This window comes from Rhodohalobacter mucosus (assembly GCF_003150675.1).
Taxonomy (GTDB): domain Bacteria; phylum Bacteroidota; class Rhodothermia; order Balneolales; family Balneolaceae; genus Rhodohalobacter; species Rhodohalobacter mucosus.
Genome location: NZ_QGGB01000005.1, coordinates 230,685 through 288,355, shown reverse-complemented (window position 1 = coordinate 288,355; position 57,671 = coordinate 230,685). Strand labels below are relative to the sequence as shown.

Here is a 57,671-nt window from a genome sequence, read left to right as displayed (position 1 = left end):
GATGTGGTGCTTGAGTTTGCCTGGGGGACGGACATGAGCTTCGCCAATCTGGACGTAATGGCCAAGCTGGATGCGGTTAACCTTCCGCTTGACGCTGAGAAGCCGGTTACACTCCGGTTTGATCCCACGCTCGAGCCGATTCTGCGCTACGCTCTCTACTATGACAATGATTTTCCTGAGGAAGAAGAGCAGGTATCCCCATTTGATTTTGCTTCACAGCAGGACCTTTCAAGTCCCGATGCCATATCGCGTCTGAAGGGTCTGCGGGTACTGGGTGATGAAGAGCTGAAGAAAAACCTGGAATCCGCTCAGGGCGTCGCCTCTGTAAAGATAAGCGGGGGACTCGAAGAGGAGATTCAGGTGAATATCGATCAGCAGAGGCTCTCCTACCTGAATATTCCGATTGAGTCTGTCGCACAGATTCTCTCGGCCGAGAATGTGAACCTCTCGGGAGGTCGGCTGGAGGAGGGCGCACAACAGTACCTGGTTCGAACGCTGAATGAATTTCAAACGGTAGATCAGATTCGAAATGTGGTTGTCGCGAGCGATTCCGGTAACGTGATCTATTTGAAAGATGTAGCGGATGTGGTTCAATCCTATAAAGAGAGGGAGGCGATCACACGACTGAACGGTGCCGAAGCCGTAGAGATCGCCATCTATAAAGAGGGCGATGCCAATACCGTAGCCGTTGCCAACGCGGTAAATGAACGCATGGCAGCCATTCAATCCATTCTGCCCGCCGGCATGAAGCTCGTAAAGGTGTATGATCAATCCGTATTTATCTCATCGGCGGTGAATGAGGTAAGGAATGCAGGGATCATCGGGGGTATACTGGCCGTGCTGGTTCTCTATTTTTTCCTCCGCAATTTCTGGACCACCGTCATTATATCGGTCTCCATTCCGGTATCCATCATCGCCACTTTCAACCTGATGTACGGCAACGACATCTCGCTGAATATCATGTCGCTTGGCGGTATCGCGCTGGGCATCGGGATGCTGGTGGATAACTCCATCGTGGTACTTGAAAATATTGCGCGCCACCGTGAACAGGGCAAGGGCATCGTGGAAGCGGCCCGCGAGGGAGCCGGTGAAGTGGGTATGGCCGTGATTGCATCCACTCTGACCACCATCGCTGTCTTTTTTCCGCTTGTTTTTGTTCAGGGAATTGCGGGTCAGCTTTTCCGGGATCAGGCGCTCACTGTGACATTCTCACTTCTGGCATCCCTGGTTGTCGCCATCACCCTGATCCCCATGCTCTCATCCATCGGCGGGGACAAAAAAACGCTTGATCCGCTGGACCTGAAAGAACCCCGGACACGGTTGGGGCGCGGCCTGCGGGCAGTGAGGATGTTTCTGTTTTACACCGTGCCCACAGCGTTTACAAAACTGTTTAAATTTATCGCACGATGGGTATCGACCATCACTCGTACCCTTTTTTCGCCATTTGTGTATGCTTTCGACAAGAGTTACAAATTCACCGAGAAGCGGTACACCTCGCTGCTGAACTGGTCATTGAATCACAAAGCCGTTGTTTTAACCTCCGCTCTGATCATCTTTGCCGGTTCCATTGCCCTGGTGCCCCGGATCGGCGTTGAGCTCATTCCGCAGCTATCCCAGGGAGAATTCTCCGTGGAGTTCCAGCTCCCTCCCGGCACCCCGATCGAGCAGACCGATCGTGCACTCAGAACCGTTCAGGAATCTGTCAGGTCGTATGACGACGTTCGCACCACGTTCGCTGTTGCAGGAACCGGGAACCGGATGGACGCCAACCCGAACCAGGGCGGCGAAAACTGGGGACAGTTAAATGTGACGCTCGCTTCCGGTGCAACCTCCGCCGAGGAAGAGCATACCATGGAGAAGATGCGTGCTTCCCTGGGTCAGATACCGGGCCTTCAGTACAAGTTTGGCCGGCCTGAACTCTTCAGCTTCAAGACACCGATTGAAATTGAGATCAGCGGTTTTGACCTGAATGACCTCAAACGAGCCAGCGATGCCGTTGCTGCCCGGCTGTCGGCCAACGACCGCTTCGCGGATGTAAAAAACACCATGGAAACGGGAAGTCCCGAACTTCAGATCCATTTTGATCGTGACCGGGCCGCTGCTTTCGGGCTGCAGGTGCACGAAGTGGCAGACCGTGTGGTGAGTAATGTGCGCGGTGATGTAGCCACCCGGTACTCCTGGAGAGACCGGAAAATCGATGTGCTCGTCCGGGCCCGGGAGTCAGACCGTGCATCCATCGACGAAATCACACGGTTGATTGTAAATCCCGGAAGCGACAGACCAATCCCGCTCAGTGCCATTGCAAGCGTTGAAATTGCAAACGGGCCGGGCGAAATCAGACGTGTTTCCCAGCAGCGTGTTGCCGTTGTGTCTGCCAACCTGAGCTATGGCGATCTGGGTGAGGCTGCCGGTGAGGTACAGAGCATCTTATCGGAAACAGCCATGCCGGCCGGTGTATTTGCGGATATTGGCGGACAGAACGAGGAGATGTCCGACTCGTTCCGTTCCCTGCTTTTTGCTCTCTCCCTGGCCATCTTCCTGGTGTACCTGGTGATGGCGTCCCAGTTCGAATCCCTGCTGCACCCGTTCATTATTCTGTTCTCTATCCCGCTGGCGCTGGTCGGAGCGATTCTCGCTCTCTATGTTACCGGCAGTACAATCAGCGTTGTGGTCTTTATCGGGCTGATTCTGCTGGCCGGTATCGTTGTTAACAACGCCATCGTCCTGATCGACCTGATCAACCAGATGAGAAGGAAGGGAACCGAAAAGATTGAAGCCATTATGGAGGGCGGGAAGTCAAGGCTGCGTCCCATTTTAATGACCACCCTCACGACAACGCTTGGCCTGCTGCCGCTGGCGATCGGCTTTGGCGATGGTGCCGAATTGCGTGCACCCATGGGTATCACGGTCATCGGCGGATTGCTGGTATCGACACTGCTCACGCTGGTTGTTATTCCGGTGATGTACGCCATCGTGGATCGCAAGCAGTATCCTACGGGTACGGACACCGATACTGTAAACGGAACGGAAACAGCCTAGGAAGGGCACCATGCACATAACAGATCTTTCGCTGCGCCGCCCCGTCACCACCCTCATGGTATTCGTGAGCCTGGTGGTGGTAGGCATTATTGCGACACGGCTGGTGCCACTCGAGTTTATGCCCAATATTACGTTTCCGGGGGCTTTTATTGATCTTCCATACCCAAACTCCACGCCTACCGAGACCAATGAAACCATTGCACGGCCCATTGAGGAGGTTCTTGCCACATTGAGCGGTGTTGACCGCATCAATTCAAACTCAGGGGAGGACAATGCGGGTGTGGTTGTCATTTTCAAGCAGGGAACCGACATCAACCTGAAGGCCATTGAGATAAAAGAGAAGATCGAGAGCATTAGAAACCAGCTGCCTGATGATTTCGAGTACTATTCAATCAATAAATTTCAGGATGGCGATGCCCCTACCCTTCAGCTGCGGATCTCCAGCGACCGGGACCTGTCGAATGCGTATGAACTCCTCAACCGCAATCTCAAACAGCGTATTGAACGTATTCCGGGTGTTGGCCAGGTAACGCTGTATGGTGTTGAGAAACGGGAGATACGGGTTGAACTGGATCCGGCCCGCATCACCGCATACGGCATCAACCTCAATGAGCTCAGCAGTACAATCAGCCAGGCTAACTTCTCTGTGTCAGCAGGAAAAATTACCGATGCTGGACTCCGATATATGGTGCGTCCGATGGGTGATCTGCAGGGCGTAGAAGATATCGAGAATATTATTATTGCCGATAACAATATCCGGGTAAAAGATGTTGCGACCGTAACCTACACCACTCCGGAACGGAATTATGCCCGGCACCTTGACCGGAAATATGCGGTGGGCCTTGACATTACCAAAGAGTCCACGGCCAATACGGTTGAGGTAGTGGATCTTGTTCTTGCCGAAATCGATGAAATTGGTGACCGGCCGGAAATGCAGGGTATTGAGATCTATCAGATGTTTAACCAGGCAGACGGTATTCTGAGCTCTCTTCGCGAACTCTTCAATGCGGGCATGATCGGCGCCCTCTTCTCGCTCCTCGTTCTCTACATCTTTTTGAGACACGCCGGCACGACCATGATCGTCGCCACTGCCGTGCCGTTTTCAATCATCGTTACACTGGGATTCTTCTTTTTCCTGGATATCAGCCTCAACATTCTGTCCATGACGGGCCTGATGCTGGCCATCGGTATGCTGGTGGATAATGCCGTTGTGGTCACGGAGAATATCCATCGCTATCAGCGGCAGCTGAAGGATCCCAAAAAAGCAGCCGCCCTCGGAACAAAACAGGTGGCCGTTGCCGTCACCGCCGGTACGCTTACGTCCATCATCGTGTTCCTTCCAAATGTGGTGAATGAGAGCTTTGTTTCCCAGCACATGTACTATATCGGTATGGCGATCATCATTTCGCTGATTGCGTCCCTTGTGATCTCCCTTACGGTGATCCCGCTTCTTACATCAAATATTAAACCTCCCAAAAAGTCTGAAAAGCAGACTGCCATCGACAACATGTCGGATAAATATTCCGCTTTGCTGGGATGGCTGCTCGAGCGAAGAAAACTCTCCGTTGTACTGATCACGCTGCTCTTTTTCAGCGGTGCGATTCCGCTTTCCATGATGAGTGTTGATATGTTCCCGCGCGTTGAGGAGCGGAAACTGGAGCTGCAGTATAACCTGAATTCAGCCTACACCCTTGAAACGGTCAAAGAGTCCGTTGATCGCATTGAGGGGTACCTTTACAGCAACCAGGAAAAGTTTGAGATTGAATCCGTTTATACCTACTACCAGCCTGAATACGCGAATTCGTCCATCAACCTGATAGCGGACGATGATGCCGAAAAGTCTGTCACCCGGATCAAGGAGGAGATTGAAGCAAATCTTCCGGAAATCGCCATTGGCGAGCCCGCTTTTGAGTATATCAACCGTAGCGGCGGTGAACAGGTCCGGGTATTTGTGCAGGGTGAGTCGATGGATGTGCTGGAAGAACTTGCAGAGCAGGTAGAGTGGCGTCTTGGCCAGATGGAAGGTTTTGCGGATGTTAGGTCGGAAGCCGAATCAGGCAGCGATGAAGTGCGGCTCACCGTGGATCATAACCGGGCACGGAATTTCGGGCTCACATCGGGAGCCGTTGCCAATATGGTATCGGGCGCCATGCGGGGGCAGACGGTTCAGCGAATCCGCGGACCGGAAAGTGAAATTGACGTGGTTCTGGCGTTTCAGGATGTAAACCGGCAGACGCTGGATGATCTCAAAGATCTGCCCATATCCGTGGGTGACGACCAGACCGTAAAACTGGCCACGCTGGCCACTTTTGAGCAGAGTCCCGGATCAGGGCGCATCTTCCGTGAAAACCGCAAAACCTCGCTGGGTATTGCCATCAACCTGGAAGGGATCACCTCCGATGAGGCGAGGGGAAAAATTTCCGGAGTGATGGACCAAATGGTCTATCCCGCCGGGTACTCATGGAGCTACGGACGCAGTTTTGGCAACGACCTGGAAGCAATGAACGTGATGCTTTTCAATATTGCTATCGCTTTTTTTCTGATCTATCTGATCATGGCATCGCTCTTTGAATCCCTTTTGTACCCCACGAGTGTATTGTCCTGCATTCTATTTGGTGTGGTGGGCATCTTCTGGTTTTTCTTTATTACCGGCACTAATTTTGACTTGATGGCCTTTATCGGAATTCTGATTCTGATGGGAATTGTGGTGAATAACGGCATCGTATTGATCGACCATATCAACCACCTGCGGGGTGAAGGCCTGTCCAGACGCGATGCGGTGATTCAGGGCGGAAAAGACCGGATGCGTCCCATTCTGATGACGGCTGCGACGACCGTTCTTGGCCTGATCCCCCTCTGCCTGGGCACCACCCAAATCGGTGGTGAAGGCCCCCCCTACTTTCCGATGGCCAGGGCCATTGTTGGCGGTCTCACATTTTCTACAGTTGTGACGCTGATTGTTCTGCCCTCTATCTATGTTATTCTGGATGATATCAGTATTTGGGCGAGACGGATTATTCGGGCCGCGTAGGTGCAGGGTGCAGGGTATTCCGAAGGATCGGGACTGCGCTCCGAGCCGAAGGCGATTCCCAAGAAGTGAACTGCACGCAGCAGTCAACTACGCTATCTACTACGCTGAAGCTTTGTAGATCAGGAAAGCTTCATTGACCAAGGGGTGCAGTATTGGAAATTTCTCTGAGATCGACAATCAACAATCTCCAATCAGAGATCACTCACCCGTCTCACGTTTAACGTCTGATGTCTTAATACTCACTACTCTTAACTCATCACCCATCGTCCATCACAAATCATTCCCGGAACCCCCTCGATACACATCCAGGCTTTGATCAACATCAGGGCTCGGGGTTGGAATATTGGCACATACACACCCCGGGTTTTACCCGGGTCTATAAATATTCAATACCTCCGGTGTTGGGTTCAAGATTTGCCCTCCTGCCCTCTCGGCGCCGGATAATCGAATGAACTACACCTGATTTTATGCACCGCCACTGACTTTCCTCACGCATTGTCATCCCGACCGAAGTCGAGGGATCTCCAATTACCAAACCGGGATGGATCTTCAACAAACCCTAATGCCGCAAGACTTCTAGCTTCACATCGCTCATCACTCATCGCCCATCATCCATCATAAATCATTCCCGGAACCCCCTCGATACACATCCAGGCTTTGATCAACATCAGGGCTCGGGGTTGGAATATTGGCACATACACACCCCGGGTTTTACCCGGGGCTATAAATATTCAACACCTCCGGTGTTGGGTTCAAGATTTGCCCTCCTGCCCTCTCGGCGCCGGATAATCGAATGAACTAGACCTGATTTTATGCACCGCCACTGACTTTCCTCTCGCATTGTCATCCCGAGCGAAATCGACGGATCTCCAATTACCAAACCGGGATGGATCTTCAACAAACCCTGATGCCGCAGGCTTCAGGCTACGTATCGCTCATCGCCCATCGTCCATCGTCCATCACTCATCGCTCATCGCAAGCCTTTCCCTCCCACTACTCCCCACCGTTCACCCACTTTGTCAAAAAATTCTCTTCAATAGGGCTTTAAAGCACTTTTTAGACACTTTTATGCAACATAAATAAATCGCATTTAAAAATTTATTTGCATTCCTTGCATTTTTTCTTGACATATATGGGAACAATAACCTACTTTGTGGGACGATGTGGGGAGTAGTGGGGAATTAATTAGCAAGATTCCCGACCATTCAACGAACCAACAGCTCCCGGGAAGTTTTAGCAATCACAGACCAGGATCAACTAATCCGTGCCAAGTTTTAAAGGGGAATATGAACACAGCGTAGACAACAAGGGCCGCGTTGCTTTTCCGGCCAAGTTGCGTAAAGCTGTCAGCGCCGACGCCCAGGAGCGTTTTACCCTGCTCCGCGGCCAGGATTCCTGTCTCCATCTCTATCCCCAGGATGAATGGGAAAAGGTAGAGGAACGCCTGGACGAACTGAACAGCTTCTCCCGCAAAGGCCGGCTCATCAAACGAAATTTATTACGCTATGCCGAGGATATCACCCTCGACAAGCAAAACCGCATCTCCCTGCCGGGCCACCTGAAAGAGTGGTCGGGTATCTCCGAGACGGCCATTTTTATTGGCAGCGGTGAGCTGATTGAGATCTGGGCTCCTGAAAAACTCACGATGCAGGATGACGAACAGGATTTTGAATCGTACCTGGATGTTATGGAACAGGTAATGGGTGACGGAGATGCTGAAGGAGATTAAGATGACCACATATCATCCCCATATCCCCGTTCTGCTCCAGGCGTCAGTCGATCACCTGGTTACGGACACCAGCGGTATTTATATAGACGGCACCCTTGGCGGCGGCGGACACAGCAAGGAAATTTTGTTGCGCCTCGACGGCAATGGCGTATTATATGGTGTGGATCAGGACAGCGAAGCCCATGAGGCGGCTGCCCTGAATATCGGCGATGATGATCGTTTTGTACCGGTAACGGGAAACTTCGGTTATCTCTCAACACTTATTCCGGCTGAGCATCATGGTAAGATTGACGGCATCCTGCTCGATCTGGGCGTTTCAACCCACCAGATCAGGGATCCCGAACGCGGGTTCAGTTTTCAGCACGATGGTCCGCTCGATATGCGCATGAGCGATATGAGCGGCGTTTCCGCCTATCAGGTAGTGAACGACTATCCGTACGAAAAACTGCGCGACGTTATTTTTCACTACGGTGAGGAACGGCTGAGCCGTGAAATTGCTCGCGAAATCATTGCGCAGCGTCCCATTGAAACCACCGGTGAGCTGCGAAACGCCATTGAGAATGTTGTTTACGGCCGGCATACCATCAAATCGGTAGCCCGCGTATTTCAGGGCATTCGCATTGAGGTGAACAGAGAGCTGGACGTGCTGAAGCAGGTACTGAAAGCTTCGCTCGAACTGCTCAGACCCGGCGGACGCATCGTTGCGATCTCCTACCACTCCCTGGAAGACCGTCTGGTGAAGAATTTCTTCAGAAGCGGAAATTTTGAGGGTAAGGTTGAAAAAGACTTTTACGGCAACCCGTTGTCGCCCATACGGATGATCACCCGGCACATCATTGTGCCTTCCGAGGAAGAGATTGAGCGGAATCCGGCGGCCAGAAGCGCCAAAATGAGGGTTGCGGAGAAAACCGGGGAGGATACAGCATAATGCTCGTAACCTCTCCACAGACAAAGAAACAGGTAAAACCCAATCGCAGGGTGTTGTCGGGCGGAACGCCGGCACAGCGCAAGCGAAAAACCATTTTTCAAAAAGGACCTATTACAGGCGGCTCTTCCCCAACGCATGGAAGACGCATACATCAGGATACCCCTAAAAAGAAAAGGACCCTTCCGGCTTTTACCCCCTGGAAGGTAATTCTCGCAAGCTTCTTGATCGGAGTTTGCGGGATTCTCTATATCGGTCACGTTTTCAGTACACAGCAGACCTTGCTGGAAGTACAGAAGCTCGAAGCCGATTACAACAAAGCCATGCGCCTCTACAACGAGCAGCGTCTGGCTTACGACCGCCTGGTAGGTCCCAAAGAGATCTACCAGAAAGCGCAGGAAAAGGGATTCGTAAACGCGGGTCCCGCCGACCAGATCATTCACCTTAAACCGTAAATTTTGAATGAACGAACGCACAGTGATGATGGGGCGTATGTTTTTTATGCTGGGGCTTCTCCTGCTGCTCCCCACTGCCATTCTTGTGCAAATTTTACGGCTTAACGTACTCGAAGGGGATGAACTGCAGGAACTCTGGAGCTCCCAGGCTATCGAAACCATCTCCATTCCCGCCCAGCGCGGTAATATTTATGATGCAAACGGCTCCCTCCTCGCAACAAATCAGGTTATTTATAAGGTAGCTGTCGACCCCTATGCACCCGGAACAACCCGCGATCAACTGAAGCAGGTTGCCGATGTGCTCAGCGATCATACCGGCCGCCCTGCTTCATGGTACAGCAACCGAATCCGCCAGGCAACACCCGGCAACCGCTACATCGTACTCGAGCGAAGCGTTGGGGTAAGTGCGTATGAAGACCTTCGCGAACTGAGCGTTCGGGGAGTGATCCTGGAAGAGGAATACAAGCGCAGCTACAACTTCGGATCGCTGTCTGCCCATATCCTGGGTTTCGTAAACCACAATATTGAAGGGATGACCGGTCTTGAATCGAGCTACAACGACATCCTGAAGGGCCAGAACGGCCTTCAGCAGGTACGAAAAGACCGCAGCAACCGTATTTTCGCCTATGTTGGCGCACCCCGCAAGCTGCCCAGGCAGGGGCATTCGCTCCATACCACCATGGACGCGTATATACAGGCGATTGCCGAAGAAGAACTGGAATCAGGGATTGAACGGCATATGGCCAATTACGGCTCCGTAATCGTGATGGACCCAAAAACAGGCGCTGTCAAGGCGATGGCCAATTATCCCACCTACGACCCCAACTCTCCCGCCGGTGAATCCAGTATCAACCGCAGAAATTTTGCCGTTTCCGATCTGATTGAACCCGGATCCACCTTTAAGCTGGTAACCGCTGTTGCAGCTGTTGAGCAGGACATATTTGACAGCGATGAGATCTTCGAAACGCCGGAAAACGGACGTAAAATAATCAATGGGCAGATGATGCGTGATCATGATCCGCTGGGTAACCTTGACTTCACCGGAGTGATCGCCAAATCATCGAATATAGCTACATCCGAGCTTGCAATGCGCCTGGAACCGAACCTGTTTTATCAGTATGCCAGGAACATGGGTTTCGGCACGCCAACCAATATCGACCTTCCCAACGAACCGGGAGGAAAACTCCAGCGTCCGTTCGAATGGAGCGGTGTTACGCTTCCCTGGATGTCGATCGGTTATGAGGTACAGGTAACCCCCATGCAGCTTGCACAGGCCTATGCCGCTTTTGCAAATGAAGGTATAATGATGCGGCCTTATATTGTTGATAAAATCACAGATGAGTACGGAAATATAGTCAGGCAGACGAAACCTGATCCTGTCCGCACAATTGCCAAAAAAGAGACCATAGAAAAACTGCTGCCCGTGTTCCGCGAGGTGGTCAGCGACTCCGGAACCGCAGAATGGGCCTCCGTACAGGGTCTGGATATCGCAGGCAAAACCGGGACGGCACAGAAACTGATCGACGGCCGCTACCAGGCAAAATACAGGGCCTCTTTTGCAGGATTTTTCCCGGCAGAGGATCCGGCCTACGTTATCCTGGTGATTCTGGACGAACCCAGAACCAGCATTTACGGAGGGTTTACAGCAGGATCCATTTTCCGTGAGATTTCTACGCGTATTGCGGGTCTCGATAACAGACTTTACAGAAGGTTGCCCGGCAACCGGATAACACTGAACCGTGAGCAAACCGTTGTTCCCAATATCACCTGGCTGCAGGCTGACCATGCAAAAGAGTTGCTTCGGGATTCCGGTATACCGGCAAGGGTATCGGGCAGCGGATCCTATGTTGTGGAACAATCGCCCGCCGCCGGTGAAAAAATTGACGGAAACACATTGTTGAATCTGAAGTTGGGAGAAGTAGCCCCGGATTCCATACCGGACGGGTATGCCATGATTCCCAACCTGAGAGGCATGAACATGAGGCAGGCTACAACCCTCCTGCTGAGTTCCGGGCTCGATATTGAAACAATAGGTTCAGGAACCATTTACTCACAGTTTCCCCGGGAAGGCGATCTTATGCGGCAGGGGCGAACTGTAACCGTAAGGGGGCTGGCAAAGCCAATGACGGAAGCCGCAACCATTGCATCGAATTAATCAGTAAGATGACCTATAGCGAACTCATATCATTCTGCAACCCCATGTCGGTTCAGGGCCGTGCCCCTGAAACCCTTGGGAATCTGCGAAATGATTCGCGCAGTGTGAAGCAGGGCGATATTTTTATTGCAATTCGCGGTCTTCAGGTCGACGGCCACTCCTACCTGGAGGATGCGCTGGAGCGGGGAGCCTCCGTTCTGATCACTGAAGAGGAATTTGATGTGCAGAAGGAGAATGTAGCGGTGATTGTAGTTCAAAACACCCGAAATCTTCTGTCGCCGCTGGCTCAGAAAATGGCCGGTGATCCCGCTAAAAAACTCAGAATCATTGGAATTACGGGAACTAACGGGAAAACTACCGTTGCAACGCTCGTGTGGCAAGCACTGCGCTATCTGAATCAACCGGCTGCGCTGCTGGGCACCGTATCCAAACGAATCAATGACGAAGAGATGGAGAGCCGGCTTACCACGGCGGATCCCATTGAGCTAGCCGACGATATGAATAAAATGGTGAAAGCCGGCTGCACCTACCTGGTTATGGAAGTATCCTCCCATGCACTTCACCAGGGACGCGTTATCGGCATAGACTTTGAAGTGGCTGCCTTTACAAATCTTTCGCACGATCACCTCGATTACCACTCTTCCATGGAAGAGTATGCGGCTACAAAAAAAATACTTTTTGATAATCTGAGCGATACCAGCTGGGCGGTTATCAACGCAGACGACCGATATGCGGGTTTTATGGTTGATGATACGCAGGCCAAGGTGCTGGACATCTCTCTGAGGGGAAGTGCGCTGATCAATGCAATTGTCGAGGAAGCATCGGCAGAAGTGACCATTGTCGGCGTTGAAGGCGTTAAGATCCACTCTCCCCTGGTCGGCCAGTTTAATGCGTCAAATATTGTACAGGCGCTCATTATCTGCACCTCACTGGGATTTGACGGCAGAACCGTCGCCGAACAGCTGAGCAAATGCAAGGGTGCCGAAGGCAGAATGGAGAGAGTTTCCATAAATGGCGATGATCCCGACCTGCCCATCATCTTTGTGGATTATGCACATACTCCCGATGCACTCGAAAATGTGGCTTCCACACTGGCAGGACTTAAAAGTTCAGACCAGCAACTTACCGTAATCTTTGGCTGCGGCGGCGACCGCGACCGGACCAAGCGTCCCAAAATGGCCGCCGTTGCCGAAAAATATGCAGACCACGTTACGGTTACTTCGGATAACCCCAGATCAGAGGATCCCGATGCCATTATACATGAGGTTGTTACCGGCTTCTCGGACGGATATAGCTACAACACCGTAACATCACGGAAAGACGCCATTCACACGGTGATATCCGATTCGGACGGCAATGACATTATCCTGATTGCGGGCAAAGGCCATGAAACCTACCAGGAGATCAACGGAAACCGCGTTCATTTTGATGACCGGGAAGAAGCAAGCACTGCACTCTCCTGGAAACGGGGTCAGATTAAAAACAGCGAGGTATATTGATGCTGTATCATCTGATGAACTGGCTTGACGAGATGTACGACCTGCCCGGGTTCGGGGCCGTCGATTTTATTACCACCCGTACGGCCTTTGCCGCCGCCACGGCCCTGATTATCAGCCTCATTATCGGCAAGAATATCATCAACTGGCTTAAAAGAATGCAGCTTGGTGAGGTGATTCGGGAAGATATCGGCCTGGATACCCATCTCAGCAAAGCGAATACTCCCACAATGGGCGGAGTGATCATCATCCTCGCCATTGTGATACCCGCCCTTCTCTGGATGAATCTTTACAGCATCTATACGTGGATGATCGTTTTCGTAACGCTAATTCTGGGTATCGTGGGTTTTGTAGATGACTATATTAAAGTAGTAAAACGGGATAAATCCGGCCTTCACGGGTGGCTGAAAATTGGCGGACAGGTCTTTGTAGGACTTGTGCTTGGTGCAACGCTCTACTTCTGGCCTGATTTTCAGGAGTTTAACACGTTATCGACGGTTCCCTTTCTGAAAAATGTAAATATCGACTACGCCTTTCTGGGCGAATCGATCGGATGGCTGATCTATATCCCCCTTGTCATTTTTATTATCACTGCAGTAAGTAACTCGGCTAATCTTACGGACGGACTTGACGGACTGTTATCCGGAACATCTGCCATAGCAGGCCTTATTCTTGGAATTTTTGCCTACGTATCCGGCCGCGTTGACTTTTCCGGGTTTCTGAATATCATGTATCTGCCCGGCTCCGGCGAGCTCACTATTTTTGCCGCCTCCATGGTAGGCGGTTGCCTCGGTTTTCTATGGTATAACTCCCATCCCGCGTCCGTTTTTATGGGCGATACGGGTTCATTGGCCCTGGGAGGCGCACTGGGTGCATTGGCGCTCATGATCCACAAAGAGCTTCTGCTGCCCATTATTTGCGGAATTTTTATGGTCGAGACACTGTCGGTCATCATACAGACAACCTGGTTCAGATATACCAGAACCAAAACAGGCATTGGCAGGCGCATCTTTCTTATGACGCCCATCCACCATCATTTTGAGAAACAGGGTTGGCCCGAATCCAAAATCGTTGTACGGTTCTGGATCGTTGCCATTCTGCTTGGAATCATCAGCCTCTTAACCCTCAAACTGCGATGATGGATGTAGCTGGAAAACATATCGTTATTGCCGGAGCTGCCAGAAGCGGTGTGGCCGTGTCCATTTTGCTAAAGAACCATGGTGCTGAACCCTTTCTGACCGATTACGCCGACATTGATCACTCCGTAATTGAACGGCTTGAACGTGAGAACATCCCCTTCGAATCGGGAGTTCACAGTGAGAAAGCGATGCAGGGTGAATTTCTGGTACTGAGTCCCGGCGTCCCCTCCCAGTCTCCCATAGCCAATAGCTATCGCGAAAAGAACAGGGATATTTTTTCTGAAATTGAGGTTGCAAGCTGGTTTAACCGTTCCCCGATTGTGGCCGTTACCGGAACCAACGGAAAAACATCCGTTACCAGCTGGATGGCACACACCTGGAAAACAGCCGGGCTTGACTATGTACTTGCCGGCAATATTGGCCGCGCATTCTCGGAAGAAGTTGAAAAGACGTCTCCCGACCGGTATGCACTGCTTGAGGTGAGCAGTTTTCAGCTCGACCACATCGATACATTTCATCCGGATGTGAGCATGATTTTGAATATCACTCCGGATCACCTGGACCGGTACCAGAAATCATTTGACCTCTACGCGGCCTCCAAATTTTCCATTACAAAAAACCAAACCAGAAAAAACTGGTTCATCTACAATCACGACGACCCGGTACTCAGAAAATTCGCCCGACAACTTTCAGAGCGGGATAACGCGCCCAAAATGCTTGGATTTTCTGCGATATCAGAACTGCCGGCCGGTGCCTGGATTAAAGACGGACACCTGATACTTAAAATCAACAATCAGACGGATAACCTCATGCAGATACAGGATCTAGCACTTCCCGGAAAACACAATTTATACAACAGCATGGCTACTGCGCTGGCGGCACGCGCATCTGAAATCAGCAATGAATATATCCGTGAAAGCCTGATGAGCTTTGAAGGCGTTGCCCACAGGCTGGAAGCCGTTCGAACACTCGACGGTGTACGCTACATCAATGACAGCAAGGCAACCAATATCAATGCGGCCTGGTATGCGCTCGACAGCTTTCACGAACCGATGACACTGATTTTGGGCGGCCGCGATAAAGGCAATAATTATAAAGAACTGGAATCACAGGTCCGCGAAAAGGTCCACACCATTATCTCTATCGGTGAGGCCAGAGAGGCTATCCGGTCACAGCTTGGCCAGGCGGTGCCCAACCTGGTAGAGGCAGACAGCATGAAAGAAGCGGTTAAGCTGGCACGTAAAAGCGCAAAACGGGGCGAAATCGTGCTTCTGAGCCCTGCATGTGCGTCATTCGACATGTTTGAAAATTATGAACACCGCGGAGACGTGTTTAAGGAAGCCGTACTTGAATTATAAGTGAAAAGGCGAAAGACAGATTTGAGACGCCAGACAACAGACAACCAACCACTGACAACTAACAACTAAACTTGCACTATACCACACCAAATAGCAAAGTAGGGTCCATCTTCGGCACGACGAAGGAAGAGCTGGATACTCCCGTGCAGGGCAGCGACCGCGTAATCCTGGTATGCGTTTTTGTGCTGATGATGTTCGGTGCCATGGCGGTCTACTCATCGATTGCGTACTTCGCGCAGATGCACGGAACCACAGCTGGTGCACTGGTAGCAGGTCACATGGTGAAGCTTGCAATTGCGTTTATCGCCATGATACTGGTATCGAAAATGAGCTACACCGTTCTTGCACGGTTCAGCCGTATCGCCGTGATATTCAGCTGGCTTCTGCTTTTTGCGGTTATGATATACGGTGATCTTGTTTTTGGAGCTAGGCGGGCACTGTCGATTGGTGGCTTTTCCTTTCAACCGTCCTCTTTTGCAGCCGTGGCACTGATCATACATGTAGCCGTTCTTCTGCACGAGAAGCAGGGTTACATCAAGGATTTCAAGCGCGCATTTCTTCCCATACTGATCTGGGTAGGCGCCACCTGTCTGCTCATCGGTCTGGAAGATCTGAGCAGTGCAGCACTTCTGATGGGAATCTGTATTTTTATGATGTTTGTGGGTCGAATAAGCACAATACAAATTGCCGGGTTGGCTTTGATCGGCGTTATCGGGGCATCCTCCCTGATTATGAGTTCACCGGAGCGTCAGAGCCGCATTACGCAGTATGTCTCCCAAATCACCGAGATCAACAGCACTGAACTCGAGTCGGCTGAAGGCTATCAGGCCCAGCAGGCGCACATCGCCATTGCCCGCGGACAGCTGATGGGGGTTGGAATCGGGAAGAGTACGCAGCGTGATTTTCTGCCCGCACCCTATAACGACTTTATTTTTGCCATCATCGCGGAAGAGTACGGCATGATCGGATCGTTTGGCCTGATGATCATTTTTGTGGTGATCCTCATACGCGGCGTCGCGTTTATTGCGCGTCAGGCTCCGGATGCGCTCGGTACCCTTATGGCCCTGGGCGCCACCCTCATGATTACACTGTATGGATTTGTGAATGCAGCCGTTGCGACAGGACTTTTTCCAGTAACAGGCCTCCCGATGCCCTTTATCTCCTATGGAGGCACCAGCATGCTTTTTGCCGGCGTAATGGTTGGCATTCTGCTCAACATTTCGAAGTACAACCGCCAGATTCAAAACAGATTTTATAACGGCTGACCGTAACCTATGACAACAGCTGCAATGGACATATCATCTACAGACACCCTCACCGCTGCCGGCACTCCCATTCGGGTATTGCTGGCAGCCGGTGGCACGGGTGGTCATGTATACCCTGCTATCGCCATTGCGGATGCCGTTAAGAAAATGCATCCCTCCGCAGAAATTCTTTTTGTTGGAACGCGCGACCGCATGGAGTGGCAAACCGTTCCAAAAGCGGGTTACGAGATCAGAAGCATCTGGATCAGTGCTTTTCACAGAAGGCTGACACCTCAAAATCTTCTTTTCCCGGTAAAGCTTTCGGTAAGCCTGATTCAAAGTTATTCGATACTGAATTCGTTTGCACCGGATGTGGTAGTGGCGTGCGGCGGTTTTGCATCAGGCCCGATTGGGTGGGTTGCATCCAAAATGAATATACCGGTTGTGCTTCAGGAGCAGAACAGTTACCCCGGTGTTACGAACAGAATGCTGGCCAAACACGCTGCAGCCATCTTTACCGCTTTTGAACAGGCTGAAGAGCATCTTCCGGGTGACAAAGTAATTCTTTCAGGCAATCCCGTTCGAAAACGGCTCTCGGCCGTCAGCAAAGAGGAGTCGCTTGAAATGTTTGGATTTTCAGGCAGCAAAAAAGTGCTGCTTGTCCTGGGAGGAAGCGGTGGTGCTCGGGCCATCAACAGTGCCATGAAAGAAAATCTTGAAGAGCTTCACGACTGCCTCGATTTGCAGATTATCTGGCAGTGCGGCGAAAAATACCACAGTGAACTCAGCAGTGAATTGGAGAACAAAGATTATCCCAACCTCAGGCTCCTGCCCTACATTGATAATATGCCCGCTGCCTACGGTTCAGCCGATCTTGTGCTGACCCGCGCCGGCGCAAGCACATGCAGTGAACTGATGCTTTTGGGGATGCCTGCTATACTGGTGCCCTCACCCAATGTAGCGGGAAATCATCAGGCAAAAAATGCAAGCGCCATGGTACAGGCCGGGGCCGCTGAAGAGCTCAGAGAGGAGAATTTGTCAGAAAATCTGAGTCAGGTCATCAAAAAAAGAATCTTTGATGACGAGGCACTTACAGAAATGAGGAAGGCCATGAAATCTCTGGCCAGGCCTGATGCGGCAAAGGTCATAGCAAAAGAAATTTTCACACTAGCCGGTAAGGAAACGCAATGAGCAATAAAATTCAGACACAACCCGTATTTGGCCGCACCCGACAGATCCACATGGTAGGGATCGGCGGGATCGGTATGAGCGGGATCGCGGAAATACTGCTTTTAAGAGGATACAGCGTAACGGGTTCCGACAGCAGCCTGAGTGAGACCACCGCACGGCTTGAAGAACTGGGAGCCAAAATTTTCAGGGGGCATGATGCATCCCATATTGAAGGTGCCGATGTGGTTGTTTACACAAGCGCTGTTAAAGCCGACGAAAATGAGGAAACCCGCGCCGCGCTTGAAAAGCAGATTCCCGTCATCAAGCGTTCCGAAATGCTTGCCGAACTGATGCGTATGAAGTACGGCATCGGGGTTGCAGGCACCCATGGCAAAACCACTACCACTACTCTTGCAGGACACGTTGTTCAGGACGGCAATTACGATCCCACCATTGTCGTTGGCGGACGCGTGCACAGCTTTGACAAAACCAACGCGGTAGTAGGCAAAGGTGACATCATTATTGTAGAAGCGGATGAATTTGACCGCACCTTTCTGCGCCTATCTCCCTCAATGGCTGTGATCACCAACATCGAAGCTGAGCACCTCGATATTTACAAGGATCTTGAAGATGTCTGCAATGCATTCATCCAGTTTGCCAATAAGGTACCCTTTTACGGAGTGGTTATTGTTTGCCTCGACAACCCCACGGTTCGCAGCATACTGCCCGAAATCAAACGACGCACCATCAGTTACGGATTTACCCCGCAGGCACAGGTGCGCGCCATCAATGTGCGACAGGACGGGTTCAACAGCCGGTTTACAGTGCTTTTTGAAGACAACGTTCTGGGAGAAGTAGAGCTGAAAGCTCCCGGTGAACACAACATCAAAAATTCGCTGGCGGCCATTGCTATCGGACTGGAACTGGGAATGGATTTCAGTGATATAAGGTCCGGCCTGGAGCGTTTTCGGGGAGTTTTCAGAAGATTTCAGCAGAAAATGGACGACCGGGGAGTATTGGTAATTGACGACTACGCCCACCATCCCACCGAAGTTCAGGCCACTATTGCAGCAGCCCGGGACGGGTGGAAAGACCGTAGAATTGTAGCCGTATTTCAGCCTCACCTCTACTCCCGCACGCAGCAGATGTACCAGGAGTTCGGGCTCTCTTTCTTTGATGCCGAGGTTCTTGTTGTTACGGATGTGTATCCCTCCAGGGAGAAACCCATCGAAGGCGTAAACGGAAAGCTGATTGCCGATACGGCCAAAACCTACGGCCATAGGGATGTTCATTATGTACAGGATAAAACCGGACTCCCGACGAAACTGAAAGAGATTGTAAAAGAAGGTGATATCGTGATAACCATGGGTGCCGGCGATATCTATACGTACGGTGAAGAATTTGTAAAACAGATGAAAGAAAGTACATCGTGACCGCAAAAAAATCACATAGTGCTAAACAACGATCCCTGCCGCTCAACCTGATGAGCTGGTTGGCTGCGGTGTGCTTTATTGCGGGCCTTGCGGTAATTGCGGGCTTCTACCTGGAACAGAATACCCGGATCCATGCAGTTGATTTCAGCGGCAACTACTACACGGATTCCGAAGACCTTGCTGATGCCATCGAGCCGGTTTCACCGGTGAACGAACTCGCCGACAGTGTAGACTATACAATTTTGTTTGACACCATCCGGCCTCTCCCCTACGTAAATGAAATCAGTGTAAGCATGAATTTCAGGGGCAGGCTCACCTTTATTATCAATGAATATGAGCCCATGGGCCTTATTGTGGACGGCTCCGAGAGGATGTATGTATCGGAAGATGGAATTTTGCTGCCCGTTGTTCCGGGCAAGGCAAAAGACGTTCCACTGGTATACGGTTTTCGCACATCCACCCCCGGCGACTCACTGAGCGGTAAAGCATGGAATGAGATGGAGTCATTTCTGACTGAAGCGAAAAAAAGTACGGTAAACTGGTCAACCCTGAGCGAACTGGCCTGGAATGAGAATGAAGGCGTTGTTGCGCTGAGCCATGAAAACGGGGTGAAACTTGTATTTGGACACGAACAATTTTCTGAGCGCCTGGCACACTGGGAGCTCTTTTATACAGACGTCATTACACATGAAGGAATCGACAGTTTCAGACTGATTGACCTGCGGTTCCGCAACCAAATTGTTACACAGCAATCGTAAACAAACATTGATATTTAGCAATCAATATTAGCAGAAGGTGGTACTATGGAAATGGAAAATGAAAATGAACGCATCGTAGTTGGGCTCGATATCGGTACGACAAAAGTTTGTGCCGTAGTCGCATCGATTGATGACCGCGACCGCATCCATATTCTGGGCGTTGGCAAGGCAGCCAGTGAAGGCCTGAACCGAGGGGTTGTTGTAAATATCGATAAAACGGTGAATGCCATTAAAACGGCCGTTGAGCAGGCACAGCTTGCCTCCGGCATAGAGGTGAACTCCGTCAATGTGGGGATTGCGGGCGACCATATTCGAAGCATCCGAAGCAAGGGTGTGATCACCATCAACAACCGGGATAAAGAGATTACGGTTCAGGATGTGGAACGTCTTCTGGAAGACTGCCAGCGCATCATGCTGCCGCCCGACCAGCAGATTCTTCACGTCATTCCGCAGGAATTTGTGGTGGACGGACAGGACGGCATCAGCGACCCCGTTGGCATGAGCGGTATGAGAATGGAAGCCGAGGTGCATATCATTACCGGACTGGTATCCGCCGCCAAGAATCTCTATCGGTGCGTGGAAAGGGCCGGTTTCCAGGTTGCAGATATTATCCTGGAACCGCTGGCAAGCTCCTACGCCGTTCTCGACGATGAAGAGAAGGAGGCCGGCGTGGTACTCGTCGATATCGGCGGCGGCACAACAGACCTGGCTGTTTTTCAGGACAACACCATCCGTCACACAGCCGTGATCGCCATAGCCGGAAAAAAAGTGACCGATGATATACGGATGGGGCTCAGCGTGCTCGACGACCAAGCCGAAAAACTGAAACAGCAGCATGGTGAATGCTTCGTCGATATGATAGAGGAAGACGAGTCGATCACCATTCCCGGAATTGCGGGCAGACCCCCCAAAGAGATTACCAAGAGCATACTGGCAAAGATAATTCAGGCCCGCATGGAAGAGATCCTTGAAATTATTGCCATCGAGGTGAAACGCAGCGGCTATGCGGATTCACTCAGTGCCGGTATCGTTCTGACGGGTGGCGGATCCCTGATCAGAAACATCTGTCCCCTGGCCAATGAAGTACTCGGCATGGATGCCAAGATCGGCAAACCGCTGGGCCTGGCGGGCGGACTCACCGAAGAAGTGAATAACCCCATGTACGCAACCAGTGTCGGTTTGGTTCTTCACGCGCTGAAGACGGGTGGTATGGAAAGCCAGGCTATGGTTCCATCCTCATCGAAAGGCTCGGGTGTGGAGAAGGTGATGAATAACATCACCGACCGGATGAAAAGCTGGTTCAAGGAACTTTAGCAATGATTTTCTCCGGAAAATATATCAATAACAAACACAGCAATCTGCAGACAATAACTATTAGCAATCAAAACAGGTAATATTATGGACTACGCAAATACACGCTTTAGCTTTGACGAAAAAGGTCAGGATAATGCGAAAATAAAAGTGATCGGTGTTGGAGGCGGCGGCGGAAATGCCGTTAACAACATGATTAGGAAAGGCCTCGACAGTGTTGAGTATATCGCTCTCAATACAGACGCACAGGCCCTTAAAAACAATATGGCCGATATCACCGTACAGGTGGGCTCTAACCTCACATCGGGCCTTGGTGCGGGCGCACGCCCGGAGATAGGCAGGGAAGCCGTGGAGGAGAACCGGCACGACCTGGATGAAGCGGTTGATTCGGCAGATATGATATTTATTACAGCCGGAATGGGCGGCGGTACAGGCACCGGCGGCGCTCCCGTTGTTGCAGGTATTGCCAAACGCAAAGGCATCCTTACGGTGGGCATCGTTACCACTCCATTCCACTGCGAGGGCAAAGTACGCATGAAATATGCATTGGAAGGCATCACCGAGCTGAAGAAAAACTGTGATACCGTAATCGTGATTCCAAATGAGAGGCTTCTCGATATCGCGGATGAAAATACCTCCCTGATGGAGGCTTTCGAGCAGGCAAATGAAGTACTTTACAATGCCACTCGAGGTATCTCCGACCTGATCCTGATGCCGGGCCTCATCAACCTTGACTTCGCCGATGTGCGAACGACCATGATGGACGGAGGGGCCGCAATTATGGGATCGGCTACTGCAAACGGGCCGGACCGTGCGGAAATCGCTGCCCGGGAGGCGATCAACTCCCCCCTGCTCGACGGTGTGAGCATCCGCGGTGCCCGTAACGTACTGGTGAACATATCAGCGGGCTCCAATCTGGGTATGCGTGAAACCACCACGGCTACCAGCATTATTCAGCAGGAAGCAGGTGACGATGCCGAGATCATCCTGGGTACGGTGCTGGATGAGTCGTTTGATGAGGAACTCCGCGTAACGGTGATTGCCACCGGTTTTGAGCTGAGCAAGGATCAAAACCAGGCAAAAGTTGCTCCAAACCGGATCAATAAGCCAACAAGCAAACCCAAAAGTACGGAACTGCCGCGCGCAAGTGAAATTGCGAGACGTCACAGCGTAAGTGACGGACCGTTCTATAAGGGTGAAAAAAATCTCAAAAACCTGGATTCACCGGCTATCCATCGCCGCGACCTGAAATACATGCGGACTGAAGAGGAAGTACAGGCCGATGATGATTTCAGCGAATCGATACATCAGGAGCGCAGAAAAGCAAGCAATGATGACTCTGTGCTTAATAACCGCCCTGAAAGAATCGATAAGCGGGATACCGAGCAGCCGGCTTTCCTCAGAAAAATTATGGATTAACGGTCTGCATGTCAGTCTGCAGCAGACGGTGCACTGTGTGAAGCCCGTCTGTCTGATTGCTCTTACACACACATAGGCAGATACTCCCGTGTCTGCTCTATAGATTGCTAAATCAAAAAGGAGTCTCTTTGACCGGAGGCTCCTTTTCTTTTATGTAAATCTCAGGTTATTTATTCAGTTGTTGATGGACGAAAAACGATGAGCGATGAATGATGTGAGAAGTTTTTGGAATCATGAGTGTCGTCTTCAATTGACCCTGCAGCTTGCGGCTGAGTCCTGCAGCATGAACCATGAACTATGAACCATGAAGATATCCCCTGGAGATATAATCTATCTGATCTCAGAAGGATTGGGCCAATTTGAAATATTCATAATGTTTCTTCCCAACACCGTAGGTGTTGAATATTGGCAGCACTGATCTTTCCTGCATCGCGAGTGACACGGGAACGCCCCCATGCGCTGAGGGCGCGCAATCACCAGATAACCGATTCCATTCTCGAAGATCGATTCGACTCATCTCCATAAACTCATTAAACAGACTGAAAACCCATTCAGTGTCTGATTATCATTATATTCGAATTGTGTGCCTGTTTAACCGGATATCCAGAAATTCAATGGCTAACAAATGAAACCGTACCTCCGTCTCAAAGAGCGATTCAATTTTTTCCTGGAAAGGCAATTTGTAAAGGGTACACATGTACAGCTACTGTTCATCGCTGCATTGCTTGGGCTCATCTCCATCCTTGGCGCACTTCTGGTACTCCCTTCAGATGATGCGGTAACCTTCGAAGACAGCCTTTGGTGGGCTTTTCTGAGGCTATCAGACACCGGCTACCTGGGGGATGATGAAGGCATCTGGCGACGGGTCGTTTCCACGTTCCTCACCATCGCAGGCAACGTTGTTTTTGTCGGCTCGCTTATAGCTATTATCGCAACCTGGCTCAACCGAAAAATCAGAAGCCTGGAACAAGGACTCACCCGTGTCACCGCATCGAGACACGTGGTTATCCTTGGGTGGACAAACCGTTCCATTCATATCGCCGCCGAATTGCATCACTCTGCAGCAAGGGTTAAAAAGTTTCTGAAACGGCACGGTGCCCGCTCATTGAAACTTATTATACTATCCGACGACGTAACTCCCGAACGTCATCAGGACCTCAGAGATCATGAACTAATCGGACGGCAGGCCAGCCAGATTATTCTGCGTTCCGGGGAGGCCATCGACAGGGAGCACCTTAAGCGGGTGGATTGTGCCAATGCTGCAGCCATCATCATACCCAGCCAATCCTATGAAGACAGAGAACTGATTACACCCGATGTAGAGACCATAAAGACCCTGCTCTCCATCAATGCTGAAGTTGAAAGCGGGCAAGCAATGCATATGCCCTATGTGGTCGCTGAACTGCAGAATGAAAATAAACTGAGTGCTGCGAAACGGGCCTACTCGGGGCCTATGGAAATCATATCCAGCGACACAATCATCAGCAGGCTGATTGCACAGAACATCAGACATTACGGCCTGTCTGTCATTTATAACGAACTCTTATCGCACAGTGCAAACAATAATTTATACGCCCGTGAATTTGATGAGACGGCCAACAAACCCTTTCAGGAAGTAAGCCGTCATTTCACAAAATCCATCCTGCTTGGAGTAGTGCGTCCGCAGAATGGCACATATGAACCGATTTTAAACCCTTCGGCTGATTTTGTGATACAAGATAACGACAGACTTATTTTACTTTCCAAAAATCTGGACGAATCGGAATGGACATATAAGGCCACACCTTCAAGTGAATCGAGCATCCGGGTCCGAACTGAAGATACTATTTCATCACCTGAGCCCGGGGATACCGGCAGGGAAACCAACCTGCTCATTCTGGGCTGGAACCATCATCTGCCAGCTTTGGTAAAAGAACTCGGCACGTACAAAGAGGAGGCATTCAACATAACCATTGCCTCTGTTCGGCCGGTAGAAGAAAGGGAGCGGGAAATTGCTCTGGTTGAAGCAGGTTCAGACAAAGTGAGTTGCAAACAGGTAAAAGCCGATTATATTCGTGAAATGGAGCTCAGAAACCTGCAGCCTGAAAAATTTGATAATATTCTTCTTGTTAGCAGTGATAAACTCTCTGCAGATGAAGAAGCCGATGCAAGAACCATTGTTGGGTACACCCTTCTTGAAGAGATCCTTGAAAAGGCAGAACGGCGTCCGCGTATGATCCTGGAGCTTGTTGACCCCAACAATGAAATTCTGATCCGAAAATTCAGGGCTGAAATGATTGTAGGTCCGCTGATACTGAGTAACCTTCTGGCAACCATAGCCATGCGACGTGAATTGAATACAGTATACAGTGAACTATTTACAGCCGGAGGAGCTGAAATTATATTCAGAAACCCCGAAGATTACGGTATGAAAGACGCCACAACCACTTTTTCAGAGATTCAGCAGACTGCAGGCGCACACAATGAAATAGCCCTGGGCTTATTCACCGGCAGCCGATCATCCACAAATTCACGCATCCTTTCCATGAACCCGGAACGCAGTCAATCATTTCAACTGACAAACTCTTCCAGGCTGGTTGTACTGAGTTCTGTCTGAAAGCTCTGATGCACGGAAAATTTCACAATTTCGTACTCCGAAAATCGGCACACATTTATTACTTTAGAGATCCGAATCAGTACTGCTTTTATACCCCTTCATGTTGCAACTTAAGGCCTCATGAATGCTCATAAAACTGCTGACTAGCTATATTTTGAATGACTTACTGAAGTAAAGCATGCCAGGTCAAAACGGTTCCAATTCTCAGCGACAATCTGCAGGTCAGTCTCCGCACGACGGCGGCCGTGTGCCTCCCCAGGCGGTTGAAATTGAAGAGGCCGTTCTGGGTTCCATGCTTATCGAGCATGAAGCGGCTACAATCGCCCTTCAGATGCTGAAATCTGAAGATTTCTACAAGCCGGCCCATCGCCATATTTTTGAGACGCTCTATGATCTGTACGAGCGCGACAATCCCCTGGATCTGATTACCGTTGAAAACGAGCTTCGCGATAAAAACCTGCTTGATGCGGTAGGCGGCGGAGGTTACCTGGCAGATCTCACTCGTTCGGTCAGCTCAGCAGCCAGCATTGAGTACCACGCTCAGATTATCGCAGAGAAAGCGATCAAGCGGAATCTGATCCTGAACTGCAACGACATCATTAAAGACGCCTACGACACCACCACAGAGGCATTTGACGTGCTGGATCATGCGGAACAGCGAATTTTCGATATTTCCAATACCAAGTCGCGCGCAAACGCCACCAAGATCGGGGATGTACTGAAAGACACCCTGGCCTATCTGGAAGATCTCAGGGGAAAACCATCCGGTGTTACAGGCGTCCCCGCCGGTCTCGATGTAGACGACTACACCTCCGGGTGGCAGCCTGGCGACCTGATCATTATTGCTGCACGTCCCTCAATGGGTAAAACAGCATTTACGCTTACGGCTGCACGCAATGCGGCACTTCATCCGGACGAAAACATGCAGACCAATGTGGCCATTTTCAGCCTTGAAATGTCGGCCCAGCAGCTCGTTCAGCGGTTCCTTACCATGGAGGCGCGCATTGATGCACAATCTGCCAGGACCGGCCGGCTGAAAGATGAGGATTTTAAGCGGCTGATTGACGCTGCAAGCCGTCTTTTTACAGCAAACATTTTCATTGACGATACGCCCAGCCTGAGCGTAATGGAGATGCGCACCAAATGCAGACGCCTGAAAAGTGAGCACAACATCGGTCTGATTGTAGTTGATTATCTGCAGCTGATGACTGCCAGTTCAAAGGATTTCGGAAATCGTGAACAGGAAATCGCCACCATCTCGAGGGGCCTCAAGGCACTGGCCAAAGAACTGAATGTACCGGTGATTGCGCTTTCACAGCTTAGCCGACAGGTTGAGCAGCGTGGCGGCGATAAGCGACCTCAGCTGAGCGACCTGCGTGAATCCGGATCGATTGAGCAGGATGCCGATGTGGTCTGCTTCCTCTATCGTCCGGAGTACTACGGCATTACCACAACAGCGGAGGGCGAATCCACGAACGGCCTTGCGGAATTGATTATTGGGAAACAGCGTAACGGACCCGTGGGCAACACCCGAATGTACTTTGTGAAACAGTACGCACGATTCGAAAAACTTTCACGCGTCGAAACAGACCCGATGAACAATCCCGGGCAGGACGGCTATCTCGATGAATCCGGTTCCGCACCTCCCCTCCCGCCATTCAATCCCGGCGAAGGTGATGACGAGGCGCCTTTTTAGGACTCGTTCATGTCCCCTCTCTGCAGGCATATGGGGGAACTCCTAACCCAAATTTCCCAAAGACCTTAGGATCTTGCCGTTATCCGATTGCGAAGTTCCCCCTCTTTGCGATTCGCCAGCCGGCGGAAAGCAGAGAAGTGTACAGGGGTGAGTCAATCAGTCAAAAAGCCGCTACACTTTCCTCTTTCTGAAGTTCATCAAAAAGGTCATCGTACCGGTCAATCATGCGGCTCCTGTCAAGGTGCTTGTTGATATTTTGAAGCGACGACTTTGGCAGTGGTTTCGACTTGCCCGTCAAAAGATCTTTCATGATTCGAAACAGATCATCTTCGGTGTCATAAAGAACGGGAGCGTGAAGAAGGGGCTTATGCAGGCTTTTTGGAATCAATTCCGGATAGTGCAGCCTGTTGGGTACGAGGGGATGACAGCCGCAATAAACAGCTTCCATGATAGCAACGCAGAAGAATTCGTAGGTGGCGGTTGAGACAACAATATCCCCTGAATGAAGCAATTTACTGTAGCTTTCAACATTGTCCACATACCCGAAATGTGTGATTTGATCTCCAAACCTCTTCCACGCTTTTTCAAACTCCTCCGGTTTCTGGTGCTGTGAATCACCTGCCAGAATGAGATCGAATTCAAGGTCAATATCATTTAACCGGTTCAGTACTTTAAAAAACATGGCCGGGTTCCGGTCGAACTGCCACCGCTGATTCCAAACAATAACGGGGCGTTTGTTTTGTGCACGGGTATCGGGTTGCTCATCGAACACGCTCAGGTCAAGGCCCGGATACATGACCATGCTTTTTGCACGGATCTTATCGATGGTGTTGTAGGATTTATCATTCGGAAAATTTTCCAAAAATACGGGGAGTGCCTCCAGAAGATCCTTCATGTGGAACTCTGAAGAGAAGAGCAGCTTGTCGGCCGTAAGCATGCTCAGATAGTTGATATAACAGTATGTGAGGTCTCTCTCCTCTCCTTCAGGCAGCGGCTGCGTTAACTGGTTTTCATGCATCACCATAGCCTTCGGTGTGTGAGCAAAACGGGGATTGGTAAGCGCCAAAAAAGCGGGCAGATTGGTCATACTGCTGATTAGCAGCAGGTCAACAGGTTCACTGACATGACTTGTCATCTCAGCCAGTTTCACAGAATCGCCATGCATTCTCCACTTCCACCTCTTGTAGTCAAGGTTGATCGGAATTATGGTATGGCGCGAATGCTCCTTTAAACCCGTCAGAAAGGCTTTATGCGAACCGCTGTAAAAAGGTTCTACTGCAAGAATATTCAATGATCTGTCACTCTATTTTTTCTGAAACAGGAAGTAAGGGAGTATGCCGGTCAGAATCAAATATGAGTTGCCTGAAGACAATAAAAAAAGGCCTCCCGCCATGAAGCGGAAGACCTTTAAATTATGCGTTGCATTGTATACCGTTGACGGCTACTTGACGAACAGCATTTCCCGATAGATGGGCAGCGGCCAGTAATCATCCGCCGTATATCTTTCAAGGAAATCAACTGCATCCCTCACTTTTGTCATTGCAGGTATCACGTAGTCACGATACTCCTTGCACTGATCAATGATGTCTCCGCCTTTCAGTTTTTCCTGGGTTTTCTTCAGGTTGTCCAGCGCGTCGCTAAGATCATTGAGGGCAGAGTTAACGGTTTTCAGCATTTTCTCAGATCCGCTGTTTTTCATTTTCAGCGATTTTGTCTCTTTAACCGCTGCAGCCAGTTCATTCAGATACCTGACAGCTGCCGGAAACACCATGGTTCTGGCCATCGCTTCCGTTGTATCCACCTCAATTGTCAGGTTGGTTACATACTGCTCCGCCCAAATTTCGAGGCGCGAGTGTACCTCCCTGTCATTCAGCACTTTGTATTTCTCAAAGAGCTTCACATTTTTCTTGCTGGTGAGAGTGGGAAGGGCGTCAGCTGTAGTTTTGAGGTTCAGCAGACCCCGCTTCTTGGCCTCTTTTTGCCAGTCGTCTGAGTACCCGTCTCCGTTAAAAACAATGTCATGTGTTTCCTTCAGAGATTCTACCAGAACTTCTTTCAGAGACATTTCCAGTTTCTTCTTCTTCATTTTCTTCTCAAGACTCTCGCAAAGCTCATCTATTGCTTCAGCAACAATCGTGTTGAGAACAACAATCGGGAATGAAACGGATTGGCTGGATCCTACCGCGCGGAACTCAAACTTATTTCCGGTGAACGCAAAGGGTGAAGTCCGGTTACGGTCGCCTGCATGCTTCGGAAGCGTGGGGAGAACAGGGGTTCCGAGTCCCATCAGGCCGCTCTTCATCGACTTTTTGAGGCCGCCGTTCAACAGCTGATTGATAATATCCTCAAGCTGCTCTCCTACATATGCCGAGATAATGGCGGGCGGGGCTTCGTTTGCACCCAGCCTGTGGTCATTGCCGGCGTGTGCGATCGAGACCCTCAGAAGATCCTGATGTTTGTACACCGCACGAAGAACCGCTGAAAAGAAGAAGAGGAACTGCATGTTTTCATGCGGACTGTCACCCGGTTCCAGCAGGTTCAGTCCTTCCTTGGTGCTCATTGACCAGTTCAGGTGCTTGCCGCTTCCGTTCAGTCCGTCGAATGGTTTTTCGTGCAGCAGGCACTCAAAACCGTAATTCTTGGCAATTTTTTTGAGAACGATCATGGTAAGCTGCTGATGGTCGGCCGCAATGTTGCAGTTTTCAAACATCGGCGCTATTTCAAACTGACCCGGTGCAACCTCATTGTGTCTTGTCTTGACCGGAATACCCAGCTTGTACAGCTCTGTTTCCGCTTCAAGCATGAACGAAAGCACCCTGTCGGGTATCGACCCGAAATAGTGGTCATCCAGCTCCTGGCCCCTTGGAGGTTTCGCACCCATCAGGGTACGTCCGGAGGTCATCAGGTCCGGGCGCCGATAAAAGAACTCCTGATCAATCAGAAAATACTCCTGCTCGCAACCAACGGTTGAGGTAACTCTCTTACTGTCTACACCGAATAGTGCAAGTGCGCGCTTTGCCTGCTTGTCGAGGGCTTCGATTGAACGAAGCAGCGGTGTCTTGTGATCGAGCGCTTCTCCGGTCCAAGATGCAAATGCGGTGGGTATACAGAGATACTTGCCATTCTGATTTTCGATCAGAAATACCGGGGAGGTCGGATCCCATGCCGTGTATCCCCGCGCTTCAAATGTGGGACGAAGACCGCCGCTGGGGAAACTGGATGCATCCGGCTCGCCCTGAATCAGGTCTTTACCCGAAAACTCGGAAATTGCTCCTCCACCCTGGTTTGGTGTAATAAAACTGTCGTGTTTTTCAGCAGTGGCCCCCGTTAGCGGCTGGAACCAGTGCGTGAAGTGGGAAGCTCCCATTTCGGTAGCCCACTCCTTCATCGCCAGAGCCACAGCATCGGCAACTGACGGGTTAAGCTGTTGCCCGTCTTCAATCGTATTCTTTAGCTCCTTCCATACAGTTTTGGGAAGCCTCTCTTTGAGTCCGTCAAGATTAAGGGTGAATTCACCGAATACCTCGGTTACATGTGCTTGTTTGAAATCTCCGTTGATAACCGGTTTGTATGACCGGGCTGCTGCCAATGTATCGTATCGGCGTATTGTCTGTGACATGGATCTGTGAACGTTGTTTAACATTTCTGGTTTATGAACAGAGCAAAGATATCAGGACTCCTGATGAATTAAAACATTTAAGAGAAAAAATTATTAACAGTTAATTAAATCTATAAAAAGTCTTATTTGGTTTAATTTTTTTACTTAAAAGCGCTACCAACTGCTCCCAACCCTAATCTCTTTCTGTATATTTAACTATCTGCTGAACTTTTTAAGGAGAACACATATTCAGTATCTTCAGAGCTTCAAGGTTACCCACACAAATTCACCTTTTTTTCTTTTGAACAGACAAAAAATTCTCAACTGGCTGCGCGCAGCTCGTCCGCAGACCCTCGCGGCAGCATTGGTACCGGTCATGACCGGATCCGCCCTGGCCTTCAGTGACGGTCTGTTCAGGTGGGATACAAGCCTGGTTGCACTCTTCTGTGCATTCGGTATTCAGATAGGAACCAACTTCGCCAACGACTACTTCGACTTCATCAAAGGTGCCGACACACCCGACCGCATCGGTTTTGAAAGAGCTACATCTGCAGGTCTTATTCAGCCCAAACAGATGCTTCGGGCAGTCATCCTGGTTATGCTGGTCTCATTTGTTGCAGGCCTCTATCTGGTATGGATTGGAGGCTGGATCATCCTGGTTGTCGGCCTGCTTTCACTGCTCTTCGGCATTCTCTACACCGGCGGACCCTATCCTCTCGGATACAATGGGCTGGGTGATATCTTTGTTTTTATCTTTTTCGGCCTCGTGGCCGTAACCGCTACATATTATGTTAATGCCCTTCAGTGGAGCTCTGATTCACTCATTGCATCCATTCCGATAGGGGCGCTCTGCGTTAATATCCTGGTTGTGAATAATCTGAGAGATGTGGAGCAGGACAAAATCAGCGGAAAACGAACCCTGGGAGTGCTTTTAGGTGAGAACTGGCTCAAATCTGAATATATTCTCATGGCCGGCTTTGCATACCTCGCTCCTTTGGTTATGTATTATTTCTACGGCTACACGGCAACCATATTTCTGCCGGTACTCAGCCTTCCGTTTGCGGCACTGCTCATCCGGCAGGTGCTTTTTAATGAGGATAAGCGGTTGCTTAACAAAACACTGGAGCGTACATCCCAGCTGATGATACTATACGGGGTACTGTTCGCTGCCGGTATTCTCCTGTAAGGTAATGAAATTCGCCCCATGCTTACGTTCTACCGATACCGTTTACCTTTTCACAAACCGTTTGTAACTCCCGGGGGCACATTCACCGATCGTGAGGGAGTGCTCCTTCAGCTGGAAACCGACTCCTTTACAGGACTCTCAGAGGCCTCTCCCCTTCCCGGTTTCTCCGACGAATCACTTGATAAAACGATACAGCAGCTGATCGATCAGAAAGAAACCCTCGAAGCACTCCTGTCAACCCCATTCACATTAACCGGGTTAGACAACCTGCTTCGCGAGATCCCGCTCCCGGCTTCTGCCAAATTCGCGCTCAGCAGCCTGGGTGCATCCACCCTCCTTAAATCAGGGCTTGCAGCTCGTGATGAACTGTTTGCGCAGCCGTTCCGTCATCAGGTTAAGGTGAATGCAGTGACCGGAATCGGAGAGTACGATGATATCATCTCAGACATTGCTGCTCACCATGCCAGGGGATTCCGGACCGTTAAAATAAAATCCACTCCCGATCCGGAGACTCTTGCTTCCGCTTTAAGGGAAGCAGTGAAAAAGTATCCGTCAATGACGTTCCGCATTGATGCCAATCAAAGCTGGCCGGTTTCGGATGCGCTCTCCATAACCGGCCTCTTTACAGATTTGAATGTAGAGTATATCGAAGAGCCCATCTCCGTAGAATCGGCAAACGATTACCGTGAACTGGTTCAAAAATCACCCATACCCATTGCACTGGACGAAAGCCTGTCAGATATGGCAACGCTGGAAACCGCTCTTAAAGCCCTTCCCGGTATTGTTTTGATTATTAAACCGACCCTTCTGGGTAATATTTTCAGGATCTCTGAAACAATTTCTGCAAACAGAGGTCCTCTACATAGAGTGGTTGTAACCACAGCACTCGAATCGGCAGTTGGCCGGTCCATGGTTCAATCCATGGCAGCAATAACGGGAGACCCCGGCCTGGCACACGGACTTGACACGGGCAGGCTTTTTGAAAAGGATCTGTTTCCTTTACGTGAAGCCGAAAACGGCATCCTGAACCTTTCATCTCCGTTCAACCCCTGTACACTGGCGGATATCGACCCAAATTTGATCCATAAAACAGATTGACATGAACGGGAAATCACAACCTCTTCCCGAGTATCACCCGCCCGACCCCGACCTTCACTTCATGGCTTCGGAACACCGGATCTATGACTATACCCATCTCTTTCACTTTGCCCTGCGTCTTCGCGAGCGTCTTGCAGATGTTGAGGTCAGTGAAAAAAGGCCTGTTTTACTGTTCGCTGACAGCTCGGACAGACTGGTTTTCAGCATTGCCTCCCTCTTTCTGTTAAATATTCCGTACCTGGTTCTCAGAAGGGATATGCCCTCCAAAGACCTGGACCGGGTACTGGAGCATATCAAACCGGCCTGTATTCTTGAAACCGGAGACTCCGCATCCACTCTATCCGGCACACACGGCCTGGACGTGGTTCAAACAGAAACTACATGGATGGAGCGGGAGGCATACTGGACCCCCGAAAAATTTACCCTTGCTGATCCGGGAGATATTGCAGGCTATTTTCTGACATCCGGCACCACCGGATCCCCGAAAATTGTACCCCTGAAACGAAGACAAGTACTGTTTGCAGCCTTTGCGTCCGAATCGAACGTAAAACCTTCTCCCAATGCCTACTGGCTTCTCTGCCTTCCCCTGAACCACATTGGTGGAATCTCCATCATCTACCGCACGCTTTTATACCATTCCGCACTGTTCCGGATGGATCGGTTTGATGCTGATGCGGTTCGAACCTTTTTGTCTGAAAACCCACTCTTTGAGGCTGCTTCGCTGGTTCCCACCATGCTGATGCGATTAATGGAAGATCACCTCTTTACAACCCATGCTGATTTTAAAGCAATTCTGTTGGGAGGCGGACGCATACCGCCTGCTTTCATAGATGCTGCAGTAACCCGCGGCATACCGGTCGTATCAAGCTATGGCATGACGGAAACGTGCGCACAAATTGCTGCAAACCCGATTCTGAGGCCAAGCGGTACCTACTATCCCAAGTCGAGTGTGGGCGATATTTTTCCGCCCAATCAGATCGAAATCAGAAATGAAGAAGGAAAGGTTCTTCCCGCGATTGAAGAAGGAGTTATCTGGCTGATCGGACCGCAGGTTTTTGACGGGTACACGGATGAGTCACTGAATGCCGGAGTTTTTGACGATGATGGCTGGTTTTGTACCGGCGATTACGGACACCTTAACAGATACAAACAGCTATTTATCGGATCCCGACGCACCGACTTGATCGTTACGGGCGGTGAAAACGTAAATCCCTTTTATGTTGAGTCGGTTCTGAACGGGCTCAAGGGAGTTGCCGAATCGGCCGTTATTGGAGTACCGGACCCTGAATGGGGGCAGCGCGTGATCGCAATGGTTACGGGAGATAAAGAGTTAACAGATCCAGCATCACTAAAAAAAGAACTGGGCAGAAAATTATATGATTTTCAGGTGCCGAAAGAGATTCATATTGTTAAGGAGCTTCCAAAAACGGATCTGGGCAAGATCAAGCGATCCGAGCTCCAGGGCATTTATACGTCACTTGTGCAAGGAGAATATTGAACTTAAATGACGTATCTTCATTATAAAAGCTTAATTGGCTATGCCAGTTCCTTTTTTCGATTTTAGCGTTATAAAGTCACAGAAAGTGAAAACAGAGGCCCTGACCGGTCTTTTCACCACTACCCCATGATCAGGAAATTACTGCTTGCAGCCTTTTTATTGATTGGCTGCACCGGCTTATTGCATGCCCAGGATGATAGGCAGGTGAATATTAACGTCACCGCTATTGTGAACGGTGCTGTTGAGACCATCACCATCCAGACCATCGATTTTGATAACATCGAGAGGGAAAACTCTGTTGTTACGGTAAATCCCGTTACAAGTCCGCGAGCGGGAAAAATGATTGCACGGGGCACACCGAATGCCGAATTTCAAATCGATTACCTGCAGGAACGGGTGTTGGATAATGCAAACGGACCGGGAACCATTATCTTTACCTATACTGTAGCGGGCAACATTGTCGATGTTCAGGATACAGCTGAAATCCTCTCACAGGAGGTCAGAGACCTTACATTTAACAATGACGGCGAGTATTTTATCTGGGTAGGCGGCTTTGCCGATCTGTCAACTGCAGAACCCGGCACGTACATGGGTGAGTTTACGATAGAAATCGAGTACATTTAGGTCAGCCGCGTCAGGCTTTTTTAAGATCAAACCAGGATCACCACACATTTGCAGCAACAAGAGAAACATACCCGAACACAACCCCGCCGCATCAACTCCCGGCTTCAGGCTCTCTTTGCGGCAACTCTCAGGCCGAATCTGCGGTGGATTGCGGGCCTGCTGCTTTTTTTGGGCACTGCTGCAGAATCCTTTTCACAGGAGATTGAATTCGGGCGTTTTGGCAATTATACCATCACGATCGAGAACATTTCACTGGGTGACCTTACATTTGAAGATCCGGTACTTTCAAACGGTGGCATCTACCAGGTTGAGCTGATTGACTCCTACGTGCTCTCCATCATCGGCGTCAAATATCTGGATGTTGGTGTGGAACTGATAGGTGACGGAGAACTGCTTCTTGACGGCGATCCAGCCAACTCCGGCGATCCGCAGCGCAGCATCCCTTTCACCCTTCGGGCAGCCTATGCCAACAACGGGCAAAATAACATCTCTGATGCCGTTTTCATCCCTGTTTCGGGAAGCAATATCGGAAACGCCAGGTTCCCCATTCTTACCCGGCAGTCGCAGCCACCGGGTCCGCCACCCACACCCCCTACCGGCCAGTTTGATCAAAGCCTTGTGGAAGAATCAGCATACCTGTACCTCTATGGTGATATTGACGTAGGCAATGTACTCGCAGGGTTCTATACGGGAAACATTACCATAACCGTGGAATACCAGTAATCCATCACCATTGAAACACCCTTTTAAATCCATATCCATCCTTGTAGTTCTGTTCCTGATAATTGCAGGTAACAGTGCGGCACAGTCTTTCACAATTGAGCTGGATGTGGAACCGCGGGTGGAGACTACAGTGAATCGGTCTCTTGACTTCGGACAGATCGTTGCAGGCACCGGTTTTCAGCAAATACCGCTTGGTTCACCCACCATGGGTGTGTTCCAGATACGTACGCTTAACGCACAAAATTTGATTATTTCACTTGATCCTTCAAGCGAGCTTGTACATCAGGAATTGGGCAGAATGGCTTCAATTCCGCTCAATTTACAGGTTAACTACACCCAAAATGGCGTGGATGATTACCGGCAGAGCGTACCTTTAACGGGTTTTGAGCGGTATATTACGCTGGATCCGCCGCCCCAAAACCCGCAGTCTGCATGGACCAGCGTATTCCTTTATGTATATGGAAGTATTGAACTTGGCATGGTTCCCTCGGGGGTATATACGGGTGAGGTTGTGCTTAGCGTTGTGTATGAATAAGTTAGAGGGCCTTAATTAAAACCTTTTAACTTGTAACACTACCGGGTCTGAATGTATCTTTATCACACATTCAGAAAAAAAAGAATGAATGTGAAATACCCCATTATTGCTAACGGCTTTTACTAACTCAACACAATAAAACAATGAAAAAATTAGGAATCATCTTCACAGCACTTCTCCTTTTCGGAGTCGGAAATATTTATGCTCAAACTTCAACCAGCGCCGATGTCGCAGTTAGCGCTACGATTGAAGGTAGTTTAACCATTGCTAATCAAAACGACCTTGCTTTCGGTACAGTTAGTGCGGGAGCAACTGCAACCGTAGATCAAACAACTTCTGTTGACGCAGGTAAACTTGCATTACAAGGTACAGCAGGTCAAACCGTAGTTGTGACTGCACCGGCATCTCTGACGCTTACAGGAGCCGGCGACGATATCACAGCGAGTCTGGCTTATGTAGGTAATGATGCAGATGATCAGGGAACAGCCGCAGAAGGTAACCTTGGCGGTGGTGGTGGAAACGTCACACTTGATGCAACAACCGGAGAGTACTTTATTTGGGTTGGCGGTAGCTTTACAACACCCATCACGCAAGCTAATGGTGTCTACAGTGCAACACTTACAGTAGCTATTGAATACCTGTAAGTTAAAAACAGATTGATTATTCAAAGCCCCATTATTTCATGGGGCTTTTTTTATTATTATACTCTCCTATCATCGTTAATCAACAGACAGGTTAATGAAACCACTCAAAGTTTCTCTGCTGACCGCAATTTTTGCTATTGCGGCCTTTACGACCCAGGCTCAGGTTACCATATCGCCAACCGCAGTTTTTCTCGATAAAAACAGCAAGGTGGGCTCTTTCTATGTTTCCAATCCATCTGCCAGCGCAGTGGAGGTGCGCCTCTCTTTCGAATTTGCCTACCCGGCTACGGATGAAACCGGCAGGGTTTATCTCAATTACGAGGATGCTGCTGCTGAAGAACTCTACTCCCTGGTGCCCTACCTGAGGGCCTTCCCAACCACGTTTGTACTGCAGCCCGACCAGCGTCAGACCATCAGGCTGGTTGGCCGTGTACCTCAGAACTCCGACCCGGGTATGTACTGGACCCGTATGAGGGTCTCCTCAAACCAGCTTACGCCTCCTATCGGCGATGTGGAAGAGGGACAGGTTTCCGCACAGGTTTCCTTCCAGATCGATCAGGTAACCTCCGTACTCGTACAGCACGGTGATGTAAGCACGGGTTTGACTATCAATGATATCACAACATCTATTGAAGACGGTCAGCTCATCATACTTACCGATGTGGAACGTACCGGAAATGCTCCCTTTATCGGCAGCGTCAATACCCGGATTTTAAATTCCAGGGGAGAAGAGGTCAATTCACGGCGATCCTCTACATCCGTATATTTTAATACCATGCAGCGAGTGGAGTTTGATATCACTGCGCTTCCCGCAGGTGAATACACCATCAACACCACATTTGAGTCGTCCAGAAACGATATTGCATCACAAAACCTCATTCAGATACCCGACGTCAGCGAAACAACCTCCTTTACGATTGAGTGAACAAAAAATGCATCCTGATACTGCTCCTAATATCTCTCTGTGCATTGCTGCCGCCCCCCGGGAAACTATCGGCGCAAACAGCAGATCAGGAAGTTTTTCTGCAATTTCGCCACGAAGGCGTTGTTAACACCTTTGTATCCTCCATTTATTACCAGGACCGGTTCTACCTTTCGGTATCCGATCTGTTTTCTGCACTCTCCATCGACCTGAATGTGGACACCGGCCGGATGCAGCTTTCCGGCAATTTTATCGGTCGCGGACAATACCTCATTCAGCTCGACAGCCGCACCCGCACTGCAGAGTTCAATGACCGTACCCTGCAGCTAACGGCCGACGACTACATTATGTCGGATCTTGGGTACTATCTGAGCCCTGAAATCTTTTATGAACTTTTTGATATGGAGTTTATGATCGATTTCAATAATCTGGTGCTCACTCTTGAATCAGATGATACCATGCCGGTTGTTGCTCAGCTTGAAAGGGAAAGACGGCGTGAACGCATGCTCAGGACTCAGCGGGAACTTCGGCGTGATTTTTTTCCCCTTCAGTTCGGCCGAAACAAACAGAGCTTTTACGGCGGTTATTTTGATTACAACCTGACCGGAAGCTACAACGACCTTGGAAGCAGTTTTCTATATAATACCAGCCTGGGAACGGAGCTTATTGGGGGTGACTTACAGGGAACCATTTTTGGCAACGTGTCCGAAAACACCACAGCCATCCGGTCCAGCGGGCTAAGATGGCGTTACGGCATACTGGACAATGAGTTGATCAGCTCCGTTACCGCGGGTCAGACCACCTCACTTGGCCTGCTGCCTGTTTCCTACACCGGGGTAAAACTGACCAATGAGCCTCTGGAGCCCCGTTTTCTCTATGGTGAAACCGCATTTAACGGCATCGTGGAACCCGGTTCGGAGGTAGAACTCTACCGCAACAATTCACTGGTCGATTATGTAATGGCGGATGAAACAGGACAGTACAGGTTCATGGTACCCATCACCTACGGAGCCTCCAACTACAGCATACGTGTTTATAACCCTACCGGGCAGGTATCCACCCGCGATGTAAGGCTGCAGGTGCCCTTCAATTTTTTGCCTCCGGGAGAGATAAACTACACCGTAGATGCAGGACGGCTTGACAATCCCATTGCGGGATCCACAGACCGCGGGTTCATGTCGAGAGCGGATGTCACCGCCGGCCTCACCAACCGTTTCTCAGCTCTTGCAGGCGTGGAGTATTTTGAGGATTTTCATGACGGTTTGCCCACCCTCAAGGCCGGACTCTCTTCCCGTCTGTTTGACAATTATCTCATTTCGGTTGAGGCAGCCAGCCAGGCTTTTTACAGGGCCTCCGGCAGCGTGATCTACCCTTCCAATGCGAGCATCAGCCTCGATTATACGCGGTTCAACAGAGACGGAGGCATCTACAATCCGGCACGGAATAATTCCGCCTGGAGAACCAACCTGTTTGTACCGTTCGAAATAAGAAACCTTCCGCTCTTTGTCCGCTTCAACCTTTCGAACGAGAACAGGGAACTCTCATCCGTATCACGCTACAGGGTAGACCTGAACACCCGCGTGGGCAGGGCGAATCTGCGCCTGGGCTACCGCGACACGCAGGTGGGCAGTTTCAGCTTCAGCAGTTCACCTGTTGCAAGGGTTACAGCATCGGCCACCTACAACGTGTCGAGAAGCCGTACGGTACCCACCCTTTTGCGGGGTGTTTTTTTGAGGGCACAAACCAACTATCTGCCTGCTTTTTCACAGATTGAGGACGCGGAAATACAGATCAGCCGGAATATACGTCAGACGGGAAGGCTGCAAATTTCAATGGGACGAAATTTTACGGGAGACTTTAACCTTTTCAGGTTTGGCTTTACGGTTGATTTCAGCTCCATCCGTTCGGTTACCACCGTTCGCTCAACACGTACAGCATCCGCATTTACGCAAAGCCTTCGCGGATCCATTGGATACGATCCGTCAAACAAAAATACACTGTTTACCAACAGACAACAGGTAGGCCGGTCGGGAACGGCCGTGCGCCTGTTTGTTGATCACAATAACAGCGGTACGTTTGAGCCCGATTCTGATGAACTGATACCCCAGAATGCCGTCCGTATTGATCGGGCAGGCGGCATCCCCGTTTCAAAAGACAGCATACACTATCTGTCACAGCTGCAGCCCTACAGGCAGTATAATCTGACGATCAATAAATCTGTGATTACCAATCCGCTGCTGGTCCCCGAGCTTGAAAACTTTTCCATCATCACGGATCCGAACCAGTATAAAGTGATTGATGTACCTTTCTACACCTCCGGAATCGTGGAAGGAGTCATTAATCGAACTCTTGATAACGGCACGCAAACGGGATTGGGCGGGCTTCGGCTGTTTATGCGTCAGGTGAATGTACCGGAAGGAGTTGAACCGTACGAACAGGAGCTGCGCACATTTTCGGATGGGAGCTTCTACGCTTATGAAATTCCGCCGGGCGACTATGTTATAGAACCGGATTCAACCCAGCTGGCTTTTCTGGATGCAGAACCGGATATCGGTCAGCTCGAGTTTACGGTACAGCCACTCTCGCAGGGTGATTTTGTTGAAGGGCTTGCCATCAACGTAACACCCGAAGGTTACCGGGAACCGGATGAAACTGCACCGTTCATTCTGGCTTCACTGACTGAGCGTCCCGCCGGCAGCATGGATCTGACGGGCCTATTCGGCCAGAACGGTCCATTTATGCTGCAGGCTGCCTCCTTCATGGAGTTTGGGGATGCGCTTCGATTTGCCGAACAAGCGGAAACGGTAACGGGTATCCCGTTTGATATTGCCTACAATTCAAGAAATGAACTATACATCATTCGCGCTTCGGAGATGCTGCCCGCAGAATCCATATCGGCTGCCCTGAGAGGTCTGTCCGAGCTTTCTGCACTCGCTCCTGCAGTAATCAGGGACATGGACCCGGATACACTGAACGTATCAGCCGGGGCAGAACCGTACATTCAGCTGGGTGTCTTTAGTTCACTGGAAGAAGCTGACACGTTTATTGATACCCGTGACCTGGCGCTGCCCTACGATCTTATGGTTTACGCCGATCCTCAGGAGAGCGTGTTCAGGGTGCTGAACGGCGCATATGGAAATGACACGGAGCTATTCGATTCCCTTCAGCGGATAACGCTGGCCGGCAGTCCCGATGAGGTCGAACCCGAACCCGGTCTTCCCGCATATACGTTCGAGCCTGATTACAGATTTTCACTGTCACTGGGAGAATTCAGCAATGCAGATAGCGCACGTGCCTTTATCGACCGTTACAGCGACCAGATCAACGTTACGCTGACCATGGTTCAACTGGATAACGGCTCTTTCGAAGTGAATACGGAGGAGCAAACCGGCGACTGGGCCGGGCTGCTCAACCTGGGTACTGACATCTCATCCATCACAAATATGCCTCCTCCGGTTGCCCGCATTCTGCCAACCCTTCCAGCCAGTGAGATGGATGAGGGTGCAGAAGAGGATGACCGTATAGAACGGCAAAGGGTTGATACAACGCGTTTCAGGCCCGTGGAACTCGACCTTGCAGAGCTCCCTGCCGATACCCTGATTGCCTCCGGGCTTGACACCCTCGTAATCAGAAATTCAGGTACACCGGTTATTGAAATTCTCGAAGAAGAGGAGTTTATTGTTCAGCCTGCAGATACTGCAACAGCAGCCGATCCGGAGATACGGATCACCGGGCCTGCTGACCTTCCAAACCTCGAACAATGCACATTCCCGGTTCAGGTCGGCAGTTTTGGCGGAAATCGTTTCGCACGGGAAATCGCAGACTCCATTTCAGAGCGAATCGGAACGGATATTACCCTTTATTACAACCAGGTTACGGATCTTTTTGCCCTGAGAACCGAAGGGTATGAAACTCTGAACGATGCAGCTGAAATGCTGAACCGTTTCAGGGACACAGACCCCTACAATCAATATGCAATCGTGGGACAGTGTGTTCCGGAAGGATCGGAATCCGATTACAAACCGGTTCAATATCTGATAGATCTGGGCCGTTTCAGCAATACTGAGCAGGCTGAAGCTTTTATCGGAACGCTACCTTCGGAGCTTCAGCAAAATACTTTCTTGCGGAGTGACGGTGAAGATGGAGCTGAAACTGTTTATTCAGGTCCCTTTGAAAGATATTCGGCTGCTGAGGAAGTCCGTGATGCATTGATCAGGTCTGGAGTTGCGGATAGTATATCCATAATTATGGACCCGGACACCAGGAACCGGTTTAGTCTGCAGTTCAGGGTGTTCCTGGGCACCTATGGACCTGAAAATCCACTTGAGGAAATAGCAGATCGGCTTGAGCAGGTAACAGGCCGCAGGGTTACCATCAGAATGGATAACGTGGATACCGCCTATCTTTTTGAAGAAAACGTATACGGCCTCTGGAGTCGGTTTCTTGAGGAACTTGACATGATTTCAGGAAGAACCTCTTCATCAGACTCTGCCGAAATATTTATAATTGATGAATAAAAAAAAGATGAACCCGGGTCAGAGGTTCATCTTTATGGGATTACAGGTACTCAATTATTAGGGATTGAGTACCCCTGTGTAGGCCTTTACTACGACTAACAAACTTTTCACTTGTATTAAGACCGAGTACAATTGTACCGTTTGACTGTTCTTTAACCGCCAATTCACTTTTCATTGTCCAGATTTCATCTTTACACCTCATTTCAACATCCTTTTGTGCGCGTATCAACATCTCTGTTCCACGTGCAGATCGCAGTGAGAAAACACCGTATGGCACACTGCTGTTTTGTAATAAAATACGTCCGCTGCTCTCCGCAGCCTGAACAGTCAGTCCGTCAACCACTTCCACACGCACATTCATTACGCTGGAATTGTGCTTTTGAGCACTGCTTGGTTCCGTGATGAATAGTTCCAAAGTTGTCAAGATGATTACTATTGATATGAGTTTAACCATATTACAATCAACCTCTCTCTCTTTTGTATGCGTAACTGCTGACGGCCTTCATCTTCAAACCAACAGGCCGCTTAACCGTCTGATTAAAAGTATTAGATTTTCTTAATATTATAAAGGTTCAAACTCAAAATAGGCGTTCCTGCCTATACCGAAACGGCACGTATTTTGGTAAAAGCCGGTTTTTACAATCATTAGAGTTTCAGCCTTATCAAACCCAAAAATGAGATCGGTAAAAAGGCGTACGGCTTATAGGTAGAAAAGCGTACCCCTTAATTACCGGTTTATGAACTGATGAATAGTGCAGTATTTATTCAAAAAATTATCCGGGGCGGGAATAGGTTCAGTGCAGGGGTTTGCTCAAGACGGGTAGTTAAATGGTTATCATTTAGAATCTCTCTGGCTGATTATAAGTACAGGCACATTATGATATGCGATTGGCAAAATTCGATCTCTGATCTCTGAAGGAATGGGCCAATTTGAATTGTGCCGCCTGCTTCAGGTCAACAGAGGTATTATCTAAACAAAAAACCCCGGACAGAGCCGGGGCTGATTTTGATATCCAATTCAGTGGGTCGTTTTGCTATAGCAGCATAGAGAGCGGATTCTCCAGCATTTGCCGTACCGTGTTCAGAAATTGTGCGGCTTTTGCACCATCTACAATTCTGTGATCGCTGGAAAGCGTTACTTTCATGCGCTTACCGGGTACAACCTCCCCGTTTTTCACTACAGGTACGTCTCGTATGGCTCCCACGGCCAGAATACAGGCGTTGGGCGGGTTTATGATTGCAGTAAACTCTTCAATGCCGAACATACCCAGATTGCTGATGGTGAACGTGCTGCCTTCCATCTGCTCCGGTTGCAGTTTTCTGTTGCGTGCAAGCTCCGCAAGTTCCCTGGTTTCGGATGAGATTTGCCGCAGATTCTTCTTGTCACAATGGTTGATAACCGGAGTCATAAGTCCTTCATCAATGGCAACGGCTACGGCTACATTCACATCGCCGTGTCTGCGTATCACATCATCCATCCATGACGAATTGACGTCGGGATGGCGGCGCAGTGCATGTGCACAGGCTTTCACAATAATATCATTGAAGCTGATTTTTACCTCGCTCACTTCATTCAGGGAGGCACGCGCCTTCATTGCGGCTTCCATATCGATATCAATCGTCTCATAGAAGTGGGGACTGCTGAATTTGCTTTCCGACAGCCGCCGCGCAATCGCTTTACGCATTTGAGAAATTTTCACCTCTTCCGACTCTTCGGAGGCGTAGGATGGCGCTTCGGCTGCAACAGTACCGGCACTCTCCTTATACTCTTCAATATCTTTTTTGATAATACGGCCTTCAGGTCCTGAACCTGATACAGATGAAAGGTCAATTCCTTTATCCTCAGCCATTTTTCTGGCTAATGGTGAGGCCTTGATTCGTCCGTTTTCATCGCTCTGAGTTGATGGTGCAGTCCCGGATGTTCCTCCGGTTTTTGAAGAGCTGTCTTTACCGTTTACATCCCCCAGAATCGGGTCAAAATCCCCGGATGAGCCTTTGGATTCAGATTTCTCCTTTTTCGCTTCTTTCTCTTTCTTCTGCTCCTCTTTTCCGGACTCTTTTTCTCCGTTCTCCTCAAGCAGGCCGGTTATGTCTTCACCCTCTTCACCCACAATGGCCATCGCACCGCCCAGAGGCACGGCATCCCCTTCATCCACCAAAATCTTCAGTATGGTGCCGGCATCAAAAACCTCAACCTCCATGGTTGCCTTGTCGGTCTCCACTTCAGCGATTACATCGCCGGATTCCACTTTGTCCCCTTCTTTCACATTCCACTTGGCGATCACTCCTTCTTCCATTGTGTCGCTAAGCTTGGGCATCTCTATTTTTTCAGCCATCGTATTTCTTCAGTTGAAATATATATCGGTTATAATTTTACAAAAGTACATTAGCAAGTGAAAATGCAAAAGGCAATGCTGAAATGAGCATCTGCCTATGCCTGCATACTCATCCTGAAAGACGCTATCCATTCACGGAATCAGCCCCTGTAGGTTACTGAATTCACGGCCTGGATTACCTGCTTTGCATCAGGCAGCCACAGATCAAAGAGTGATTTTGAGAACGGTGCACTTACATCGGGCAGCGTTACTCTTCTTACGGGTGCGTCCAGGTAGTCGAAAGCGTCACGCTGAATCAAAAATCCGGCTTCAGCCGCCAACCCTCCAAATGGGTGAGCTTCATCAACAATCACACACCTATTCGTTTTCTTTACGGATTCAATAATGGTTTCAATGTCGAGAGGCTTTATTGTTCTGGGATCGATGATCTCCGCTTCCACACCGTCTTTCTCAAGCTGATCAGCGGCTTGTTTTGCGATATGATACATTTTACCCGATGCCACAATCGTCACATCGTCACCTTCTCTTTTTACTTTCGCTTTGCCGATCGGTATGATGTAATCTTCCTCCTCGGAAACCTCGCCTTTCATACCGTACATTTGCTCCGATTCCATAAACAGAACCGTGTCATTGTTTCGGATTGCTGATTTCAGCAGGCCTTTTGCATCATCCGGCTCAGAGGGATAGATAACGCTCATCCCCGGAAACTGGGCATACATGGAGTCGTAAGCTACCGAGTGGGTTGCTCCCAGCTGCCCTGCAGAAGCATTGGGACCCCGGAATACGATGGGGATGTCGAGCTGTCCGCCCAGCATATACCTGGCTTTTGACGCATGATTGATAATCTGGTCGGCAGCGAGAACGGCAAAGTTGAAGGTCATAAACTCAACGATGGGTCGAAGGCCATTCATGGCGGCACCCACACCGATGCCTGCGAATCCAAGCTCTGAAATCGGTGTATCGATCACCCGCCTGAAACCGTATTTGTCGAGCATGCCCTCTGTAACCTTATAGGCTCCGTTGTATTCAGCAACTTCTTCACCCATGATAAAAACGCGTTCGTCGCGGTCCATCTCCTCATCGATCGCCTCGCGTATTGCTTCTCTAAATTGTAATTCAGCCATTATATCGGATAGTATTGTGTTGAAAGTCTTTGTTTGAAGGAGTGTGCACGGATCCTAAAACCCTTTGAAGTCATCGCGGTCATGAAAATGGGGTTCATCCGCGTACATATCTTCAAAGAGAGCCTCATTTTCCGGGAAGGGAGAATCCTCCGCATAGTCTATAGCTTCGAGCACCTCTTCTTCGATTCTTTCTTCGATTTCCTCAATCTTTTTCTTGCCGGCTACCTTTTTGTCGATAATATACTTCTTGAGCCGTTCAACAGGATCTGTTTTCTGGTACTCCTCCAGCTCCTCTTTGCTTCGATACTTTTGAGGGTCCGACATGGAATGTCCCCTGTATCGGTAGGTACGGATCTCCACAAACCACGGCTTGGAATCCTTGCGAACCTCTTCAGCTATTTTCCGCATATTTTCGTACACGGTGAACACATCCATCCCGTTGAAAACAGCACTTTTCATTCCGTAACCTTTCGATCGTTCGTGAATTTCATTAACGGTATGCCTCCGGGCAGACGTACCCATGGAATACCCGTTATTCTCTACCACGTAGATGCATGGAAGGCTCCAGAGCTGACTCATGTTGAGTGTTTCGTGAAGTGCTCCCTGGTCAACCGCGCCATCGCCAAAAAAGCAGGCGGTAACGCGATCATTTTCCTGATACTTATTTGCAAAAGCAATTCCCCCGCCAATCGGTATGTGTCCGCCTACTATTCCGTAGCCGCCCCAGAAGTGATTTTCAACCTTTGCAAAGTGCATCGAGCCGCCCTTTCCTTTCGAGCACCCGGTTTCTTTGCCAAACAGCTCAGCCATTCCTTCTTTGGGTGTGACACCCCGGACGAGTCCCCAGCCATGGTCGCGATAGGCTGTAATGATATCATCATCATCATTCAGTGCAAATACTGTACCCGTAGAAACGGCCTCCTGACCAATGTAGAGATGTAGAAATCCGCCAAATTTACCTTTTTGATACATTTGCATGGCGCGTTCCTCGAACCGTCGCTGCAGATACATCTGTTCATACATCGACAGCACATCATCATCCGACAAGTCGAGATCCTTATGGGATTTTTCAGTGGGTTCCGGGAGATCAACAGACTTTTCAACCTTGCCGTTGGTACTGTTTTCTAACCCAATAGGAGTAAAAAAAGCTTCTTGTTGTTTTTTCGCCATACTCAGGTTTAGTCCTAAAAATTCATATTCAGATTAGTCGATTAATATACCCAATATTTGAAAGATTTCAGAAAGCAATCCGCGTTTTATGACAGCTGTTCCTTTATCCAGCCGGCTACAGCATCCATTGCTTCCTGCAGTTTATCGGGAAACCTGCCTCCTGCCGTGGCCAGATTGGGCTGGCCACCGCCGCCTCCGCCCACAATCTTTCCAAGATTTGAAACCAGTGCACCGGCTTTTATTCCTCTGCCAACGAGATCGTCCGTCAGAGCAGCCATCAGATACACTTTCCCTGACTCCTCATCCACAGAACCCAGCACAATAACACTCCGCTCCTTTGTTTTTTGAATGGCTTCGTATCCGAGCTGTTTCAGCGTATCCATTTCTGCGTGTGGCACGGTTCCGGTGTATAGCTGTACTCCTTCCACCTCTGCCGCGCTTGCCAGTACCGTATCCAGGGCATCCCCCGCTTCAGCCTGTTTCAGCTGCTGCAGCTCTTTCTCGAGTTCTTTGTTCTTTGCCATAAGCTCCTCGATGCCGGCAACCACATCTTTTTGAGCCCCCAGCAGAGTTTGTACCCGTTCCACGAGGAGCTTTTCCTGTCTCAGTTCCGAATCCGCTGCTTCACCTGCTACGGCTTCAACCCGCCGGATTCCGGATGCAACCGATGTTTCGCCCGTAAAACGGAAATATCCGATGCTTCCGCTTGCATTGACGTGCGTGCCTCCGCAAAGCTCAACCGAAAAGCCAGGATCGAACGTGATGACACGCACCCGATCGCCGTATTTTTCACCAAAAAGCATCATTGCACCCCTTTTTCTGGCCTCTCCGACCGGGACGTCCCGTTCCTCTATAAGCGGAATATTCTCGCGCACTTTTTTATTAACCAATGCCTCAATTTCATTGAGCTCGTTTTCCTTCAGAGCATCATAGTGTGAAAAATCGAACCGGAGCCTGTCGGGGGCTACAAGCGATCCCTTCTGTGATACGTGCTCACCAAGCACCTCACGCAGTGCTGCATGCATCAGGTGAGTGGCAGAGTGATGCTTTTCAATCTCTGCACGGCGCTTTCCGTGCACCGAAGCCAGCCATGTCCCGGACGGGTCATCCGGCAGTGCGTCCACTTCATGAACATGGCCATCGGCTGATTTCTGAACATCCACAACATGGATGGTTTTGCCATTCTGTACAAGAGTCCCGGTGTCTGCAACCTGCCCGCCCGATTCGGCATAAAACGGAGTACGGTCAAGGATCAGAAAATGCTTTTTCTTTTCGGTTGCATAAGCAATGATGCAGCACTCCGTTTCTAGTTCATCGTATCCCACAAATTGTGACCCTTCATCGCTTACCACCGTCCACTCTATCTCGCTTTTTGCCGATGCCATAAACTTGCCGGATGAGCGTGCGCGCTCTTTCTGCTCGTTCATCAGTTCTTCAAATCGCTCCGTATCCACTTCCACTCCTTTTTCCCTGGCCATGAGCTGGGTTAGATCGATCGGAAATCCGTATGTATCGTGTAATTTGAAAGCATCATCACCTGAAATCTTATTGGAATCAGTGATCACGGATTCAAACAGTTCAATGCCCTGGCCCAGTGTCTTCAGAAAGCTTTTCTCTTCCGCCCTGATAACGTTTTGCACAAACTCAAGCTGAGAGTGCAGTTCCGGAAACACATCCGTAAACTGTGCAGCCAGTACGGGTACCAGTCTGAACATAAACGGTTCCCGTAATCCGAGACTGTCCCATCCGTATCGAACGGCCCGACGCAAAATACGCCGGATCACGTATCCCCTGCCTTCATTGGAGGGAGAAGCGCCGTCTGCAATCGAAAAGCTGACCGCTCGTATATGGTCTGCGATCACTCTCATCGCAATATCGGTAGACTCGTCCGTACCGTACGACTTGCCCGCTATCGATCCGATATTCTGTATAATCGGCTGAAATACGTCAGAGTCGTAGTTGGAGGTTTTACCCTGCAGAACAGCACTGATCCGTTCAAAACCCATACCGGTATCCACGTGCTGTGCGGGCAGTTTATTCAGCGAACCGCCCTGCTGCCTGTTAAACTGAATGAATACCAGATTCCAGATTTCCATAACCCGCGGGTCGTCCCTGTTTACAAGCTCCGCACCGGGTATTTTTTTGCGATCCTCTTCACTGCGCAGGTCGATGTGGATTTCCGAACACGGTCCGCATGGGCCGGTTTCACCCATCTCCCAGAAATTGTCCGCCCGGCCGAACCTGAGAATATGATCCGGATTAATATTCGTTTTTGACCGCCAGAGCTCTTCAGCTTGCGTATCAACCGGTAGTCCATCATCAGAATCACCACCGAATACCGTAGCATACAATCGGTCGGGTTCAAGTCCCCAGCGATCTACAAGAAGCTCCCAGGCCCACTCGATAGCCTCTTCCTTAAAATAATCTCCGAACGACCAGTTTCCCAGCATCTCAAATAGGGTGTGATGGTAGGTATCGTGGCCCACCTCCTCCAGGTCGTTATGCTTGCCGCTCACACGGATGCACTTTTGGGTATCCGCTGCCCGCTGCCATAGTTTGCCATTGCGTCTGAGCCCCTCCTTTTCACCGAGAAATATTGGCTTGAACTGGTTCATTCCCGCATTTGTAAACAACAGGGAAGGATCATTTTGAGGCACAACGGGTGCACTGTCAACAATCAGATGGCCTTTTTCCTTAAAAAAATCGAGAAATTCCCGGCGTATTTCAGCCGAAGTCTTAACTGGCATGGATTTCAATTAGAGCGTTGTAAATATGACTGTATCAAGCTTGTTAAAATAGAAAAAAAAGTGCTGAACCTCATCTGCTGATTGCTGCCTCAAACAAGTTGCTCCAACCTGGCTCTAATGAGGGCTTTCCCATTCTGTGCTTCATTTTATGTAACTTTCAGCCGGCACGCACTCTATCATACCGTGCCCGTAAACCCTTATAGTACAACTTCAATGAAAACATTTTTCAATTACTTCCTTCGGGGACTTCTATTCATCTTTCCGATTTTTGCAACCTTCTATGTTGTGCTGCAATTGATCAACTGGATTGATAATGCTTTTTCTTCCCTTTTTGATCAATGGCTTCCTATAAATATACCCGGCCTGGGCGTTGTAACGGCGCTCATTGCTATTGCGCTGCTTGGTTTTATTGTGAGCCGTGCCATTTCCAGGCCCCTCTTTACCTATTTTGATCAGCTTCTGGCGCGCATACCGCTGGTAAAAATTATCTATACCGCCCTTAAAGACTTTATTGAAGCCTTTGTTGGTGACAAAAAGAAGTTTAACCGGCCTGTTATTGTTACACTTACCGATGGCATTGATCGCCTGGGTTTTATAACGGAAAAAGATCTTTCCTTTCTGGGCCTGCCCGACAGGGTTGCAGTTTACTGCCCCCACTCCTATAACTTTTCCGGAAACCTGTTTTTGGTTGAGCCGTCCCGCATCAAACCGGTAAACATAAATCCGGCTGATGCCATGAAGTTTGCAGTGAGCGCCGGAGTCACACAAATTGAACAAACCGCTGAATAAGATGATTGAAGCATCCACAGAAATGGATTTTAAACAGAATGTGCGAAGCTGGTTTCCCCACACGCAAACAGGTCATATCTATCTGAATCACGCTGCCATATCCCCGATATCCGTTCGTGTGAAGGATGCGATTGATTCGTTTATCCTCGAAAGGCAATCCGGTCCAATCGACAACCTGGAAAAGTGCATGAAGATCAGCGAAGAGACCCGCAAACTGGCTGCTGATTATCTGAATGCAGACTCCCCGTCAGCCATCACGTTTACCGGGAATACCTCTGACGGAATATCCGCTGTTGCGGAAGGGTTACAGCTGGAAGCCGGTGACGAAATATTGCTCAACAGCATGGAGTTTCCAACCAATGTGCAGCCCTACCGTGCGCTTGCATCGCGGGGGGTTAAAACGCGCGTGCTCGACACTCCCCAGAATGAAATAACCGCATCTATGATTGAGAAGCGGATCAACCCGAAAACAAAGGTAGTTTCCATCAGCGCAGTTCAGTTTCTCAGCGGATATCATGCCGATCTGGAGGCGATTGGCAAGCTCTGTGAAGAACGCGGTGTGTGGTTTGTGGTCGACGCCATTCAGTGTCTGGGTGCGTTTCCGATTGATGTTCAGGCTTGCCGCATCAGCGCTCTCGCAAGCGGCAGCCACAAATGGCTGATGAGCCCAATGGGAACCGGTATTCTCTACACGGCTCCGTCACTCGCCGAAAAACTGCAGCCCAGTAAAACCGGATGGCTGTCGGTTGAAGAACCCTGGGATCTGTTTCAGTATGAACAGGACTGGCTGCCCTATTCGCAACATCTTGAAACAGGAACGCCCAACATGATTGGACTTGCGGGACTGGGTGCCTCTCTTAAAATGTTTAAGGAGATTGGCTATGAAAGGATCAGCCGGAATGTATTAACCCTCTCGGGATACCTGACCCGCCGGCTGGAGGGGCTTAGCGGTGTGAAGGTGATCTCTCCGGCAGATGATGCACATCGCGCAGGTATCGTAAGTTTCACAATCGATCGTATTGAAAATGTACAGGCGCTTACGGATGAACTCAAAAAGAAGAAGATTACCATCTCGTCCAGAGAAGGAGTATTGCGTATTGCCCCTCATTTTTATAACACCACAGCCGAACTGGATGCCTGCCTCGAGTCACTCCCGCTATAGTGTGTGCCTATGATACAAAAGATTAAATACCTGGTTGCAGAAACCATTCGGAAAGCCGGACAGGATGATATTATCACCCAGGGGGCTGCCATTGCATTCTATACCATCTTCTCCTTCGCACCGCTCTTTATCCTGATTGTAGCTCTTGGAAACCTGTTCCTGAGTCAGCAGATGTTTGAGGCACAGATCAAGGAGTTTCTGCCCCGCCTGCTTGATCCGGATACCGTGGACCTTCTTACCTCCTATATGGAGAGCAAAGCAACGGAAGGAGAAGGCCTGCTCACTACCATTTTTGCCTTGGTAATTGTGGTTTTTGGTGCAACTGCGGTGATTGGGCAGCTAAAATCAACGCTGAACCGGATCTGGAATGTATCGGAAGTACGAATTCATTCTGTATGGAATTTTCTTCTGAACCGGCTTCTCTCATTTGGAATCATTATCCTTATCAGCCTGCTGCTGATCTTCTCTCTGCTTGCTGAAGCTGCATTTGCGGTGGTTGCAGAATTTTTTGTGGGACTTGTGCCCGACCTTGAATTGGCTCTTTTTCGGGTTTCAGCACAGCTGGGAACAATTGGTTTTTCCACTATTTTCTTTCTGCTGATTTTTAAAATCCTTCCGGATGTGAACGCTCCATGGAAAGATCTGCTGATCGGCTCGCTTGTCACAACGTTCCTTTTCCTGATAGGCAAATATATCATCGGCTTTTATTTTACCAGCACCGACATCGAAGCCGCTTACCGTGCAGCCGGATCCCTGGTAATCCTGATTCTCTGGGTATACTACAATGTGCAGACTATTCTGCTCGGTGCCGTCTTCACCCAGGTGTATACGAAGAAGTACGGGGGCACTATACAGCCCTACCGCTATGTATCGCTTGGCGGGCGTGCTGACCGGCCTGATTCGAACGGATCAGAGAATTAAGCTATTTTTTCATTGGAAATTCCAGCTGATCGTCAAACAGTTCGCTCAGGTTTTCGGCCGAGTGCGACGACATGAAGATAAGGGCTCCCCTCCCGCGAGCTTCACCGATCATTCGGGTTACCACTCCACGGGTGGTCTGATCCAGCCCCCGCAGTGGTTCATCCATTATCAGCACATCGGGTTTCACTATGAAAGCAGCGGCAATTTGCGCTTTCTTTTTCATTCCTGTGGAGTAGGTACCCATTGGGTCATGATATTCGGGTAGGCTCAGACGATCAAAAATTTCTTGAATTTTCCCTGAACCGCCGTTATCCCACAGCTTCCTCTTCCTGAGAATCCACTCCAGAAGCTCCCCGGCTGTTAGATGCAGCGGCAGGCTCTCTTCATCGTGAACCAGCCCCAGATGGCCCAGATATTTTCCGGGCTCCTCATGAATATTGATACCGTTGTACAAGACCGTACCGGATGTGGGAAAGGAGTTTACCGACAATATCCTGAGGAACGTGGTCTTGCCTGAGCCATTGGGACCAAATATCCCGATGCACCTTCCTGACTCAAACGTCTCGGAAATTCCTTTAAAAACAGGTTTTCCCGCTTTGTACTGCTTGGTAAGATTTTCTACAGAAATCATGTGGCTAATTTAGACTATTGAACAGATCTTTTCATCCGGAAGACTCCCGCTGCCGAGAGCAGTGCACCGCTCAGCAGGTAGAAAACCATCACCGTCAGTTGGTCCGGTAATTTTGGATATCCAAACACAAACAGCTGCGCGTTCATGCTGACAAAAAGGGGTACGAGCCATCGCAGCTGCATCCAAAACCGAATCAAAAACCAATTGAAAGGCGAATCGATCCATCGCAGCAGCCAGTTCGGGGCCATGCTTTTCTGCATGGTAAGAAGAATAAAAAGGTGATGAACTACACTGAAAATAATCCACAATACAGTGATGAATTCTTCACCCGGCCTCTGGTAGGCTACAAACCATATTAAAAAGTGTCCCGCCAGCACGGCACGGCCTGCAGGTATCTTCCGGTCAATCTGCTGAAGAAACTGCCAAACCCCTGCCCTTAATTCGAACGGCACCCACCATAACTGATCTGCCTTTCTGCGTTCCACTGTTGATTCATCCCCGCTCCCGGAGTTAAAAAATTCATTATAAAATGCGTTTGTGGCATAGTAGTGCAGGGCGGTTTGCACCCTCAATTTAACAAATGAAATCAGTCCTAAAATCAAGACAGCTGCAGCGGTCAGCAGTTCAACCGTACTGCCATACATTTCACCCAGGAAAGCGCCTGCCACAACGGCCATCATACCCGTAACGGAAACCGCAATGGTATTTATCATACTGGGAATGGATCCCGGGTCGAGCGGATACTTCATGTAATCGGCAACCTGCTTTCTGATTCGAAGACCCTTTTCCGATTCCTGCCAGAATTGTGAGTCTGACCCGCTGCGCAAGTACCTTGAAAGCGAAATTAAATTCAATCCTACGAATAGAAACACTCCATAAAATGCATACAGCAATTTGTTTGAAAATTCACTGAACGGAGCCTGTGTATCGCCCAGAATAATACTGGCGATGAGCAACAGCAGGGGCCACTGCCACGTGATGTAACGGGATACGATGTATTTTATCAGCCGTCCCTTTGTGAGATTTGCAAGCTGAACAAGAGTCACTCCGGGATCGGGGAAAAGCAGGTAGGGCGTTATAAATGCGATGAGTCCGGAAAGGGCAAAAAGCAGATAGCGAAGCGTAACAACCCTTTCATCAAAAGAGTAGTCGCCCGCCCATATCAAACCGGCGAATGTCGCCAGCAGAATCAGTGCCGCATTGCGTGTTATTGACCTGTTTCGAATCAAGGTTTCAGTAGACAATTCCAGTTTCCTTCAGAACTGCCCTGAATATAACGGAAATGGGAAACTCTCTAACCAATGATTTTTCTCAGATCTTCCAGGCGTATCGGCTTTACCAGGTAGGCCTCATAGCCGGTTCCTTCCGCTTTGGTCCGGTATCCGGGATCCGCATTTCCAGTAACAAAAATAATTCGCGGTTTGGACAGCTCTTCCCTGATTCTGAAGGCGGCTTCAACCCCGTCCATCTCACCTGCCAGGCGGATGTCCATCAGAATAATATCGGGTTTATTGTTGAGTGCCGTTTCAACCGCTTTTTCACCGGTATCCACAACTTTAAGAACTTCCAGGCCCAGACGCTGAATCATCTTCTCGGCTGAAAGAGCGATGATCAGATCATCCTCTACAATTAATACTTTTTTCACTAAAGCTTATCGGTTAAGTCAACATTTTTTCACTCCTAGACGGCATCACTCTACAGACAAGAGTAACGTAGCCCCAATTCGTTGCAAGTTAATTTGATAATAAATGTAAAATTACACTAATTATTGATTTTAATTTATTTATCAATTAAATACTATTTTGATTACTGATAGTATTTTGGGTTACGCCCTGACCGAGGAATCAAAAGAGCACATTGCGAACCTATTCACGAGCCCACTGTTCAATTCAAGCATGCTATGAAATTCGTTCTGATCGCCGGATCTGCTTGCCGGTGACCGGAATGAGAGGGGTTGCTCTCCTGTTGATGCAATCAGGAATGCAGATAAGTTTTTTATTTCTCGTTTCGTATATTTCAGAAATGCCAAAAAAGCGGTTTCATCGTTGAATCTAAATCAAATCATCAAGCATGAAATTCTACGTTTGTATTAAACAGGTACCCGACGTCAACGCTCCCCTGCAGATCAAAGAGGGACATCTTATACAGGATTCCGACCGTAACATTTTGAATGCCTATGATGCTTCAGCCGTGGAAGAAGCACTTGTTTTAACGGAAAAACACGGCGGAGAGGTTGAAGTGGTTCTGATAGGATCCGAAAAAGCCAAAGAGACGCTGCGAAAAGCCCTCGCAATGGGAGCTCACAAAGGCACACACATCTTGTCTGACGCTGACGAAACGTATGATTCGTACGGTTACGCGCAGATTCTGGCTGCCTTTTTTAAAGACAAAGAGTATGATTACATATCGTGCGGCAAACAGAGCCAGGATACCGATGCCGGTTTAACCGGATCCATGCTGGCAGAAATGCTGAATCTGCCATATACCACAAACGCGGTGGGTCTGGTAGCGAACGGAGAATCCCTGGTTGTTAAACGACAGGGCGATACAGGACAGGAGATGATTGAACTGCCATCACCCGGACTTGTTACCTGCTCGAACGACATGAACGATCCCCGAATTCCCAGTCTTAAGGGTATTATGCAGTCTAAAAGAAAGCCTGTGGATACCATTGCCATATCCGATCTCAGCGGATCTGCCTCTGAAGCAGGTGCCAAAACCACTATTCTGGCATATGAAGAAAAACCAGAACGGGAGCCCGGCAAAAAGTTTGAAGGGGAACCTGAAGATATCGCACGGGAAGTAGCCCGTCTGCTGGATACCGAAGCCAACGTAATCTGATTTCAGCAATAACATTCGAATAACCATACCATACCTGAAAAAGAATTTTCATGAGTACTCAACTGCTTACCTACATCTCTGTAAACGACGGAAAAATTAAACGTTCATCGCTTGAGGTTTTATCGCGCTGCAACCAGCTTGCAGAAAAGCATGGCGGCACATCTGCTGCCATTGTAATCTCAGATTCCGTCTCCGGAATCGCCGATGAACTTAAACAATACGGACCATCCGCGATCTACACGATCGAAGACCCCATATTTAAAAACCACCTGAACACTCCTCTCCTGAGGGCCATGTCGAAAGCGGTGGAAGAAATCCAGCCCAGCGTTGTCGCTTTTGCATCGACGGAAGGGTCGAAAGACATTCTGGGAGCTCTCGCTGCGAATAAGAAGGCAGCAGCTCTTCCCGACATGTCAGAATTTGAACTTTCTGATGGGGGTGTAAAGGGCAAGCGTCCCGTAATGGCATCCAAAATCATTTCCGCCGTAGAAGCTACCGGAAGCCCTGTTTTTATCTCCGTGCGATCGGGCTCTTACGATGTTGCTGAGAATGAAACAAATCCGGAAATTACCTCCATCCCCTTTTCGTTCAGTGACGATGATCTTAAAATTACGCTGCGCGAAATTATCTCCGCGTCATCCGATCGTATTGACCTGAATGAAGCTGAAGCCGTTGTTGCCGCCGGACGCGGTGTAAAAGACGAAGAGGGCCGTGAACTGATTTCCGAGCTGGCTTCGGTTCTGAATGCCGGAATCGGAGCATCAAGAGCTCTTACCGAGGCCGGTGCGTACGATCCAAGCCTCCAGATCGGTCAGACCGGAAAGGTGGTATCCCCGCAGCTTTATATCGGCGTAGGCATTTCAGGCGCTATCCAGCATGTGGCGGGTATGGCAAACAGCAAGGTTGTCGTAGCCATCAATAAAGATCCGGATGCTCCCATTTTTGACATTGCGGACTACGGATTGGTGGGTGATCTCTACAAGGTACTCCCTCCCTTTATTGAAGAATTGAAGAAAGTGAAAAGTGAAAAGTGAGAAGCTTTTTGCCTTTTACTCCCGGGGAATCGGGACCTTTTGCCTTTTAAATAAATAACTGTTTATGGACGAAAAGTTTGACTGTATTATCGTAGGAGCAGGTGTAGCCGGTTTGGCTGCAGCAATGGTTCTGGCACGCAGCAATATGAAATTTCTGCTGATTGAACGCGGCGAATTTGCAGGCTCCAAGAACGTTTCGGGTGGTGTGCTGTGGGGGCATGACCTCGCTAAACTGGTTCCGGACTACTGGGAGGAGAAAGAGGCCGGCTGGGAGCGCTTTATCAACCACAGGCGGCTGACCTTCATGGATGAAGAGTCAACTTTTTCACTGGATTTCAAATCCTCTCATTTTAATGAGCCCCCCTACTCCGGAGTTGTGGTTCTGCGCTCCAAGTTTGACCGCTGGCTTGCCGATAAGGTACAGGACGCTATCGATGCCAGCGACTACGCCATGGACTCCTTTATCGCTACCAATATTCTGGTAGATCAGATAATTATGAAGGATGACAAAGCGGTGGGGATCAAAACGGGAGAGGATGAATTTTTTGCAGATTCTGTAATTATTGCGGAAGGGGTGAATAACCTTCTCACCCGGCAGGTGGGTTTACAGACCCAAT

42 protein-coding genes (2 of these 42 cut by a window edge) are annotated in these 57,671 nt (G+C 49.6%); 32 read left to right on the top strand and 10 right to left on the bottom strand.

Translation table 11 applies throughout. The annotated features are described in order from the left end of the window. The 17 genes from DDZ15_RS06755 to dnaB form a co-directional block, all read left to right on the top strand. A protein-coding gene (locus tag DDZ15_RS06755; RefSeq protein WP_109646315.1) for an efflux RND transporter permease subunit crosses the window boundary here: on the top strand, positions 1–3,039 show its 3' portion. It extends 267 nt beyond the left edge of the window; the window shows 3,039 of its 3,306 coding nt (coding positions 268–3,306); its start codon lies beyond the left edge, outside the window; it ends in the stop codon at positions 3,037–3,039. Between the two features lie 10 nt (positions 3,040–3,049). Further along, the gene (locus DDZ15_RS06750) at positions 3,050–6,070 is read left to right on the top strand and encodes an efflux RND transporter permease subunit (protein ID WP_109646314.1); all 3,021 of its coding nucleotides are present in this window, start codon (positions 3,050–3,052) and stop codon (positions 6,068–6,070) included. 1,264 nt (positions 6,071–7,334) lie between these two features. Continuing rightward, positions 7,335–7,799: a division/cell wall cluster transcriptional repressor MraZ gene (gene mraZ, locus DDZ15_RS06745; protein WP_109646313.1), complete on the top strand. Its 465-nt coding sequence runs from the start codon at positions 7,335–7,337 to the stop codon at positions 7,797–7,799. Next, a complete protein-coding gene (gene rsmH / locus DDZ15_RS06740) occupies positions 7,783–8,727 on the top strand; it encodes a 16S rRNA (cytosine(1402)-N(4))-methyltransferase RsmH (protein ID WP_109646312.1) in 945 nt (314 codons plus the stop codon). The genes mraZ and rsmH overlap by 17 nt, the downstream gene beginning before the upstream one ends. Continuing rightward, positions 8,727–9,179, top strand: a complete 453-nt coding sequence (locus DDZ15_RS06735; protein ID WP_109646311.1) for a hypothetical protein — start codon at positions 8,727–8,729, stop codon at positions 9,177–9,179. Before rsmH ends, DDZ15_RS06735 begins: the two co-directional genes overlap by 1 nt. Before the next feature lie 7 nt (positions 9,180–9,186). Next, positions 9,187–11,334 carry a penicillin-binding protein gene (locus DDZ15_RS06730; protein ID WP_109646310.1) on the top strand — a complete coding sequence of 716 codons (2,148 nt, stop codon included), beginning with the start codon at positions 9,187–9,189 and terminating at the stop codon, positions 11,332–11,334. An 8-nt stretch (positions 11,335–11,342) separates the two neighbouring features. Then, on the top strand, positions 11,343–12,833 hold the full coding sequence (locus DDZ15_RS06725) for a UDP-N-acetylmuramoyl-L-alanyl-D-glutamate--2,6-diaminopimelate ligase (RefSeq protein ID WP_109646309.1): 1,491 nt from the start codon (positions 11,343–11,345) through the stop codon (positions 12,831–12,833). Then, complete coding sequence (mraY, locus tag DDZ15_RS06720) at positions 12,833–13,969, top strand: phospho-N-acetylmuramoyl-pentapeptide-transferase (RefSeq protein ID WP_109646308.1); 1,137 nt, start codon at positions 12,833–12,835, stop codon at positions 13,967–13,969. The genes DDZ15_RS06725 and mraY overlap by 1 nt, the downstream gene beginning before the upstream one ends. Then, complete coding sequence (gene murD, locus DDZ15_RS06715; protein ID WP_109646307.1) at positions 13,966–15,327, top strand: UDP-N-acetylmuramoyl-L-alanine--D-glutamate ligase; 1,362 nt, start codon at positions 13,966–13,968, stop codon at positions 15,325–15,327. The genes mraY and murD overlap by 4 nt, the downstream gene beginning before the upstream one ends. Positions 15,328–15,398: 71 nt before the next feature. Beyond that, positions 15,399–16,592, top strand: a complete 1,194-nt coding sequence (locus DDZ15_RS06710; protein WP_109646306.1) for an FtsW/RodA/SpoVE family cell cycle protein — start codon at positions 15,399–15,401, stop codon at positions 16,590–16,592. Between the two features lie 9 nt (positions 16,593–16,601). Next, on the top strand, positions 16,602–17,762 hold the full coding sequence (gene murG, locus DDZ15_RS06705) for an undecaprenyldiphospho-muramoylpentapeptide beta-N-acetylglucosaminyltransferase (protein ID WP_242978912.1): 1,161 nt from the start codon (positions 16,602–16,604) through the stop codon (positions 17,760–17,762). Next, positions 17,759–19,174 (top strand): UDP-N-acetylmuramate--L-alanine ligase, encoded by a 1,416-nt coding sequence (murC, locus tag DDZ15_RS06700; protein WP_109646305.1) that lies wholly within the window; start codon positions 17,759–17,761, stop codon positions 19,172–19,174. Before murG ends, murC begins: the two co-directional genes overlap by 4 nt. Next, positions 19,171–19,932 carry a cell division protein FtsQ/DivIB gene (locus DDZ15_RS06695; protein ID WP_146198534.1) on the top strand — a complete coding sequence of 254 codons (762 nt, stop codon included), beginning with the start codon at positions 19,171–19,173 and terminating at the stop codon, positions 19,930–19,932. Before murC ends, DDZ15_RS06695 begins: the two co-directional genes overlap by 4 nt. 45 nt (positions 19,933–19,977) lie before the next feature. Beyond that, entirely contained in the window at positions 19,978–21,246 is a 1,269-nt protein-coding gene (gene ftsA, locus DDZ15_RS06690) for a cell division protein FtsA (protein ID WP_242978911.1), read from the top strand. An 84-nt stretch (positions 21,247–21,330) separates the two neighbouring features. Further along, positions 21,331–22,662, top strand: coding sequence for a cell division protein FtsZ (gene ftsZ / locus DDZ15_RS06685; protein WP_109646303.1), 1,332 nt, complete (start codon positions 21,331–21,333; stop codon positions 22,660–22,662). Between the two features lie 625 nt (positions 22,663–23,287). Next, positions 23,288–25,258: a CASTOR/POLLUX-related putative ion channel gene (locus DDZ15_RS06680; RefSeq protein WP_109646302.1), complete on the top strand. Its 1,971-nt coding sequence runs from the start codon at positions 23,288–23,290 to the stop codon at positions 25,256–25,258. Positions 25,259–25,436: 178 nt separating this feature from the next. Then, positions 25,437–26,954 (top strand): replicative DNA helicase, encoded by a 1,518-nt coding sequence (dnaB, locus tag DDZ15_RS06675; RefSeq protein ID WP_109646301.1) that lies wholly within the window; start codon positions 25,437–25,439, stop codon positions 26,952–26,954. Between the two features lie 160 nt (positions 26,955–27,114). Here the strand turns inward: dnaB and DDZ15_RS06670 are convergent, their stop codons facing one another. Further along, on the bottom strand, positions 27,115–28,245 hold the full coding sequence (locus tag DDZ15_RS06670; protein WP_109646300.1) for a tRNA-queuosine alpha-mannosyltransferase domain-containing protein: 1,131 nt from the start codon (positions 28,243–28,245) through the stop codon (positions 27,115–27,117). 150 nt (positions 28,246–28,395) lie between these two features. Then, the gene (locus DDZ15_RS06665; RefSeq protein WP_109646299.1) at positions 28,396–30,573 is read right to left on the bottom strand and encodes a glutamine synthetase III family protein; all 2,178 of its coding nucleotides are present in this window, start codon (positions 30,571–30,573) and stop codon (positions 28,396–28,398) included. A gap of 280 nt (positions 30,574–30,853) precedes the next feature. Here DDZ15_RS06665 and DDZ15_RS06660 point away from each other — a divergent pair, with 280 nt between their 5' ends. The 9 genes from DDZ15_RS06660 (at position 30,854) to DDZ15_RS06620 (ending at position 42,299) form a co-directional block, all read left to right on the top strand. Then, complete coding sequence (locus DDZ15_RS06660) at positions 30,854–31,738, top strand: 1,4-dihydroxy-2-naphthoate polyprenyltransferase (RefSeq protein ID WP_109646298.1); 885 nt, start codon at positions 30,854–30,856, stop codon at positions 31,736–31,738. 18 nt (positions 31,739–31,756) lie between these two features. Continuing rightward, complete coding sequence (locus tag DDZ15_RS06655; protein WP_109646297.1) at positions 31,757–32,836, top strand: enolase C-terminal domain-like protein; 1,080 nt, start codon at positions 31,757–31,759, stop codon at positions 32,834–32,836. 1 nt (position 32,837) lies between these two features. Further along, on the top strand, positions 32,838–34,334 hold the full coding sequence (locus tag DDZ15_RS06650; protein WP_109646296.1) for an AMP-binding protein: 1,497 nt from the start codon (positions 32,838–32,840) through the stop codon (positions 34,332–34,334). A 126-nt stretch (positions 34,335–34,460) separates the two neighbouring features. Next, positions 34,461–34,958 (top strand): DUF4402 domain-containing protein, encoded by a 498-nt coding sequence (locus DDZ15_RS06645; RefSeq protein WP_109646295.1) that lies wholly within the window; start codon positions 34,461–34,463, stop codon positions 34,956–34,958. 48 nt (positions 34,959–35,006) lie between these two features. Continuing rightward, positions 35,007–35,681 (top strand): hypothetical protein, encoded by a 675-nt coding sequence (locus tag DDZ15_RS06640; protein ID WP_109646294.1) that lies wholly within the window; start codon positions 35,007–35,009, stop codon positions 35,679–35,681. 10 nt (positions 35,682–35,691) lie between these two features. Next, on the top strand, positions 35,692–36,216 hold the full coding sequence (locus DDZ15_RS06635; RefSeq protein WP_109646293.1) for a DUF4402 domain-containing protein: 525 nt from the start codon (positions 35,692–35,694) through the stop codon (positions 36,214–36,216). A 143-nt stretch (positions 36,217–36,359) separates the two neighbouring features. Continuing rightward, positions 36,360–36,860 (top strand): DUF4402 domain-containing protein, encoded by a 501-nt coding sequence (locus DDZ15_RS06630; protein ID WP_109646292.1) that lies wholly within the window; start codon positions 36,360–36,362, stop codon positions 36,858–36,860. A gap of 94 nt (positions 36,861–36,954) precedes the next feature. Further along, on the top strand, positions 36,955–37,785 hold the full coding sequence (locus DDZ15_RS06625; RefSeq protein ID WP_109646291.1) for a fimbrial biogenesis chaperone: 831 nt from the start codon (positions 36,955–36,957) through the stop codon (positions 37,783–37,785). Further along, the gene (locus DDZ15_RS06620; RefSeq protein ID WP_109646290.1) at positions 37,782–42,299 is read left to right on the top strand and encodes an SPOR domain-containing protein; all 4,518 of its coding nucleotides are present in this window, start codon (positions 37,782–37,784) and stop codon (positions 42,297–42,299) included. Before DDZ15_RS06625 ends, DDZ15_RS06620 begins: the two co-directional genes overlap by 4 nt. Before the next feature lie 40 nt (positions 42,300–42,339). On the opposite strand, the gene DDZ15_RS06615 is transcribed toward DDZ15_RS06620, so the two are convergent. The 5 genes from DDZ15_RS06615 to alaS form a co-directional block, all read right to left on the bottom strand. Then, the gene (locus DDZ15_RS06615; RefSeq protein ID WP_146198533.1) at positions 42,340–42,714 is read right to left on the bottom strand and encodes a hypothetical protein; all 375 of its coding nucleotides are present in this window, start codon (positions 42,712–42,714) and stop codon (positions 42,340–42,342) included. A gap of 619 nt (positions 42,715–43,333) precedes the next feature. After that, a complete protein-coding gene (locus tag DDZ15_RS06610; protein ID WP_109646288.1) occupies positions 43,334–44,635 on the bottom strand; it encodes a pyruvate dehydrogenase complex dihydrolipoamide acetyltransferase in 1,302 nt (433 codons plus the stop codon). A 140-nt stretch (positions 44,636–44,775) separates the two neighbouring features. Further along, entirely contained in the window at positions 44,776–45,759 is a 984-nt protein-coding gene (locus DDZ15_RS06605) for a pyruvate dehydrogenase complex E1 component subunit beta (protein WP_109646287.1), read from the bottom strand. A gap of 54 nt (positions 45,760–45,813) precedes the next feature. Continuing rightward, positions 45,814–46,929, bottom strand: coding sequence for a pyruvate dehydrogenase (acetyl-transferring) E1 component subunit alpha (pdhA, locus tag DDZ15_RS06600; protein ID WP_109646286.1), 1,116 nt, complete (start codon positions 46,927–46,929; stop codon positions 45,814–45,816). Between the two features lie 86 nt (positions 46,930–47,015). After that, positions 47,016–49,676 carry an alanine--tRNA ligase gene (gene alaS / locus DDZ15_RS06595; RefSeq protein WP_109646285.1) on the bottom strand — a complete coding sequence of 887 codons (2,661 nt, stop codon included), beginning with the start codon at positions 49,674–49,676 and terminating at the stop codon, positions 47,016–47,018. A gap of 213 nt (positions 49,677–49,889) precedes the next feature. Between alaS and DDZ15_RS06590 the strand changes: the two genes are divergently transcribed. The 3 genes from DDZ15_RS06590 to DDZ15_RS06580 are packed head-to-tail and all read left to right on the top strand — an operon-like array spanning position 49,890 to position 52,548. Next, positions 49,890–50,465, top strand: coding sequence for a DUF502 domain-containing protein (locus DDZ15_RS06590; RefSeq protein WP_109646284.1), 576 nt, complete (start codon positions 49,890–49,892; stop codon positions 50,463–50,465). Position 50,466: 1 nt separating this feature from the next. Beyond that, the gene (locus DDZ15_RS06585; RefSeq protein WP_109646283.1) at positions 50,467–51,627 is read left to right on the top strand and encodes an aminotransferase class V-fold PLP-dependent enzyme; all 1,161 of its coding nucleotides are present in this window, start codon (positions 50,467–50,469) and stop codon (positions 51,625–51,627) included. Between the two features lie 9 nt (positions 51,628–51,636). Then, positions 51,637–52,548: a YihY/virulence factor BrkB family protein gene (locus DDZ15_RS06580; protein ID WP_109646282.1), complete on the top strand. Its 912-nt coding sequence runs from the start codon at positions 51,637–51,639 to the stop codon at positions 52,546–52,548. Between the two features lies 1 nt (position 52,549). Here the strand turns inward: DDZ15_RS06580 and DDZ15_RS06575 are convergent, their stop codons facing one another. From DDZ15_RS06575 to DDZ15_RS06565, 3 genes are read right to left on the bottom strand one after another with little or no spacing between them, the layout of a single operon-like run. Then, on the bottom strand, positions 52,550–53,179 hold the full coding sequence (locus DDZ15_RS06575) for an ATP-binding cassette domain-containing protein (RefSeq protein WP_109646281.1): 630 nt from the start codon (positions 53,177–53,179) through the stop codon (positions 52,550–52,552). Between the two features lie 14 nt (positions 53,180–53,193). Next, positions 53,194–54,423 carry a hypothetical protein gene (locus DDZ15_RS06570; RefSeq protein ID WP_109646280.1) on the bottom strand — a complete coding sequence of 410 codons (1,230 nt, stop codon included), beginning with the start codon at positions 54,421–54,423 and terminating at the stop codon, positions 53,194–53,196. Positions 54,424–54,473: 50 nt separating this feature from the next. Then, complete coding sequence (locus tag DDZ15_RS06565) at positions 54,474–54,824, bottom strand: response regulator (protein ID WP_109646279.1); 351 nt, start codon at positions 54,822–54,824, stop codon at positions 54,474–54,476. Positions 54,825–55,249: 425 nt separating this feature from the next. On the opposite strand from DDZ15_RS06565, the gene DDZ15_RS06555 reads away from it, so the two are divergent. The 3 genes from DDZ15_RS06555 to DDZ15_RS06545 form a co-directional block, all read left to right on the top strand. Beyond that, entirely contained in the window at positions 55,250–56,020 is a 771-nt protein-coding gene (locus DDZ15_RS06555) for an electron transfer flavoprotein subunit beta/FixA family protein (RefSeq protein WP_109646277.1), read from the top strand. Between the two features lie 50 nt (positions 56,021–56,070). After that, a complete protein-coding gene (locus DDZ15_RS06550; protein ID WP_109646276.1) occupies positions 56,071–57,054 on the top strand; it encodes an electron transfer flavoprotein subunit alpha/FixB family protein in 984 nt (327 codons plus the stop codon). Between the two features lie 64 nt (positions 57,055–57,118). Further along, positions 57,119–57,671 carry the start of an FAD-dependent oxidoreductase gene (locus tag DDZ15_RS06545; protein ID WP_109646275.1) on the top strand. Its footprint extends 773 nt past the window's final position, so the window shows 553 of its 1,326 coding nt (coding positions 1–553); it begins with the start codon at positions 57,119–57,121; the stop codon falls past the right edge of the window.

Coding starts and splice junctions, on each gene's coding strand:
- rsmH (WP_109646312.1), top strand. CDS start 7,783: ATGCTGAAGGAGATTAAGATGACCACATATCATCCCCATATCCCCGTT.
- ftsZ (WP_109646303.1), top strand. CDS start 21,331: ATGGACTACGCAAATACACGCTTTAGCTTTGACGAAAAAGGTCAGGAT.
- DDZ15_RS06680 (WP_109646302.1), top strand. CDS start 23,288: ATGAAACCGTACCTCCGTCTCAAAGAGCGATTCAATTTTTTCCTGGAA.
- DDZ15_RS06555 (WP_109646277.1), top strand. CDS start 55,250: ATGAAATTCTACGTTTGTATTAAACAGGTACCCGACGTCAACGCTCCC.
- DDZ15_RS06590 (WP_109646284.1), top strand. CDS start 49,890: ATGAAAACATTTTTCAATTACTTCCTTCGGGGACTTCTATTCATCTTT.
- DDZ15_RS06550 (WP_109646276.1), top strand. CDS start 56,071: ATGAGTACTCAACTGCTTACCTACATCTCTGTAAACGACGGAAAAATT.
- mraY (WP_109646308.1), top strand. CDS start 12,833: ATGCTGTATCATCTGATGAACTGGCTTGACGAGATGTACGACCTGCCC.
- DDZ15_RS06575 (WP_109646281.1), bottom strand. CDS start 53,179: ATGATTTCTGTAGAAAATCTTACCAAGCAGTACAAAGCGGGAAAACCT.
- DDZ15_RS06625 (WP_109646291.1), top strand. CDS start 36,955: ATGAAACCACTCAAAGTTTCTCTGCTGACCGCAATTTTTGCTATTGCG.
- murC (WP_109646305.1), top strand. CDS start 17,759: ATGAGCAATAAAATTCAGACACAACCCGTATTTGGCCGCACCCGACAG.
- alaS (WP_109646285.1), bottom strand. CDS start 49,676: ATGCCAGTTAAGACTTCGGCTGAAATACGCCGGGAATTTCTCGATTTT.
- DDZ15_RS06645 (WP_109646295.1), top strand. CDS start 34,461: ATGATCAGGAAATTACTGCTTGCAGCCTTTTTATTGATTGGCTGCACC.
- DDZ15_RS06650 (WP_109646296.1), top strand. CDS start 32,838: ATGAACGGGAAATCACAACCTCTTCCCGAGTATCACCCGCCCGACCCC.
- DDZ15_RS06610 (WP_109646288.1), bottom strand. CDS start 44,635: ATGGCTGAAAAAATAGAGATGCCCAAGCTTAGCGACACAATGGAAGAA.
- DDZ15_RS06730 (WP_109646310.1), top strand. CDS start 9,187: ATGAACGAACGCACAGTGATGATGGGGCGTATGTTTTTTATGCTGGGG.
- ftsA (WP_242978911.1), top strand. CDS start 19,978: ATGGAAATGGAAAATGAAAATGAACGCATCGTAGTTGGGCTCGATATC.
- DDZ15_RS06750 (WP_109646314.1), top strand. CDS start 3,050: ATGCACATAACAGATCTTTCGCTGCGCCGCCCCGTCACCACCCTCATG.
- DDZ15_RS06655 (WP_109646297.1), top strand. CDS start 31,757: ATGCTTACGTTCTACCGATACCGTTTACCTTTTCACAAACCGTTTGTA.
- DDZ15_RS06665 (WP_109646299.1), bottom strand. CDS start 30,573: ATGTCACAGACAATACGCCGATACGATACATTGGCAGCAGCCCGGTCA.
- murD (WP_109646307.1), top strand. CDS start 13,966: ATGATGGATGTAGCTGGAAAACATATCGTTATTGCCGGAGCTGCCAGA.
- DDZ15_RS06630 (WP_109646292.1), top strand. CDS start 36,360: ATGAAAAAATTAGGAATCATCTTCACAGCACTTCTCCTTTTCGGAGTC.
- DDZ15_RS06725 (WP_109646309.1), top strand. CDS start 11,343: ATGACCTATAGCGAACTCATATCATTCTGCAACCCCATGTCGGTTCAG.
- DDZ15_RS06735 (WP_109646311.1), top strand. CDS start 8,727: ATGCTCGTAACCTCTCCACAGACAAAGAAACAGGTAAAACCCAATCGC.
- pdhA (WP_109646286.1), bottom strand. CDS start 46,929: ATGGCGAAAAAACAACAAGAAGCTTTTTTTACTCCTATTGGGTTAGAA.
- DDZ15_RS06585 (WP_109646283.1), top strand. CDS start 50,467: ATGATTGAAGCATCCACAGAAATGGATTTTAAACAGAATGTGCGAAGC.
- DDZ15_RS06580 (WP_109646282.1), top strand. CDS start 51,637: ATGATACAAAAGATTAAATACCTGGTTGCAGAAACCATTCGGAAAGCC.
- murG (WP_242978912.1), top strand. CDS start 16,602: ATGACAACAGCTGCAATGGACATATCATCTACAGACACCCTCACCGCT.
- DDZ15_RS06605 (WP_109646287.1), bottom strand. CDS start 45,759: ATGGCTGAATTACAATTTAGAGAAGCAATACGCGAGGCGATCGATGAG.
- dnaB (WP_109646301.1), top strand. CDS start 25,437: ATGCCAGGTCAAAACGGTTCCAATTCTCAGCGACAATCTGCAGGTCAG.